Origin of the sequence: Lentzea rhizosphaerae (assembly GCF_042649515.1) — a bacterium.
GTDB classification, from domain to species: domain Bacteria; phylum Actinomycetota; class Actinomycetes; order Mycobacteriales; family Pseudonocardiaceae; genus Lentzea; species Lentzea aerocolonigenes.
Genome location: NZ_JBHRZI010000010.1, coordinates 173015 through 230685 on the forward strand (window position 1 = coordinate 173015; position 57671 = coordinate 230685).

46 protein-coding genes (2 of these 46 running past the window's edge) are annotated in these 57671 nt (G+C 69.7%); 17 read left to right on the top strand and 29 right to left on the bottom strand.

Annotation, left to right across the window (positions count from 1 at the left end):
• From ACFOWZ_RS07005 to ACFOWZ_RS07015, 3 genes are all read right to left on the bottom strand, one after another.
• A protein-coding gene (locus ACFOWZ_RS07005) for an MAB_1171c family putative transporter (RefSeq protein WP_382370339.1) crosses the window boundary here: on the bottom strand, positions 1 to 980 show its 5' portion. The gene continues 214 nt to the left of window position 1, outside the view; 980 of the gene's 1194 nt are visible here — the first part of the coding sequence; the start codon lies at positions 978 to 980; its stop codon lies beyond the left edge, outside the window.
• Between the two features lie 29 nt (positions 981 to 1009).
• A complete protein-coding gene (locus ACFOWZ_RS07010; RefSeq protein WP_382370341.1) occupies positions 1010 to 1477 on the bottom strand; it encodes a hypothetical protein in 468 nt (155 codons plus the stop codon).
• Between the two features lie 70 nt (positions 1478 to 1547).
• Entirely contained in the window at positions 1548 to 1994 is a 447-nt protein-coding gene (locus ACFOWZ_RS07015; protein WP_382370343.1) for a helix-turn-helix domain-containing protein, read from the bottom strand.
• Positions 1995 to 2225: 231 nt separating this feature from the next.
• On the opposite strand from ACFOWZ_RS07015, the gene ACFOWZ_RS07020 reads away from it, so the two are divergent.
• The gene (locus ACFOWZ_RS07020; RefSeq protein WP_382370345.1) at positions 2226 to 4121 is read left to right on the top strand and encodes an AfsR/SARP family transcriptional regulator; all 1896 of its coding nucleotides are present in this window, start codon (positions 2226 to 2228) and stop codon (positions 4119 to 4121) included.
• A gap of 160 nt (positions 4122 to 4281) precedes the next feature.
• On the opposite strand, the gene ACFOWZ_RS07025 is transcribed toward ACFOWZ_RS07020, so the two are convergent.
• Together ACFOWZ_RS07025 and ACFOWZ_RS07030 are read right to left on the bottom strand one after the other, a co-directional pair.
• Complete coding sequence (locus tag ACFOWZ_RS07025; RefSeq protein ID WP_382370347.1) at positions 4282 to 5817, bottom strand: tryptophan halogenase family protein; 1536 nt, start codon at positions 5815 to 5817, stop codon at positions 4282 to 4284.
• A gap of 478 nt (positions 5818 to 6295) precedes the next feature.
• Positions 6296 to 11527 carry an amino acid adenylation domain-containing protein gene (locus tag ACFOWZ_RS07030; protein WP_382370349.1) on the bottom strand — a complete coding sequence of 1744 codons (5232 nt, stop codon included), beginning with the start codon at positions 11525 to 11527 and terminating at the stop codon, positions 6296 to 6298.
• Positions 11528 to 11619: 92 nt separating this feature from the next.
• Between ACFOWZ_RS07030 and ACFOWZ_RS07035 the strand changes: the two genes are divergently transcribed.
• The 3 genes from ACFOWZ_RS07035 to ACFOWZ_RS07045 are packed head-to-tail and all read left to right on the top strand — an operon-like array spanning position 11620 to position 15979.
• On the top strand, positions 11620 to 13305 hold the full coding sequence (locus ACFOWZ_RS07035; RefSeq protein ID WP_382370351.1) for an ABC transporter ATP-binding protein: 1686 nt from the start codon (positions 11620 to 11622) through the stop codon (positions 13303 to 13305).
• Positions 13302 to 15035, top strand: coding sequence for an ABC transporter ATP-binding protein (locus tag ACFOWZ_RS07040; protein WP_382370353.1), 1734 nt, complete (start codon positions 13302 to 13304; stop codon positions 15033 to 15035). The genes ACFOWZ_RS07035 and ACFOWZ_RS07040 overlap by 4 nt, the downstream gene beginning before the upstream one ends.
• Positions 15032 to 15979 carry an NAD(P)/FAD-dependent oxidoreductase gene (locus tag ACFOWZ_RS07045; protein ID WP_382370355.1) on the top strand — a complete coding sequence of 316 codons (948 nt, stop codon included), beginning with the start codon at positions 15032 to 15034 and terminating at the stop codon, positions 15977 to 15979. The genes ACFOWZ_RS07040 and ACFOWZ_RS07045 overlap by 4 nt, the downstream gene beginning before the upstream one ends.
• A 124-nt stretch (positions 15980 to 16103) precedes the next feature.
• On the opposite strand, the gene ACFOWZ_RS07050 is transcribed toward ACFOWZ_RS07045, so the two are convergent.
• The 7 genes from ACFOWZ_RS07050 to ACFOWZ_RS07080 form a co-directional block, all read right to left on the bottom strand.
• Entirely contained in the window at positions 16104 to 17108 is a 1005-nt protein-coding gene (locus tag ACFOWZ_RS07050; protein WP_382370357.1) for a ketoacyl-ACP synthase III family protein, read from the bottom strand.
• The gene (locus tag ACFOWZ_RS07055; RefSeq protein ID WP_382370359.1) at positions 17105 to 19198 is read right to left on the bottom strand and encodes an ABC transporter ATP-binding protein/permease; all 2094 of its coding nucleotides are present in this window, start codon (positions 19196 to 19198) and stop codon (positions 17105 to 17107) included. The genes ACFOWZ_RS07050 and ACFOWZ_RS07055 overlap by 4 nt, the downstream gene beginning before the upstream one ends.
• On the bottom strand, positions 19195 to 20121 hold the full coding sequence (locus ACFOWZ_RS07060) for an ABC transporter permease (RefSeq protein WP_382370361.1): 927 nt from the start codon (positions 20119 to 20121) through the stop codon (positions 19195 to 19197). The genes ACFOWZ_RS07055 and ACFOWZ_RS07060 overlap by 4 nt, the downstream gene beginning before the upstream one ends.
• The gene (locus tag ACFOWZ_RS07065; protein ID WP_382370363.1) at positions 20106 to 21596 is read right to left on the bottom strand and encodes an ABC transporter substrate-binding protein; all 1491 of its coding nucleotides are present in this window, start codon (positions 21594 to 21596) and stop codon (positions 20106 to 20108) included. The genes ACFOWZ_RS07060 and ACFOWZ_RS07065 overlap by 16 nt, the downstream gene beginning before the upstream one ends.
• An 8-nt stretch (positions 21597 to 21604) precedes the next feature.
• On the bottom strand, positions 21605 to 22258 hold the full coding sequence (locus ACFOWZ_RS07070; RefSeq protein WP_382370365.1) for a hypothetical protein: 654 nt from the start codon (positions 22256 to 22258) through the stop codon (positions 21605 to 21607).
• Complete coding sequence (locus ACFOWZ_RS07075) at positions 22258 to 30474, bottom strand: SDR family NAD(P)-dependent oxidoreductase (RefSeq protein ID WP_382370367.1); 8217 nt, start codon at positions 30472 to 30474, stop codon at positions 22258 to 22260. Before ACFOWZ_RS07075 ends, ACFOWZ_RS07070 begins: the two co-directional genes overlap by 1 nt.
• Before the next feature lie 82 nt (positions 30475 to 30556).
• Positions 30557 to 31711: a class I SAM-dependent methyltransferase gene (locus tag ACFOWZ_RS07080; RefSeq protein WP_382370369.1), complete on the bottom strand. Its 1155-nt coding sequence runs from the start codon at positions 31709 to 31711 to the stop codon at positions 30557 to 30559.
• 44 nt (positions 31712 to 31755) lie between these two features.
• Between ACFOWZ_RS07080 and ACFOWZ_RS07085 the strand changes: the two genes are divergently transcribed.
• Positions 31756 to 31923: a hypothetical protein gene (locus ACFOWZ_RS07085; protein ID WP_382370371.1), complete on the top strand. Its 168-nt coding sequence runs from the start codon at positions 31756 to 31758 to the stop codon at positions 31921 to 31923.
• A gap of 189 nt (positions 31924 to 32112) precedes the next feature.
• Here the strand turns inward: ACFOWZ_RS07085 and ACFOWZ_RS07090 are convergent, their stop codons facing one another.
• Both ACFOWZ_RS07090 and ACFOWZ_RS07095 read right to left on the bottom strand, forming a co-directional pair.
• A complete protein-coding gene (locus ACFOWZ_RS07090) occupies positions 32113 to 32895 on the bottom strand; it encodes an ANTAR domain-containing protein (protein ID WP_382370373.1) in 783 nt (260 codons plus the stop codon).
• A gap of 240 nt (positions 32896 to 33135) precedes the next feature.
• Positions 33136 to 33516 carry a helix-turn-helix domain-containing protein gene (locus ACFOWZ_RS07095; RefSeq protein WP_382370375.1) on the bottom strand — a complete coding sequence of 127 codons (381 nt, stop codon included), beginning with the start codon at positions 33514 to 33516 and terminating at the stop codon, positions 33136 to 33138.
• Positions 33517 to 34232: 716 nt separating this feature from the next.
• Between ACFOWZ_RS07095 and ACFOWZ_RS07100 the strand changes: the two genes are divergently transcribed.
• Both ACFOWZ_RS07100 and ACFOWZ_RS07105 read left to right on the top strand, forming a co-directional pair.
• The gene (locus ACFOWZ_RS07100; RefSeq protein WP_382370377.1) at positions 34233 to 35087 is read left to right on the top strand and encodes a tetratricopeptide repeat protein; all 855 of its coding nucleotides are present in this window, start codon (positions 34233 to 34235) and stop codon (positions 35085 to 35087) included.
• A gap of 569 nt (positions 35088 to 35656) precedes the next feature.
• Positions 35657 to 36508, top strand: coding sequence for a GAF and ANTAR domain-containing protein (locus tag ACFOWZ_RS07105; RefSeq protein ID WP_382370379.1), 852 nt, complete (start codon positions 35657 to 35659; stop codon positions 36506 to 36508).
• Between the two features lie 15 nt (positions 36509 to 36523).
• Here ACFOWZ_RS07105 and ACFOWZ_RS07110 read toward each other — a convergent pair whose 3' ends face one another.
• From ACFOWZ_RS07110 to ACFOWZ_RS07120, 3 genes are all read right to left on the bottom strand, one after another.
• Positions 36524 to 36937, bottom strand: coding sequence for a pyridoxamine 5'-phosphate oxidase family protein (locus ACFOWZ_RS07110; RefSeq protein ID WP_382370381.1), 414 nt, complete (start codon positions 36935 to 36937; stop codon positions 36524 to 36526).
• Positions 36938 to 37553: 616 nt separating this feature from the next.
• Positions 37554 to 38489 (bottom strand): tetratricopeptide repeat protein, encoded by a 936-nt coding sequence (locus ACFOWZ_RS07115; RefSeq protein ID WP_382370383.1) that lies wholly within the window; start codon positions 38487 to 38489, stop codon positions 37554 to 37556.
• A gap of 510 nt (positions 38490 to 38999) precedes the next feature.
• Positions 39000 to 39476: a DUF5994 family protein gene (locus tag ACFOWZ_RS07120; protein ID WP_382370385.1), complete on the bottom strand. Its 477-nt coding sequence runs from the start codon at positions 39474 to 39476 to the stop codon at positions 39000 to 39002.
• Between the two features lie 285 nt (positions 39477 to 39761).
• Between ACFOWZ_RS07120 and ACFOWZ_RS07125 the strand changes: the two genes are divergently transcribed.
• Complete coding sequence (locus ACFOWZ_RS07125) at positions 39762 to 40061, top strand: hypothetical protein (protein ID WP_382370387.1); 300 nt, start codon at positions 39762 to 39764, stop codon at positions 40059 to 40061.
• 97 nt (positions 40062 to 40158) lie between these two features.
• Positions 40159 to 40674: an STAS domain-containing protein gene (locus tag ACFOWZ_RS07130; protein WP_382370470.1), complete on the top strand. Its 516-nt coding sequence runs from the start codon at positions 40159 to 40161 to the stop codon at positions 40672 to 40674.
• A gap of 131 nt (positions 40675 to 40805) precedes the next feature.
• Here ACFOWZ_RS07130 and ACFOWZ_RS07135 read toward each other — a convergent pair whose 3' ends face one another.
• The 3 genes from ACFOWZ_RS07135 to ACFOWZ_RS07145 form a co-directional block, all read right to left on the bottom strand.
• Entirely contained in the window at positions 40806 to 41546 is a 741-nt protein-coding gene (locus ACFOWZ_RS07135; RefSeq protein ID WP_382370389.1) for a GAF and ANTAR domain-containing protein, read from the bottom strand.
• Positions 41543 to 42271, bottom strand: a complete 729-nt coding sequence (locus ACFOWZ_RS07140) for a GAF and ANTAR domain-containing protein (RefSeq protein WP_382370391.1) — start codon at positions 42269 to 42271, stop codon at positions 41543 to 41545. Before ACFOWZ_RS07140 ends, ACFOWZ_RS07135 begins: the two co-directional genes overlap by 4 nt.
• A 97-nt stretch (positions 42272 to 42368) precedes the next feature.
• Complete coding sequence (locus ACFOWZ_RS07145; RefSeq protein ID WP_382370393.1) at positions 42369 to 43292, bottom strand: hypothetical protein; 924 nt, start codon at positions 43290 to 43292, stop codon at positions 42369 to 42371.
• A gap of 452 nt (positions 43293 to 43744) precedes the next feature.
• On the opposite strand from ACFOWZ_RS07145, the gene ACFOWZ_RS07150 reads away from it, so the two are divergent.
• Both ACFOWZ_RS07150 and ACFOWZ_RS07155 read left to right on the top strand, forming a co-directional pair.
• The gene (locus ACFOWZ_RS07150; RefSeq protein WP_382370395.1) at positions 43745 to 44713 is read left to right on the top strand and encodes a transcriptional regulator; all 969 of its coding nucleotides are present in this window, start codon (positions 43745 to 43747) and stop codon (positions 44711 to 44713) included.
• On the top strand, positions 44710 to 44925 hold the full coding sequence (locus ACFOWZ_RS07155) for a sigma factor-like helix-turn-helix DNA-binding protein (RefSeq protein WP_382370397.1): 216 nt from the start codon (positions 44710 to 44712) through the stop codon (positions 44923 to 44925). Before ACFOWZ_RS07150 ends, ACFOWZ_RS07155 begins: the two co-directional genes overlap by 4 nt.
• Before the next feature lie 334 nt (positions 44926 to 45259).
• Here ACFOWZ_RS07155 and ACFOWZ_RS07160 read toward each other — a convergent pair whose 3' ends face one another.
• From ACFOWZ_RS07160 to ACFOWZ_RS07175, 4 genes are all read right to left on the bottom strand, one after another.
• Entirely contained in the window at positions 45260 to 45460 is a 201-nt protein-coding gene (locus ACFOWZ_RS07160) for a cold-shock protein (RefSeq protein WP_382370399.1), read from the bottom strand.
• Between the two features lie 224 nt (positions 45461 to 45684).
• Positions 45685 to 45840 carry an RGCVC family protein gene (locus tag ACFOWZ_RS07165; RefSeq protein WP_382370401.1) on the bottom strand — a complete coding sequence of 52 codons (156 nt, stop codon included), beginning with the start codon at positions 45838 to 45840 and terminating at the stop codon, positions 45685 to 45687.
• Positions 45827 to 46963, bottom strand: a complete 1137-nt coding sequence (locus tag ACFOWZ_RS07170; protein ID WP_382370403.1) for a N(5)-(carboxyethyl)ornithine synthase — start codon at positions 46961 to 46963, stop codon at positions 45827 to 45829. Before ACFOWZ_RS07170 ends, ACFOWZ_RS07165 begins: the two co-directional genes overlap by 14 nt.
• 36 nt (positions 46964 to 46999) lie before the next feature.
• Entirely contained in the window at positions 47000 to 47593 is a 594-nt protein-coding gene (locus ACFOWZ_RS07175; RefSeq protein WP_382370405.1) for a GNAT family N-acetyltransferase, read from the bottom strand.
• Between the two features lie 429 nt (positions 47594 to 48022).
• Between ACFOWZ_RS07175 and ACFOWZ_RS07180 the strand changes: the two genes are divergently transcribed.
• Genes ACFOWZ_RS07180 through ACFOWZ_RS07200 form a run of 5 tightly spaced genes read left to right on the top strand, consistent with a single transcriptional unit; the run spans position 48023 to position 52434 of the window.
• A complete protein-coding gene (locus tag ACFOWZ_RS07180) occupies positions 48023 to 48589 on the top strand; it encodes a DUF5994 family protein (RefSeq protein ID WP_382370407.1) in 567 nt (188 codons plus the stop codon).
• The gene (locus ACFOWZ_RS07185; RefSeq protein ID WP_382370408.1) at positions 48586 to 48741 is read left to right on the top strand and encodes a DUF6307 family protein; all 156 of its coding nucleotides are present in this window, start codon (positions 48586 to 48588) and stop codon (positions 48739 to 48741) included. The genes ACFOWZ_RS07180 and ACFOWZ_RS07185 overlap by 4 nt, the downstream gene beginning before the upstream one ends.
• Positions 48742 to 48788: 47 nt before the next feature.
• Complete coding sequence (locus ACFOWZ_RS07190) at positions 48789 to 49922, top strand: glycosyltransferase (protein ID WP_382370410.1); 1134 nt, start codon at positions 48789 to 48791, stop codon at positions 49920 to 49922.
• A complete protein-coding gene (locus ACFOWZ_RS07195; RefSeq protein WP_382370412.1) occupies positions 49919 to 50929 on the top strand; it encodes a hypothetical protein in 1011 nt (336 codons plus the stop codon). Before ACFOWZ_RS07190 ends, ACFOWZ_RS07195 begins: the two co-directional genes overlap by 4 nt.
• On the top strand, positions 50926 to 52434 hold the full coding sequence (locus ACFOWZ_RS07200) for a glycoside hydrolase family 130 protein (protein WP_382370414.1): 1509 nt from the start codon (positions 50926 to 50928) through the stop codon (positions 52432 to 52434). Before ACFOWZ_RS07195 ends, ACFOWZ_RS07200 begins: the two co-directional genes overlap by 4 nt.
• Here ACFOWZ_RS07200 and ACFOWZ_RS07205 read toward each other — a convergent pair.
• From ACFOWZ_RS07205 to ACFOWZ_RS07225, 5 genes are all read right to left on the bottom strand, one after another.
• Entirely contained in the window at positions 52354 to 53433 is a 1080-nt protein-coding gene (locus ACFOWZ_RS07205) for a fatty acid desaturase family protein (protein ID WP_382370416.1), read from the bottom strand. The genes ACFOWZ_RS07200 and ACFOWZ_RS07205 overlap by 81 nt on opposite strands.
• A gap of 180 nt (positions 53434 to 53613) precedes the next feature.
• A complete protein-coding gene (locus ACFOWZ_RS07210) occupies positions 53614 to 54282 on the bottom strand; it encodes a hypothetical protein (RefSeq protein WP_382370418.1) in 669 nt (222 codons plus the stop codon).
• A 273-nt stretch (positions 54283 to 54555) separates the two neighbouring features.
• Positions 54556 to 54939: an HPF/RaiA family ribosome-associated protein gene (locus tag ACFOWZ_RS07215; protein ID WP_382370420.1), complete on the bottom strand. Its 384-nt coding sequence runs from the start codon at positions 54937 to 54939 to the stop codon at positions 54556 to 54558.
• Positions 54940 to 55633: 694 nt separating this feature from the next.
• On the bottom strand, positions 55634 to 55954 hold the full coding sequence (locus ACFOWZ_RS07220; protein ID WP_382370422.1) for a hypothetical protein: 321 nt from the start codon (positions 55952 to 55954) through the stop codon (positions 55634 to 55636).
• 713 nt (positions 55955 to 56667) lie between these two features.
• Positions 56668 to 57024: an HPF/RaiA family ribosome-associated protein gene (locus ACFOWZ_RS07225; protein ID WP_245744155.1), complete on the bottom strand. Its 357-nt coding sequence runs from the start codon at positions 57022 to 57024 to the stop codon at positions 56668 to 56670.
• A 483-nt stretch (positions 57025 to 57507) separates the two neighbouring features.
• On the opposite strand from ACFOWZ_RS07225, the gene ACFOWZ_RS07230 reads away from it, so the two are divergent.
• Positions 57508 to 57671: the beginning of a DUF5994 family protein gene (locus ACFOWZ_RS07230; protein WP_382370424.1), read on the top strand. 328 nt of this gene lie beyond the right edge of the window; 164 of the gene's 492 nt are visible here — the first part of the coding sequence; it begins with the start codon at positions 57508 to 57510; its stop codon lies off the right edge, out of view.

The following is a 57671-nucleotide window of genomic DNA, read 5'->3' on the forward strand; positions in this document are numbered from 1 at the left end:
CCGACCCGTGCGGCGTTCCTGCGCGCCGAGGCGGCGACCTCCGGATCGAGGTACGGCCGCAGCGCGATCCTGCCGTCCCTGATCTCGATCACCCGGCGGTACAGCCGCAGACCCAGGTCGCCGGGCAGGAGGTCGGCGAGCGCCGAGCGCGGGGGTTCGAGCGCGATGTGCGGACTCGCCTCGTAGAGCCCGAGCCAGAGCGGACGCAACCCCAGGTAGGTCCGGTACCGCCCGATCCACGCGACGAGCGCGCTCAAGCCGACCCTCGGTGCCCACCAGCGGACCGTGCTGCCGACGAACACCAGCACGTTCGCGGCGAGCGGGAGGTACTTGTCCAGTGCCGGCACCACCGGATACCCGAGGCCGAACCGGACCGAGGCGAAGTACAGTCCTTTGTGGACGTGATAGGTCAGGGCGCACACCGCACCGGCCGCGATGAGCCGCAGGCCGAGGCTCAGCACCAGGTCCGACGTGATCCGCGCGAACCGCCAGGACTCGCGGGCCACGACCGCGAACGCCGGGGTCAGGCAGCCGGCGTAGACGACCCAGTACTCCAGCACCCACGCCGTGCCCGCGTACCGGCCCGCGAACCGCACGTCGTCCACGTCGATCGGCGCCAGCGCGAAGAGGACCGCGAGCAGCACGAACCCGGCCGCGAACCACCAGGCGACGCGGACCGAGCGGCGGCTCGCCTCCTGCGGCCGCATGGTCAGGTGGGCGACGAACGCCAGTCCCGCCCACGCCACGACCAGCATGAAGCCGTGTCCCAGCAAGCGGGCGAGGTTGGGGATGCCCGCCCGGCCGATCAGCGAGTAGCCGACGGGGGTCAGCACGATCAGCGAGAGACCGAGGCCTGCCAGGCCCAGCCGGACCGCGCGTTGCGCATCGGTGCGCGGCCGATGGTTGCCGTTCACCAGCATCGTCACGAAGAAACAGCCGACCAGCAAAGGCGGCGCGTAGAACCGCAGCGCGTCCAGCACGGGCGAACTCCCTGCCGATCTGGTTCAGGTCAGCGCGGATCGGGCCAGTTCAGTGCGTCCTCTATGCGGTCGGCCAGTCCTTCGCCGTGATGACCCGCCCGCGCCGGCGCCGCCTTCTGCAGGATCAGGGACGCGAGCAGCTCGGCCTCCTGCTCCTCGACGGCCGAGTACTCGGTGCGTTCCAGCACGGAACGCACCATGTCCGGGTCGAGGTTCGGCATCAGCAGCCGGGCCAGGTCGGCGCCGGTCAGCGGGGCCGAGTAGTGGTCGCACAACAGGTGACAGAGCTCGTGCAGGATGATGTGGTCCCGATGCGGAGGTGTCGTCGACTCCTCGTAGAAGATCAGGTCCAGCTCATCGGTCGCGACCCACACGCCCAGCACACCGGGCTGCGCCGTCATCGGCGTCAGCTCGATGGGCCGCTTCCGTTGCCCGGCAACCAGATCGCAGAGCGCTCGCACGTCGAACGGCGCGGGCATCGGCAGTTCTCGCACCATGGCGTCACATCGGCGGCGCAGCCGCTTCATGTCCGTGCCCCGACCGATCACATCGCCCCCGTCCGACGTGTCACGAACCCGCTTCCTCGTCGGGGCTGTCAGGCAGGCCCTCGAGTTCGCGCGCTCGCTCCACCATAGCGGTGAGCGCGCCGAGGCTCTTGGGAGACAAACCCGACGCCCGCAACGCCATCCGGCGCACGGAGCTGTCCCGCAGCGCGGTCAGCAGCGCGAGCTCCGAGTCGATCTGCTCGGTCACCGCGTCGTCGAAGAAGTACGCGGGCGGGACGCCGAAGAAACCGGCCAGTGCCTCGAGGTGCCGCTTCGTCGGGTTGTCCCGCAGGCCGCGGCGCAGCTGCCAGACGTAGGTGGCGGAGATCGTAGGGCCGCCTCGGAGCCTGATCGCCTCAGCCACCTCTTCGAACGTGTACTCCCGCCCAGCGCGTGAGTGCACGGTGCGGAACAGGTGGTCGACCTTCGCCGCGAGGGACCCCTCCGGCAGTGATGCCACATCGGCCATCGCACCTCCTGTTCGACAGGCCCCCCAGGCCGCGGCGACCATACCACTCGTCAACCACGGTGAATGGAACAGTCAAGAACCGCAAACCACAGTTGACGGCCTCGTGGAACCTCGGTACGTTGACCATAGTTTGGATATTAACCAACGACATACCGTGCAAACTGGTTTCTTCGCCCGTGCGACATCGCCGGGCGAGCGTCCGGGCACACGCCGACTGGGGTGAACGACGGCGTGAATCCTGGTCCGGACGCCACCGCACAACATTCGCGCCTTCAGAGTGCACACCTACCTGAACGCCGCACAGAAAGGTGCAACCTCGAATGGGGGAAACAACCGTTGGAGTTCCGAATCCTGGGGCCAGTCGGCTTGTGGCTGAATGGTGCTGAACTTCCACTGAAAGGCTCCAAGCAGCGCACGATCCTGGCTGCACTGCTCCTGGCACGGGAAAAAGTGCTGTCCGACGCACAACTCGGCGAGGTGCTCTGGGGCAAGAACCCGCCGGCGACTTATCAGGCACAGATCTACACCTACGCATCACGACTGCGCCGGCATCTGCAGGGGAGCATGGCGCTGATCCGGCAGGGACCGGGCTACTTCATGCGGATCGGCACCGCCCGGTTCGACTACCACGAGTTCGAGACCCTTTCCCGCTCCGGGCGCGAGGCGTTGCGGGCGGGACGGTTCGACCAGGCTTCCGAACTGTTGCGCGGTGCGCTGGACCTGTGGCGCGGCCCGACGCTCACCGACGTCACCGACCTGCTCGCCGAGACCGAACGTCCCGGGATCGAGGAGGTCAGGATGAAGACCCTCGAGAGCAGGATCGACGCCGAACTGGCACTCGGCAGACATCACGAGCTCATCTCCGAGCTGGTGGGCCTGGTCAACGCGAACCCGTTGCGCGAGCGGACGAGAGCGCAGCTGATGATCGCGCTGTACCAGGGCGACCGGCAGGCCGAGGCGTTCGCGACGTTCCAGGAGGGCAGCAGACTTCTCTCCGACGAGCTCGGCGTCGACCCCGGACCCACGCTCAAGAGCGCGTACCAGGCGATCCTCACCAACGACGTGCGGCCGGCCTTTCCCGTGCAGCGGTCCTCCGTCGCCACGACGTCGAGACCCGCCGTGCTCGCCGCCGACACCCCCGACTTCACCGGCCGCGAGGCAGAGCTGGACGTCGCGACCGACCGGTTGCGGCACAGATCGTCACTGGTGACGGTGACCGGCATGCCGGGTGTCGGCAAGACCGTGTTCGCGCTGCACGTGACGGACCAGCTCCGCGCCGAGTTCCCCGACGGGCAGCTCTTCGCCGACCTGCGCGGCAGCGGCGGCACTCCCCTGTCGCCCGGCGAGGCTCTGGGCACGTTGCTCGGCGGGCTGGGCGTCAGCGGGTCGTCGCTGCCGGCGAGCCTCGAACAGCGGGCACACCTGTACCGGAGCCTGCTGACCGACCGGCGGATGATCGTGGTGCTGGACGACGCGGCGACCGACCGGCAGGTCCGTCCGCTGCTCACCGGCGCTCCCCACGTCCGCACGATCATCACGACCCGGCGCATGCTGACCACGTTGGGAGGCCAGTACACGCTCAACCTCTCCCCTCTCGGCAGCGCCGAGGCGTTGTCGTTGTTCACCGCGATCGTGGGCCCGGAACGCGTGGGCGCCGAGACGAGTGCGGCTTCGCGGATCGTCGGGCTCTGCCACGGTTTGCCGCTGGCGGTGCGGATTGCGGGAGCGCGGGCCGCGGCCAAGCTGCACTGGCCGCTGGCACGCCTCGCGGCCAGGCTCGCCGACCCCGACCGGCTGCTGGACGAGCTGCGTCTCGGCGACCTGGACGTCCAGGAACGACTCCGGGACGGGTGCCAGTCCCTCGATCCGTTGTCCCGCACCGCACTGCTGCGCCTGTCGTTGCTGGACGTCCCGTCGTTCCCGCACTCGACGACGAGTTCGTTGCTGGGACTGCCCGACGCCTCGGGCGAGCAGATCACCGAGCACCTGCTCGACATGCACCTGCTGGAGCTCGCGGGCATCGAGCCGGACGGCAGGCAGGCCTACCGCTTCCACCCGCTGGCCAGGCTCGTCGCGAAGGAGATCGCTCTGGCCGAAGGACTGTCGGCCGCGCTGTCGCTCACCTGAGCACAGTCACCGGAAGGGCTGTCTCCCCGGGCCCGGGGAGACAGCCCTTCCGGCTTCGGGGATCCCCTCGTCGCGGGGGCCGATCCTGGGCGGCACCCGCAAAAGAAACTTAGCAGGTGCCGCGCCAGGATTGCATGCCGCCGTGCGGGTGATCAGTTGATCACCGTCCGTGCAGCTCGCGCAGGTACTCGTAGGTGGACGGCAACGTCTTCAGCAGCTCGGCCTGCTTCTGCTTGATCTGCGCGAACACCGGTTCGGCGCCCTCCATCGCGTCCGGCCGGAAAGCCAGCGCGGGCAACGGGTGGTCGGGCAGCACGTCCAGACCGGCGAAGATGCAGTAGTAGCTGCTGTTGGTCCAGAAGTTGCGGAACTCCGCCTCGAAGTTCTCGTAGTAGGTGGCCTCGTCGGTGACCGGCATGTTGATCGCGAGCCCCGCCCGGTACTGCGCGATCTTGTGCTGGATGTCGTCGGGCAGCACAAGATCCTTGCAGGCACGCCAGAACGGCGTGTCCGTGCGTGGCGCCAGCGTGAAGTGCGCCTGCAGGAAGTCCCGCGAGTCGTCGAACATCGTCTCGATCTCGCGGTTGAACGACTCGATCAGCACCGGGTCGAACCGCTTGTCCGGGAAGTGCTTGCCCAGCTGGTACAGCGCGGCGGTGATGAAGTAGATGCCGGTCGACTCGAGCGGCTCCAGAAAGCACGACGACAGGCCGATGCTGACGCAGTTGCGCACCCACGTGCGCCGGTTCCGGCCGACGCGGAACTTGACGTGGTTGAGCGGCTGCTCCTCGGGGTCGAGGTTCCACAGCGCGCACAGGTCCTTGGCGGCCTCGTCGGCGTCGGCGAACCTGCTGGAGTAGACGTACCCGGTGCCGAACCGGTCGAGCATGGGGATCTTCCACGTCCAGCCGGACTTCATCGCGATCGCGGACGTGGCGGGCTCGACGCCGTGCGCCTCGTCGTCGTGCGGCACGGCGGTGGCGACGGCGCTGTCGTTGAGCAGGTGATCGCTCATGTCGAGGAACGGCTCGCGCATCACCTTGTTGATGAGCAACCCGCGGAAGCCGGAGCAGTCGACGAAGAGGTCACCCTCGATCGTGCGCCCCTCCTTGGTCTTGAGCGACGTGATGTGGCCGCGCTGGTCGATCGTCGCGTCGGTCATCTCGTCCTGGACGTGCACGACACCCTGCTTCTGGATGGCGAACCGCTTGAGGAAGTCCGCGACCAGATGGGCATCGAAGTGCCAGGCGTAGTTCGTCCACTTGGTGCCGTCGGCGAACCGCGGCGACAGCCGGGCGTCGATGATCGGCGACTCGCGGTAGCACGCGTAGTCGAACTGCTCGGTGGTCTGCCCGCCAAGGCTCTTGGCGGCCCAGTAGTGCGACAGCGGCAGGTTCTGGTGCGTCGGCAGCAGGCCGAACAGGTGGTAGTAGTGGTCGGGCCTGCCGCGCAGCTGCCTGCCCACCGCCTCACCTTCACCCGGCGTGCGCCAGTTGACGAATTTCACCGCCATCTTGAAACTCGCGTTGCACTCCCGCATCCACTCCTCCTCGGGAATGCCCAAGAAGTCGAAGAACGTCTTGTGCAGGTTCGGGACAGTGGCCTCACCGACACCGATCTTCGGAATGGACGGCGCTTCCAGCACGGTGATCGTCGCATACCTGCCGAGCGCCTTGCCCAGATAACTGGCAGTCATCCAGCCTGCGGTGCCACCACCAAGAACGACGACGTTGGAGATCCTGTGGTCTTCCATCCGGACAGATACCCTTCGTTACACCGACCGGCAGGGCCGATTCCGACAGAAAACAGTGAAGTCACTGTTCTCCGGTATCTGATACTTGGACTATATTCGAGCTATCGCACGATCTGGCAGGACTGCAAAACGAGCGGCGCAACTCCCGATCGTGGAACTGACCGCTGAGGGCGGACTCCCGGTCAGGCCGGCACCACCTGGTCACCATCGCGCTTCACCGGGATCGCGGGAGGCCGACGCGGCGGGCCCTCCTTCACCGCACCGTCCGCGGCCGCGAACCGACTGCCGTGCGCGGGTCAGGTCATGACACCACCGGACGGCGTCGTGCCACCCTGCGAATGGCCGCCATGATTCCCCACAGTGCCGCTCGCCTGTGGAGCGAACCATCGCCGTTCATCGCAGATCCTCGGTGCGCGGCGAGTCAGTTCGTCGCACCAACGTCCGCGCCGCGACGAGTCAGCCTGCCGGCCCGCCTGCGGCCCCGTTGCGTGGCGGCGAGCACGACCGGGTCCGTGCCGAGTGCAGCCGCGGTGTCCACGACGGACTTCGCTGAATCCCTGCCGCTGATGTGCGCCGCCACTGCGCGAATCGACGGGTGCGCGAACAGATCGAGCACGGTCAGCGCCGGCGCGCAGGTCGTGCGCAGCTCGCGGTGTGCGCGGACCAGGAGCAGCGACGTCGCACCCAGCTCGAAGAACGTCCGGGTCCGGTCCAGTCCTTCCGCGGGCACCCCGAGCAGTCCGCCGAGCACCTCCGCCACCGCTGCTTCGACTGCCGGGTCGCCGAGCTGCCCTGGTCGTGCGGGCGTCGGCTGACGTGGCGCCGGGGCCCGCACGGTCAGGCGTCGTCCTGCCAGGCCGGCCGGATCGGCGGCCCGCCAGGCCGCGGTGTCGGCGAGCGCGGTCACCAGGTCCGTGTAGGCGGCGAAGAGCCGGTCGAGGTAGCCGTCGGGGAAGGCGGCGTCCACGCAGTCCCAGTTGATCCGCAGCGTGCCGTCCTGCTCGAAGACCTGACAGTCCAGCAGCACGTGCGGGGTCTGACTGATCGCGTGGACGGTCCGGCCGAAGCCTTCCAGCAGTTCCGAGGCATCGGCTGACGTGCTGCCGAGACCGCTCGAGAACACCACCGGCAACAGAACCTGCTTGCCGCGGCGGGCGGCCAGCTCGCGCAGCACCTCGTTGCCGTGCACACCGGCGCTGTGGTCGAGATCCGTCCAGAGTCGCTGCTGCAGTGCCTGGGCGCGATCGGCGAACGCGCCCGCGCCGGCCCGGACATCCAGCAGGAGTGTCGAGGTGTAGTCCCCGATGACGCCCGTGTGCTCCGCCGGGCGGTCGAACGCCGTCATCACCAGGGTGAAGCGATCGCCACCGCCACCGGCACGCAGGACGTCGCCCAGCGCGGTGACGAGCAGCCCCGTCGGAGTGAGGCCGCGGGAGCGGGCGTGCTCGCGCAACGCGGTCCAGCTGCGCTCGTCCAGCACGGTGCGGCGGCGGGTGAACCGCACCGCGCCGGGGCCTGGCGGTTGTGCCGGCAGCGCGGGGCCGTCGGCCATCTCGGCAGCGGCGTCGCGCCAGTACCGCAGCGACTGCTCGCCGGCCGGACGTCGTGCGGTGACCCACTGCTCGAACGTCACGGCCGGGGCGGCGGGCAACAGCGCGGGGTCGCGGTAGGCCGTGACCAGCTCCCGCGCGAACACCACCGCGCTCTGCGCGTCGCAGAAGAGCAAGTCCAGTCCGAAGTGGACACGCCAGGTCCGGTCGGTCAACCTGCTCACCGCAACGTGCAGCATCGGGCACAGGGTCGCGTCGAGCACCTGGTGCGAACGCTCCTCGCGCAGTCGCGACAACGCCTGCTCGCGGCCGGCCTCGTCGTACGACCGCAGGTCGAGAACGTCGATCCGCGGCAGCGTCACCTCGGCGTGCACCTGCTGCAGCGTGTCGGGAGTCACTGTCGCACGCAACATGGGATGGCGGGCCACGACGATCCGCAATGCCCCGGCGAGCCGGTCTGCGTCGAGGTCGTCGACGTCGACCTCGGTGTAGTAGTGCGGTGCCACGGCGTCGCCGAGCCACGTGTCGGCGCGCCCGACGAGGTAGGCGAGCTGCATCTCGGTGAGGCGGAACGGTTCCGGCGGTGCGCTGTGGCGGACCTGCCGCGCCCAGCCGTGCAGTTCGCGCAGCCACCGTGCGGCCTCGGTGAGCGCGTCCGCGAGGTGCAGGGCGGCGTCCGGCACGGGGAACGGCGCCGCCGGAGCGAGAACGACGGGTTCGGGTTCGGGTTCGGCCGAGCCCGACAGGGAGCCGACCAGTGCGTCGATCGACGCGTGCCCGACCAGGTCGCGGAAGGACGGACGGACGCCGGTCATGTCCTCGACGGCGTTCGCGATGCGCACCACGTCCAGTGACGTCGCGCCCGCGGCCACCAGTCCCGCGGAGAAGTCGGCAGCGGGGCCGAGCACGTCGCGCAGCACCGCCTCGATCGGATGGCTCGGTGTCGCGGGCGGCGGTGCGAGCCGAGGCGAGGACCGGAAGGGGTTGGGCAACGCCTTGTGGTCCACCTTCCCGTTCTCGGTGACCGGCAGGGCGTCGTGCCACACGAACCGGGTCGGCACCATGTAGTCGGGCAAACGCTTGCCCAACTCCCCGGCCAGGACGCGATCAGCGTCCGGCAACGGCTCTGCCAGCGCCACGTGCGCGATCAGGCGCGGCCGGTCGTCCGGTCCCGGCACCGCGGCGGCGACAGCCTGGCGAACCTGTGGCAGCCGGTCGAGCGCCGACTCGATGTCGCCCAGCTCGATGCGGTGGCCACGCACCTTCACCTGGCGGTCGGTGCGGCCGAGGAACTGGATCGTGCCGTCGTAGCGCCACTTGCCGAGGTCGCCGGTCCGGTAGAGGCGCTCGCCGAGCACCGGGTGGACGGCGAACCGCGCGGCGGTCTGCGCCTCGTCGCCGAGGTAGCCGCGCGCCACCCCCGCGCCGCCGATGAACAGCTCGCCCGGCTCGCCGACCGGACACGGCCGTCCCTCGTCGTCCAGCACGTGGAAGCTCTGGTCCCGCAACGCCCTGCCGTAGGGGATGCTCGGCCATTCCGGGTCGACCTCACCGATCGGGAACGTGATGGACCAGATCGACGCCTCCGTCGCCCCGCCGAGGCTCATCACCTCGACACCGGGTACGAGCGCACGCAACCGGTCGGGCAGGCTCACCGGAATCCAGTCTCCGGACAGCATCGCGAGACGCAGGGAGGAGAGCTGCGCGGCCGCGGCCGGATCCGCCTCCGCGTACTCGACGAGGATCTCCAGCAACGCCGGCGCGGTGTTCCACACGGTCACCCGGTGGGCGCCGATCAGCTCGCACCAGTGCTGGGGGTCGCGCTGCCGTGCGGAGTCCGGCAGGACCACGGCGCCACCGGCACCGAGCACGCCGAAGACGTCGTAGACGGAGAGGTCGAAGCTCAGTGCGGACAACGCGAGCACCCGGTCCGCGCCGGTGATCGTGAACCGGTCGGTGATGTCGTCGACGGTCGTGCGGGCCTGGCGGTGCTCGATCGCCACCCCCTTCGGCACACCGGTGGAACCCGACGTGAAGATGACGTACGCCAGGTCCGCAGGGCCGGCCGTGCCGGGCCGCGCCTCCCCCGTCGCGAGCGCGACCGGGGCACCGCGATCGTCCACTTCGGACATCTGGATGCCGTCGGGGAGCTCGGGGCACCGACCAGCGGCCACGACGGCGTGCCTGATCCCGGCGCGCTCGCAGACCGCCTGGATGCGGGCTGCGGGCCAGCTCGGGTCCACCGGAACGTACCCGGCCCCGCAGCGGTGCACACCGAGCACGGCGACGAGCTGCGCGGGACTCTTGGGCAACGCGACCAGCACCAGATCACCGGCCAGGACACCGGACGCGGTGAGGTGCCCGCCGAGCACGCAGGCGCGGTCGGCGAGCTCGGCATGGCTCGTCACTCCCGCGGTGGACAGCAACGCGGGTGCTCCCGGCACGTGCAGCGCCGCCTGCCGCAGCGGGTCGTCGAGCAGCGGGCCGCAGTCACCGAACGGCGTCGCGTCCAGTGGTTCGGGACGCAGGAACGACGGGTCCCAGCCGAGATCGACCCGTGTCCACAACGACGAGTCGGCGGCCAGCGAACGCAACAGCGCGCACTGCGCTTCGGCCAGCCCGTCGAGGAAACCGGCAGGGAACGCGGCCTCGACCGCGTCCCACACCAGCCGCAGCGTGCCGCCCTCCTCCCAGACGAGGTGGTCGAGCAGCACCTGAGGCGTCTGCGAGACACCGAAGACCTCGGTACCGAGCCAGGCGGCGGGTGGTGCGCCGGTACCGATGCCCACACCGGAGGTGAACACCACCGGATGAGTGCCGGCCGCCAGCACGTCGTCCCGCCGGGCGGCGAGTTCGCGCAGCACCTCCACCCCCGCGAACGCGCGGTGGTCGATCGCCGTCCACAGTTCGGCGTTGACCTGCTTGGCGAACGCCGTGAATCCGGTCCGGCACACCGGATCCAGCCCGACCAACGCCGTGGTGGTGAAGTCACCGACGAGGTGCTCCACGCCGGGCACGTCCTCCGGCCGGTCGAAGAGCGTCGCGTTGAGACTGAACCTCTCACCGGCGCCCCAGCAGGACAGCACGAGGCCGAACGCGGCCAGCAGCACCGCGGTCGGACTCACACCGTGCTCTGCCGCTCGCGCGCGCAGGCCGGTCCACTCCTGCTCGGTGAGCCGGTGTGACCGCCTGCGGAAGCGCGGCGCGCCGGTGAACTCGACGACCGGCAGCCGCGGTCCGTCCGCGAGCTCGTCCAGCTTCGCCAGCCAGTGAGCGCGGTCGCGCGATCGCCGCTCGTGGTGGGCGGGATCGGCCTCGCGGTGCGCCACGATGTCGAGGAACTCGGCGGACGCGACGGGCAGCTGTGTGTTCGCGTCGGCGAGCAGCTCACCCCACTGGCGCATCAGCAGGCGCCAGCTCGCGAAGTCCAGCACCAGCACGTCGAAACCCACGAGCAGGCGGGTACGGCCGTCCGGGAACTGCGCCGCGTGCAGGTCGAACAACGGCCACTCGTGTGCGGGCCGCACCTGGTGCGAACGCTCCTCCCGCAGCCGGTCCGCCTCGGCTGCGTCGCGCAACCGGGTCCGGCCGATGCGGTAGTGCGGTACCGCGGCCAGCTCACGTTGCCTGCCGTCCCTGCCGATGGTCGTGCGCAGCATCGGGTGGTGCGCGACGAGCCTGTTCCAGGCGGCTTCCAGCCCGTCGAGATCGACATCGGGCGCGAGGTCGTACTCGTGGTACCAGAACGTCGCCACGCCACCGAGCGCGAAGTCGTGACCGCGGCCCGCCCAGTAGGCCGCCTGCACGGGGGTGAGCGGCACCGGCTCGCCCGCCTGTACCGACGGCAGTTCCGCGACGGTGCGTGCGGCGGTGACCGGAGCGTTCGCGAGCTCCGCGACCACGTCGCACGCCGGACGGTCGCCCAGGAAGCACGTCAGCGGCAGCTCGACTCCGGTGCGCACCGCGACGAGCCTGCGCAACCGCAGCGCTCCCAACGACTCCACGCCCAGTTCGGCGAACCGGCGGGTGAGATCGACCTCGTGCGGCGGCAGGCCGACCAGTTCGGCGACGGCTTCGCGGACCAGTGCCTCGGTGGCGACCATTCCAACTCCAGACAGTGAACGACCTGCTCACCCGATCGGGCGTCACTTCACCCTTGTCGACATTGATAACTATTGTCAACTAGGGTGGCCCCATGTTCCTCCTGCGGCCGGTGCGCGGCCGGTTGTTTCTCGGAATCTGTTGCCAGGCCTTGGCCGCAGTGGCCGGTGTCGCACCGTTCATCGCTGTTGCCGAAGTCGGCCGAGTGCTGCTGAGCGGCGGTCCGTGGTGGCAGCACGTGATGCTCGGGGCACTCGCCCTGCCCGTACGGGTGGCGTTGCTCACTGCCGCGACGACGCTCACCCACCTCGCGGACAACGACCTGCAGCTGCACCTGCGCCGCCGGCTCGCCGCCCACCTCGGCCGGCTGCCGCTGGGCTGGTTCTCCGGCCGCGGTTCGGGCGCGGTGAAGCGTGCGGTGCACGACGACGTCGGCGCGTTGCACCACCTGGTGGCGCATTCGTTGCTCGACCTCGTCACCGCGGTCGTCGTGCCGGTGGTCGCGACGCTCTACCTGTTCACGATCGACCCGCTGATGACGTTGATCACGCTGCTTCCGCTGGGAGCCGGGTTGCTGCTGCACGCCCGTGCCATGCGCGACGTGACCGCGCGCATGGCCGAGTACCACCAGGCGACCCAACGGCTGGACAACGCCGTGGTCGAGTTCGTGCACGGGATCACGGTGGTGAAGGCGTTCGGGCAGACCGGAAAGGCGCACAAGCGGTTCAGTGACGCCGCACGCGAGTACGGCGCATTCGTGACCGGGTGGGCCGAACAGGTGACGCCCTCGCTCACCCGCAGCCAGCTCGCCCAGGCACCGCTGGTCGCACTGCTCGTCGTACTGACAGCGGGCACGACGCTCATCGGCACCGGGCTGCTCACGACGGTCGACCTGATTCCGTTCGTGGTGCTGGGCATCGGTTTGAGCGCGCCCGCACTGGCGATCAGCTACAGCGTCCAGGACGTGCGGGCCGGCCGGGCGGCGCTGGGCCGCATCGAGGAACTGCTCGCGACGCCACCGCTGCCGGAACCCGCGCACGCGCCGGAGCTGCCGTTCGGTCCCGCCCGCGTCGAGCTGGACTCGGTCCGGTTCGGCTACGACGACGAAACCGAAGTGCTGCACGGCATCGACGTGGTGCTCGAACCCGGGACCGTCACCGCGCTCGTCGGGCCGTCGGGATCAGGCAAGTCGACGCTGGCGGCGCTCGTGGCGCGGTTCCACGACGTGACGGCGGGGGCGGTGCGGATCAACGGCGTCGACCTGCGCAACCTGCCGGGCGCCGAGCTGTACCGCTGGGTCGGCTTCGTGCTGCAGGACGTGCGGCTGCTGCGCACCACCGTGCTGGACAACATCCGCCTGGCCCGGCCGGACGCCGATCTCGACGAGGTCGTGCGGGTGGCACGCGCCGCGCGCATCCACGACCGGATCACCGAACTGTCCGACGGCTATCTCACGGTTCTCGGCGACGACGTGCGGCTCTCCGGCGGTGAGGCGCAGCGGGTGTCGATCGCGCGGGCGTTGCTCGCGGACACCCCGGTGCTGGTGCTCGACGAGGCGACCGCGTTCGCGGACGCGGAGTCGGAGGCGGCGATCCAGGACGCGATCAGCGAGCTGGCGCGGGGCCGGACCGTGCTGGTGATCGCGCACCGGTTGTCCACTGTGGTCGATGCCGACCAGATCGTGGTGCTGGACGAGGGAGTTGTGGTGGAAAAGGGCAGGCACGACGAGCTGGTCGCGGCGGGCGGCAGGTACGCGGCGCTGTGGGCGGTGCACGCGTGATCCGCCGGTTGCTGTCGCTGACCGGTGGCGAGCAGGGGACGCAGCTGCGCCGTGCCGTGTGGTGCCTGGGTGCGGCCGCCGCCGTGCAGGGAGCGGCGTTCGGCGTACTGCTCCCGGTGCTGCGCGCGCTCGTCTCGGGCGAGCCGCGGCGGGTGTGGCCCTGGCTCGCGGTGCTCGCGGTCGCCGTTGCCGCGTACGCCCTGCTGCACAACCGAGGCGTCGTGGCGGGTAGGCGGGCGGGCTACGCGCTCGGCGGCGTGCTGCACGAGCGGCTCGGCGACCATGTCGTCACGCTGCCGCTCGGCTGGTTCACCACCACGCGGGTCGGTTCGCTGGGCCGGGTCGCCACGCAGAACGTCATGAGCGTCATGGGTGTTCCAGGGCACCTGCTCGATCCGCTCGCGCACGCGGTGGTCACGCCCGCGGCCGTCGTCGCCGTGCTGCTGTTCACCGACTGGCGCATGGCGGTCGGCGCTCTCGTCGCCGCGCCCGTCGTGATCGCGGCCCATCGCTGGACCGGCAAGCTGGTGCAGCGCACCGACCAGGCCGCCGACGCGGCCGCCGCCGAGGCAGGCGGCCAGGTCGTCGAGTTCGCCCGCAACCAGCCGGTGCTGCGCGCGTTCGGCCGTTCCGCACACGGGTTCGCTCTCCTCGACGACGCGCTGGTCTCCTCGCGGGACGCCGCGCGGCGGATGCTGCGCACCGCGCTGCCGGGACTCGCAGGCTTCGTCCTGGCGGTGCAGACCGCGTTCACCGCGCTGCTGGTGCTCGGCGCGACGCTCGCGGCCGGCGCGACCGTCGACGTACCCGCGATCGTGGTGGCGCTGGTGCTCGCGGTCCGGTTCACCGAACCACTGCTGAGCGCCGCGGAACTGGGTGCGGCACTGCGCATGGCCTCTGGCTCGCTCGACCGGGTGGAGGCGGTGTTCGCTGATCGGGCGCTGCCGGAGCCCGAACGGTCCGCGCCGACCGGGCCGCCCGCGATCGAGTTCGACCGGGTCCGCTTCGGCTACGACGACCGCCCGGTGCTCGACGACGTGACCTTCACCGTCGCACCCGGCACCACCACGGCGCTCGTCGGCGTTTCCGGCGCGGGCAAGAGCACGGTGGTCCGCCTGGTGGCGCGGTTCTTCGACGTCGGCGCCGGAGCGGTGCGGGTGGCGGGGGCGGACGTCCGCTCGTTGCGCACGGCCGACCTGCTCGGCCTCATCGCGCCGGTCTTCCAGGACACCTACCTGTTCGACACGACGCTCGAGGACAACATCCGCGTCGGCAGGCCGGACGCCACCGAGGACCAGGTGCACGAGGCGGCACGGCTGGCCGGGGTCACCGAGATCGTCCGCCGCCTGCCGGACGGCTGGCAGACCCGTGTCGGTGAAGGCGGCACCAGGCTGTCCGGTGGTGAGCGGCAGCGCGTGGCGATCGCCAGGGCACTGCTCAAGGACGCCCCGATCGTGCTGCTGGACGAGGCGACGGCCGCGTTGGACGCGGAGAACGAGGCGGCCGTGACGACCGCGCTGGCGACGCTCGCGCGAGGACGGACCTTGCTCGTGATCGCCCATCGTCTGTCCACTGTGGTCAACGCGGACCAGATCGTGGTGCTCGACGGCGGCCGGGTCGTGGACACCGGCACGCACGAGGAGTTGCTGGCGCGCGGTGGCCGGTACGCCGGCTTCGTCGCCCAGCGGGAGAACGCACAGGGCTGGCGCATCGCCACGGGACAGAAGTGAACGAGAGGACGAACGTGTTCGACGTGATCATCGTCGGCGGTGGGCCCGCGGGTCTGGGCGCCGCACTCACCCTCGGCCGGCAGCGCAGGAAAGTACTGCTCGTCGACAGCGGCACCTACCGCAACGAGCCGGCGCAGGAAATGCACATGTTCCTCTCCCGCGACGGCTTCCCGCCCGCCGAGCTGCGGCGGCTGGGCCGCGAGGAGCTGACGCACTACCCGACCGTCGAGATCCGCGAGGACCTCGTCGTGACGGCGACCGGAGCAGCCGGCGACTTCACCGTCGACCTGGCGAGCGGGCCGTCCGAACACGCCCGGCGGCTGCTGCTGGCGAGCGGCCAGGCCGACGTGTTGCCGGAGGTCGACGGCGTGGCGGAGCGGTTCGGCAAGGGTGTCTACCACTGCCCGTTCTGCCACGGCTTCGAAACCGCGGGCAAGCCGCTCGCAGTGCTCGGCGGCGACTTCTCGCACGCGATGCTGGCGCTGTACGTGGCGGACCGGTTCAGCGACGACGTCGTGCTCTGCGCCGGTGGGCCGCTGGAGGTGTCCGACGAGCTGCGTGCCGCGTTGAAGGAGAAGGGCATCGACGTCCGCGAGGAGCCGGTGACCCGCATCGGCGGCGAGCAGGAGTCGCTGACCGTCCACTTCGGATCGGGTGCGCCACTGGAGCGCGGGGCGATCTACCACCGGCCGGTGTCGCGGCAGCGGTCCGACCTGGCCGCCGGGCTGGGCTGCGAGCTGCTGCCGGACGGTTGCGTGCGGGTCAACGCCATGCAGCAGACCACGGTCGCGGGCGTCTACGCCGCGGGTGACACCGCGCGGCTGCCCGACCTGGTCGGCCCGACACCGTTCGTGATCACCGCGGCGGCCGACGGCGCGAAGGCCGCGATCTGGCTGGAGCAGGACCTGTTCCGCTCGTCCGTTAACGTGCCGATCCCCGGCTGACACCCCTGTCTCGCCGATCTCGCGTTTGGCGCGAAAAGCACGTCCGGGCCATCTATCGGCCCGAACGTGCTTTTCGCGCCAAACAAGCGCCGGCGACACGCCGAGGGAGCGCCCACGCCGTTCGTCACGTGGCCTGCAGGACCGCGCAGGAGAAGGTGAACCCGCCGCCGACGCCTATGAGCACGACCTTGTCCCCCGGTGCGAGCAGATCCGCACGCCGCAGGTGGTCCAGCGCGTAGAGGTGGTCGGCGCCGCCCATGTGTCCGGTGCTCAGTCCCAGATCGAGCAGTGTGCACGCCGGATCGAGCCCCAGCGGATCGGCGTAGCCGAAGCGGAACGAGGTGCGGCCCACGAACGGCGGCACCGCCCAGCGCGCCTCGGCGATCGTCGTGTCCGCCTCCGCGAGTGCCTGTGCCACCACGGTTCGCACGCCGGTGACGTGGGCGGCGACCACCGAGGCGGGCGACCGTCCGCTCACCGCGTAGAACTCGCGAGCCGACCGGCGCAGCACCAATGGTTTCAGCGCGGCCGGCGAGGCGGCGTGGAACGGTTCCTCGCCCCGTTGCAGACCCTCCAGGGACGGATCGGCCCAGGAGACGCACGACAGCAGCTTCAGCGCTCCACCACCACGTCCGAGCACCGCGGCGGCCCCGCCGTCACCCAGCAGCACGCCCGAGTCGAGGTTCCACCGGTCGACCGCGGACTCGGGGAACCAGTCGGCCACCGTGACCAGTGCCTCGTGGAGGTCCTGTCGGGCGGTGAGCACCGTCGCGGCGACCTCCAGCGCCGCGAGTCCGCTGTTGCACAGGGCGTTGACCTGCATGGACAGTCCTGGCAACGGTCCGTGCAGCAGCTGGTGCGCGATCCAGCACGACGCCGACCACAGGTCGATGCCCTGGAAGCCTGCCGCGCCGTGCAGGTGCAGTCCCGGCGTGGCGGTGCCGAGGGCGAGCCGCCCGGCGCGCACCGCCATCTCCGGCGGGGACACCGCCGACACCGACACCGAGGTCATGCCGGCCTCCGCCGCATCTGCTGCGGCGTACCTGCCGTCGGCCACGGCCTGCCGCACGGGCAGCAGCTCCCCGAGCACGCCACCGGTTCCGGTGACCCACACGTCGTCGAACCTCACGTCGACACCCTTTCCACACACCGGCCGCCCACCAACACGAAAACCCGATTCGCTCTCGCCGCCACGTCGTCGTCGTGGGTCACGAAGAGCACCGCGAGACCGGCTGCCCGGCGGCGGTCCAGCACCTCCAGGACCGCGTCCGCGGTCGCCGCGTCCAGCGCCGAGGTGGCCTCGTCCGCGAGCAGCACGTCCGGATCGCCCGCCAGCGCTCTCGCGAGCGCGGCACGTTGCCGCTGCCCACCCGAACACTCACCCGGACGGCGAACGGCGAACTCCGGCCCCAGCCCCACTTCCGCCAGCAGCTCGACCACCCGGTCCCGCGCCGCACGACGTCGCACACCGGCGAGACGCAGCGGCCGCGCGACCGAGGATCCCAGCGAGTGCGCGGGATTCAGCTCTGCCACGGGGTCCTGGCCCAGCAGCGCCACGGAGCCGCGCACGTCGACGCGCCCGGTCACCGGGTGCAGCCCCGCCACGCCGTGCAGCAATGTGCTCTTGCCGGCCCCGGAAGGACCGACCAGCGCGAGGAACTCACCTCGCGCCAGCTCCAGACCGACGCCGTGCACGAGCTCCCGGCCGCGCCGCTCCACGGCGACGTCGTCCAGCCTCAGCACGGGCTCGCCCAACTCGACGACAGCGGGCCGCGGCCTCGTGGGCGTCTGCCCAGCGGGGACCAGCACGCCGTGCCGCAGCTCGACCACGCGATCGCACACCGACACCGCCCAGCGCAGGTCGTGGGTGACGATCACGGTGCTGGGGCGCCTGCTCGTGAGCTCCTCGGTCACCAGGTGCCGGGTCTGGGCGTCCAGCCCGCTGGTCGGTTCGTCGAGCAGCAGGAGCTCGGGATCGGCGGCCAGCGCCCTGGCGAGCACCACCCGTTGCGCCTGCCCTCCCGACAGGGCGTGTGGACGGCGGCGGGCGACGTCGGCCGGCAGCCCCAGCCTGGCGAGCACGTCGGCCGGAGCCACCGAACCGATGCGGCGCAACGGATCCAGTGTCGTCGCCGGATCCTGCGGCACCAGACCGACGTGGCGGCGCCGCCACCGGCGCGCCGCCCGGCTGCCGAGCGCCACGGGTTCTCCGTGCCACAGCAGCTGTCCCGCGGTCATCCGCACACCCGGCCGGACGTCGCCGAGCAGCAAGCGCAGCAGGGTCGTCTTTCCCGTACCGGTCGGGCCGACGATGCCGACGATCTCCCCCTGCGCGACGGTCAGGTCGAGCCCCGCGAACAGCGACTCCACTGTCACTTCGCGCAGTTCGACCACGCCGGCGGACCGGCGCGTCGGACCGGCCGGTGGCGGCGCGTACCCGCGTGGCACAGGCATCGGGACGATGCGGTGGCCGAGCAGGTCGAGCCCGAGCAGGAGCACGGTGGTCAGCGCGGCGATCGCCGCGGCGGGAGCGAGCACCGACCACGGGTTCAACGCGACGCCGGGCAGGTTCTCCCGGATCATGACGGCCCAGTCCGGCGCCGGAGGCTGTGGCCCGAGGCCGAGCGCGTGCACGGCGACCGTCAGCTGCATCGCGGCCACCACACGCAGACCGGCGTCAGACAACACCGTCGCACCCACTACAGGCAACAGCTCGCGCGCCAGTACCGCGCGCGGACGTTCTCCTCGCACGACAGCGGCCAGCACGAAACCCGCACGGCGCAACGGTGTCGCGGCCGCGTGCACCACTCGCGCGGAAAGCGGTGTGCCGAGCAACACCATGCCCGCCAGCACCGCGGCCCAGGAAGGCAATGCCACCGCGCAGGTGAGCACCACGAGCAGACCCGGCACGGCCAACATGCCGGCACTCGTCCGCAGCACCAGGCGTTCGACCCACGGAGTCCACGCCGCGGTCAGTCCCGCGACGGTGCCGAGCAGGCTCGCGGCGAGCCCGGCGGGCAGAGCGGTCGCCAGCAGCCCCGCACCTCCGGCGAGCAGGCGGGACAGCACGTCGCGGCCGAGTACGTCGGTGCCCGGCGGCACCTCGTCCGACCACGGCACGCCGACGACCTCGGTGACGTCGTGCGGGGCGAACCACCCACCACAAAGGACGGTCACCGTCACCGCGAGCAAGCCGAACGCGGGCAACCACGCCCTCACCGCGCACCCACCCTCCGTGCCAGCACCGCACTCACCGCATCGGCCGCCAGCACCGCCACCAGCACCACGGCCGCCACGAGTGCCGCGAGCCCCTGCAACACCGGTGCGTCGCGCGTGCCGACGGCAGTGGCCAGCAGCTGTCCCATGCCGGGATAGGCGAACACCGCCTCCACCACGGTCGTCGCGGTGAGGACCCCACCGGCCAGCACGGCCGCCGCCTGCGCCAGCGGCGGCGCGAGGTGTGGCACCACGTGCCGCGCGGCCACCACCGGCACCGGTACGCCCCGCAGGAGCGCATCGGTGACGAACCGCCTGCCCACCACGTCGGTGACCGGTCCACGCAGCAGGCGCGCGGTCCACGCGATCGCGGGCAGCGCGAGTGCGAGCACGGGCAGGACGAGCACCTCCGGCCGGTCCGCCGCGGTGCCACCCGCGGGCACCAGCGACACCGCGGGCAGCCAGCCGAGCCAGGTCGCGAAGACCACGACCAGCCCACCGGCCAGCACCACCTCCGGCAGTCCGGCGATCGCGGCGAGCAGCGCCGAACCCGCCCGGTCGGCACGCCAGCCGAGCAGCAACGCGAGCGGGGTGCCGAGGGCCAGAGCCAGCACCCAGACCGGCACCGCGATGAACAGCGTCGCGGTGAAGCGCGACCACAGCAGCGGAGCGACCGGACGTCCATCCACAAGAGACAGACCGAGGTCACCGCGCACGGCACCGGACAGCCACCCGGCGAACCGGGTCCAGACCGGCTGGTCGAGCCCGAGTGCCACGCGCAGCTCCGCGATCCGCTCGGGTGTCGCGTGCTGCCCGGCGGCGATCACGGCCGCGTCACCGGGCAGCGCCGTGGTGATGAGGAAGACCAGCAGGCACACCAGCAACAAGGTCAGCGCGGCACGCGCGACCGTCAGCGCCGCAGCCACACACCGTCCAGGAAGATCCGGGCGAAGCCGGTGCTCACGGGAAGGCCCTGCACCGCGGGCGAGGACACGTCGAGCCCGTCGCCGAAGCCCCACACGAGCCAGCCACCGTCGGCGGCCATCCGCTCGCGCAGCTTCTTCAGCGCGGCCTCGCGCTGTCCCTGGTCCACCACGGCCATCGCCGCGGCGAACTCGGTGTCGAAGTCCGGCTTCTTCCAGCCGGTCTCGTTGAACGCCGACGTGCTCAGCGCGGTCTGGCGCACCCACACCGGGAACGGGACGTCGGTGTAGTAGCCCATCGCCAGCGGCTCGACCGTGTAGACCTGCGACCAGTACGTCTCCGGCGGGTGCTGGCGCACCTCGACCTTCAGCCCCGCCTCACCGAGCTGCGTGGCGAGCAGCGTCGCCGCGCTCACCATCCCCGGATACGCGGTCGTGGTGTTCAGCACGACGCCGCCCACCGAGGAGAGCACGCGGCGTGCCTCCGCCAGATCACGCGCGGGCGCCGGCACGTCGGTGCCGCCGGGCACGTCACCACCGACGGTGCCGTAACCGAGCAGGACGCCACCCACGAGCGCGTTCCGGTCGACCGCGAGCTTCACGGCGCGGCGCACCTCCGGCCGGTCGAACGGCGCCTTGTCCAGGCGCATCAGCATCGGATAGGTGGTCGCACCAGGACGCCGCGACACCACGAGGCCACCGGTGCGCTCGGCGGTCCTGGCCGCGGCCGGGCTCACGTTCGCGGCCACGTCCACCTCACCGGAGGTCACCGCGGCGGCCAGCGCCTGCGGGTCGGCGAAGCCGCGGATCTCCAGCTTGTCCAGGTGTGGCCGGTGGCCCCACCACTTGTCGTTGCGCACCAGCACGGCGGTCTGTCCATCCATTGTGGACAAGGTGAACGGACCGGAGCCGACCGGCTGGTCGAACTTCTCGGCGCCGTCGGGCACCACGAACGTCACACCCGCCAGCGTCCTGGGCAGGTCCGCGTCGGGCTGCGTCGTCCGCAGCACCACCGCGAGGTCACCGTCCGCAGTGGACTGACCGATGTCGACGGTGCCGAGCCTGCCACCGTTCTGCGCGGCCTTGGCCCCGATGCGGCGCAACGAGTACAGCACGTCCGCGGCACGCACCGGCTTGCCGTCGCTGAACACCGCGTCCGGGCGCAGCTCGAACCGCCATCGCGTCGCGTTGTCCGACGACGACCACGAACGAGCGAGCCGCGGCTGCACCGTTCCGTTGTCGCCTGGCACCGTCAGCACGTCGTACAGGGCGCCCAGGCGCACCCAGTCCGACTCGTTGAACAGACTGCCGTGCGGATCCGTCACGGCGGCGCCACCGCCCGCGGCGACAGCGCCGTAGCGGAGAGTTCCACCGTCCACCGGTGCCCCGGCATCACCACCGGGAGGCGCCGCTCCCCCGGCGGCGCAGCCACCGAGCGCCAGGAGGAGAACAGCACCGACGGCTGTCCTGCGGGACATTCCGAACATCACACGCACCCTTCGAAAGAAGACCAGTTCCCCACAAGCGACTGAGCGACCTTGGTGGACCACTCGGGATCACCGATCACGTCGTCCGACGACACCCGGCGGACGTGTTCGGCGAGATCGGCGGAAATGCCCTCACGGGGCAGCAGTTCCGTGGCGCGGACCAACGTCTGCGCGGCCCCGCGGACCACGGTGTGGAAACCTGCCGACACGGTCGCGTCGGGCTCTCGGCCGGTCGCCGCGAACACGTCGAGCATGCTCAGCACCCGCAGCAACGCGGCCTGGGCGGTGAGCACCGCGGTGGCCGCCTCACCTACTTCCCGGCTCTGGCACGCTGCCGCACGGCGGACGAGATCGGTGGCCACACCGACCGCGACGGAAACGAGGAGAGCGGCCCGCACCAGGTACGGCCGGGGCGCGTCACCGCGGTAGCGCTGCGCGAGCTGCTCGGCGAACTCCGCGCCGATGCCGGGTGACGCCGTGCCGAGCGCGGCCAGTCCACGCCCGGCCTGTTCCCAGCCTCGGCGGCCGAGGTCGGCGAGCGGGCTCGCGGTCAGCCCGGCGAGCACCTCGGCGCGGTCGGCGGCCGGGTCGGCCGCCTGCGCGGCCAGCTCGACCGGCAGCACGTTCTGGGTGTAGAGCCAGTTGGGCAGCATCAGCACTCCTGCGCGATTCGGGACAGCGCCGAGGAGATCTCGCCGGCGACGTGTTGCACGGCCGGGTCACCGAGGATCGAGTAGTGGTGGGCGTCGACCTCGACCACGCGGAACTCGCCTGTCACGTGGTCGCTCCAGCCGAGGTCGTGCTCGTCGAACGAGTCGTCCACGCCCATGCCGATGCGGGCGTTGCGCGGTGACGTGCGTCCGGCCCGCAGCAACAACACCGGCGTCCCGGCGGCCAACCGGCTCGCGTGGTGGGCGGCCAGGCCGCGCAGGTGCCGCCCGAACACCTCGTAGCGCGCGGGTGGCACGCTGATCCCGCGTTCGCCCAGCGCCTGCTCCAGCCCGCCTGCGTCGGCGGCGCAGTCGAGGCCGAGGTACGCCTCCAGCGACCGCAGGTACCGCAACCGGACCTCGTCGTCGGTGCGCTGCCGGTCCAGCCCTTCGATCGCGACGATCCGCTCGGGGCTGTTGGAGTCGATCATCACCAGCAGAGCCACCTGCTCGCCGCGGCCGCGCAGCGCACACGCCAGCTCGTGCGCGACGGTGCCACCCATCGACCAACCGCCCAACAGGTACGGCCCGTGCGGCTGATGAGCGCGCACCACCGCGAGATACTGCTCGACCATGTCGGCGATCGACTCGGGTCCGCCGCGCCCTGACAACCCCGGATCGGCCAGCGCGATCACCGGGTTCGCGGCGCTGAGACGCCGGACGAGGTCGGCGTAGCACAGCACGTCGCCACCCGACGGGTGCAGCAGGAACAACGGCGGCCCCTCACCGTCGCGCAACGGCACCGCGATGTCGTCCACCGGAACCGGCTCGTCCGCACGCATCGCGGCGGCGAGCCCGGCGGGCGTGGGTGCGGCGAGGAAAGCACGGGGTGGCGCGCTGCCGCCGTGCTCGCGGGCGAGCCTGCCGAGCATCCGCACGGCGAGCAGCGAATCGCCTCCCAGCGCGAAGAAGTCGTCAGCTCTGTCCACTTCGGACACACCGAGCATCTCGGCCCACAGCGCCGCGATCCGCCGCTCCAGCTCGTCACGGGGCGCGCCGGGCTCGACCATGCCGTGCTCGGTGGCCCGCTCCTGCACCACTTCGGCGCCGTCGGGCAGGTCGACGACCTCGTCCCAGCCCAGTCCGGCGGCGAGTTCCCGGACCGTGCCCACCACTTCGCCGAACAGCCGGTCGACCAGGTCGGCGCCGAAGAGCTCCTCGACCACGGCGAAGTTCAGCACCAGCTCACCGCGCAGCTCGAACACCCGCAGCTCCAGGAACACCTGCGGCGTGCGGATGTGCTGCACGTAGCCGGAGATGTCGATGCTGCCGAGCGGCCCGGCGGTCAGCGGCCGATCGCCGCCCAGTGCCGCGTCCATGCCGATGGTGCTCTGGAACACCACCGGTGCGACCGGCCGCCGCGTGCCGCGCAGCCGCGCCAGTTCACGTGACACCTCGACGCCGCCGACCAGGTTGTGCGCCAGCGACTCGGTGATCTCGTCGCGCACGGCGGCGGCCAGGTCGGCGAACCGTCCGCCGGCCGGGAGATCGATCGACAGCAGCGCGGTCGAGGAGAACGCACCGATCATCCGGTCCACGTCCGGGTGCAGCGGCAACCGGTTGGCCTGCAGGCTGTTCAGCAGGAACCGCCTGCCTCCTGCGAGCCGGGAGAGCGCGATGGCGTAGGCCGTCAGCACGGCCGCGGTCGGGGTGACCTCGTTCGCGGCACAGCGTTCTCGCAACGCCACCCAGTCCGCGGCCGCCAGCCGCGTCTCCCTGGTGGCCATCGCGGTCACGTCCAGCCCGTCTGGGTCGGCGATCATCGGCAGCGCGGGTGCCTGGGGAAGCTGCGGCAGGCGTCCCGACCACCACTCGTGATCGGCCTGCCACTGCTGGGTCCCGCGCACCTCGTGCAGCGCGGTGACGTAGTCGCCGAAGTCGATCAGCAGCGGGGGCAGCACGGCGTTCGGGTCCGCCACGTAGGTCAGCAGCTCCCGATCGAACAGGCCGCCCGACCACCCGTCGACGGCGAGGAGGCTGAACGCCGTGTGCAGCCGCGCCCGCCCGCCCGGCAGCAGGGTGAGCCGCATGTCCAGCGGAGGCCCCGTGGCGGGATCGGGTCCGCGCTCGCTCATCTCGGCCCGGACGCGCCCGAGCCCGGCGGCGACGCCGTCCTCGTCCTCGTCGCGCAGGTCGTACACCACGGGCACGACCTCGGTCCGAGGATCGCCGGCGGCGAGGATGCGCTGAGTGCCGTCCGGCGTGATCCGCATCCGCAGCATCGGCTGGTGCGCGATCACCCGGTTCAGCGCGTCGGCCAGCGCCGCCGGAGCGTTCTGGGCGTCCACATCGGACAGCGGGACGTCGGTGCACACGTGCGCGGAGGAGTAGGACAGCTCCCATTCCCCCTGCTGGCCGACGAAGTAGGCCTGCTGCAACGGAAGCAGGCCGAAGGGCTCGCCCTGTTCGAACCGCCTGCGCACCGACACGTCGAGCGTCCTGCGGGTAGTGCCGCCCTCGCCTCGCGCACGCACCACCTCCGCCACATCGGACAACGTCAGCTCGGCCCGGATCTCGGTCAGCGCGAGCACCACGTCGAGCCGTTGCCGGATGACCGAGGCCATCCGGACGACGAGCAGTGAGTCACCACCGAGCCCGAGGAACGAGACGTCCGCGGGAATCGCGTCACGTTCGAGGTCGAGCAGTTCCGCCCAGATGCCGGTGAGCACCTGGAGCACGTCGTCTCCCTCGGGCTTCTGGCCGGGCGCGGCCGGAACGTCGGCCATGCCGTCGTCGTCGAACGAGAACGACGCGACCTGCCCTTCCAGCACCGGCCCTTCGCCATCGGCGGTCCAGGCGTCACCGGACTCGGCCAGCGCGGTCAGCCACCTGACGTAGCCCGTGAAGGCGGCGTCGGCGTCAGCGGCGGACAGGGACGTCTCGGCCACGTCCCACTGCAGCACGAGTGCGCCCCGGTGCTCGTAGACCTGGTGGTCGAGCCACACCTGCGGGGTCTGGCTCACACCGAACTCGACCGGCCCGAGCCACTCGTGGTCGTGCGGCTCACCACCGAGCCGGTCCAGGCCCAGCATTCCGGTGAACACGACCGGCACGTTCTGCTGCCTGCCGGTGCGGCGAGCCTGCTCGGCGAGCACCTCGAGACCGGAGAACGACCGGTGGTCCAGGTCGTCGAACAGCCGGTGCTGCGCGGCTTTCGCCCGCTGGGCGAACGTCGCGAGCCCGCGGTGATCCGCCTCGAACAACAGCAGTGACGAGAACTCTCCGACCACCTTGTCCACGTCGGGATGCACGTCCGGCCGGTCGAACACGGTGAGCGTGAGACAGAAGTGGTCCGTGCTCGACCACGCGGCCAGCACGTCGGCGTAGGCGGTGAGCAGCACGGCGGTCGGCGTCACACCGGCCTGCGCGGCCTGCTCGCGCACCCGGTCCCACAGTGGCGCGGCCAGAGTGGCGCTGCGCCGGGCGAACCGGGGTGCGCCTTCGCTGTCGCGCACCGGTAGCGGCGGCGCCACCGGGAGCGTGTCGACGCGACTGCGCCAGTACTCGGCCGCCCGCCGGTGCTCGGCGTCACCCCGACGGCGGTCGATCGCCCGCGCGCACTCGGCGAAGGTCGTGCCGATCGGCGGCAGTTCGGCCTGCGGGTTCTCGTACAGCACGCGCAGTTCGCGGTCGAGGATGAGGTAGCTCGCGGAGTCGCACACGAGCACGTCCACCGACACGAGCACCCGGTGCCGGCCGCCGGGCATCCGCACGACGTGGGCCTCGATCAGCGGCCAGCGGCCGGGATCGGCAACGCGGTGCGACAACCGGGCCCGCAACACCTCCAGCTCGTCCACATCGGACAGTTCGTGCACCGGCACGCGGTAGCGGGGCACCTCGGTCAGCACGACGTTGTGGCCGTCCGCGCCGACCACGCATCGCAACATCTCGTGGCGTTCGATCAGCCGGTTCCACGCGTTCTGGTAACGCTCGTGGTCCAGTTCCGAGCAGTCGTGTTCCAGGTAGAAGTGGCATCCGACCTCGCCGAGCGCGAACGCGGCGGACCGGCCGACCCAGTAGGCGTGCTGCACCCGTGTGAGCGGGAACGGTTCCGCTGGACCGGCCGCGACGACCTCGACGGCCTTCGGGGTGACCGGCTCGCTCGTCGTGATGAGCTCCGCGAGTCCCGCGACGGTCGGCCGAGCCAGCAGGTCGCGCAACCGCAGCTCGACGCCGTGGTCGTCACGCAGCCGGGCGAGCACGCGGGTGGCGAGCAGGGAGTGGCCGCCCAGCGCGAAGAAGTCGTCGTCGCGGCTCGTCACCGGACGGCCCAGCGCCTCGCCGAGCACCCCGGCGACCAGTCGCTCCTCGGCGGTGGCCGGTGCCGCACCACCGGACTCGACACGGGTCTGCCGCTGCGCGATGGCCAGCGAGCGGGTGTTGAGCTCCGCCGGTGAGACGGCCACCTGGTGCGGCACGGTCCCCGCCAGGGCGAGGCCCGCCACCCGGAGCAGGGCACGCACCGCGTCCTGCGCGTCGAGCGCGTGCCGCATGGTGATCTCGGCAGCGGCTTCACGTTCCTGGGCGGTGCCGAACCGCCAGCGGTCCCAGTCGACGGAGACCCACCCGGTCGTGCCGGCGGCGAGCCCGTCGAGGAACCGGCTCGCCGCCACGTAGGCACCGAGTCCGAAGCCGCCGATCGTGCCCGCCACCGAGGACATCAGCACGACCGCGCGGGGTCGCGCGTGCGGTGGCAGAGCCTCCACCGCCGCACGCAGGTTGAGCGCACCGGTCACCTTGGGCGCCAGGGCACGCGCCACGACCTCTTCATCCATTTCGGACAGTGCGGCCAGCTCGATCACGACCGGGGCGTGTACGACGAGGTCGATCCTGCCGTGCTGCTCGGCCACGTTCGCGAGCAGTGCGCGCACCTGGCCGGCATCGGTGACGTCGACCGACGGACTGGTGCTGCGGGAGGCGAGCACGACCTCCGCCGGTCCGCGGGCACGCAACGCATCGGCCAGCGCGCGAGCCACGTTGCCGGAGCCACCGGTGACGACGACGACCGGGTCCACGGGCAGTCCGGCGGTGTCAGCCGGCTGCCACGGCTCCCATTGCCGGATCCACCGTTGTCCCGCGCGCAGCGCGAGTTCCCACGATCCTGGGCCGGGACTGGCGAGCAGATCCGCGGTCTCGGCCAGCACGGCGGCGACGGTCGCGGCGTCGGGCTCGTCGTGCGGCAGGTCGACGGTGCGCCAGCGCAGACCGGGCACCTCCTGGGCGAGCACCCTGGGCAGCCCCCGCACACCGGCGGCGACCGGGTCCACGACCTCGTCACCGATCACTCGTTCGCCACGGACCGTGAGCTGCACCAACGGTGTGCCGTCGAGCCGGCCGCACGCCAGCACGGCGTCGTGCAGCGACCCGCCGGAGTGGACCGCGATCACCGCGTCCGGGTCGCCCTCGACAGCAGGCAGGACGGCACGCAACGCTTCCGCCCACGGCCCGTCCCCCACGACGGCCCACCGCCGGTCCGCGGTGACGGGCGCCAGCGGTGCGAGCCTGCGCCACGACGGGACCTGCAGCGGTTCCGCCGCATCAGGCTCGGCCACGACCGGGCCGACCACCGAACCGGTGCGGGCGCGCTGGGGCTCGACCCAGAACCGTTCGCGCTGGAAGGCGTAGCCCGGCAACGGAACCCGCGCCCTGCGGCCGCGGTGCGTGGCGGCCAGGTCCACCGCGACACCGTGTGCCCACAGGGTTCCGGCCGCGTCGAGCAGCGCCGCACGACCATCGGCGTCCTCACCGGCACGCGGGAACGTGGTCACCGCCGCGCGGACGGACTCGCTGCGCGCGGCGAGCGAGGCGATCATGCCGCCGGGACCGACCTGCACCAGGACCGCGTCGCTCTCACCCAGAGCGGTGTCCAGCGCGTCAGCGAAACGAACCGTGCCACGCAGGTGCCGCACCCAGTGCTCGGGATCCACGTTCTCGACCACGGCGCCGGTCAGCGTGGTGATCAGCGGGGTCACCGCGGGCGCGGAGGTCAGTCGTGCGGCGACCGCTCGCAACGCGGGCATCGCGGGCTCGACCAGCCGGGAATGGGCGGCGACGTCGACACCGACGACATGTGACTCGACCCCGCGCGCGGTGAGCGCGTCGCGCAGGACGTCGATGGCATCACTGGGACCGGACACGGCACACGAGTCGGAGGCGTTGATCGCGGCGAGGTCGAGTGCGGGATGCGCGGTCAGCAGGTCCCGCACGTCCGCCTCGCCCAGCGGCACCGACAGCATGGCGCCCTGCGGCAACTCCCCCATCAGCCGCGACCGCTCGGCCACCAGCCGCGCCGCGTCCTGCCACGACAGCACACCCGCGACCACGGCGGCCGCGTACTCACCGACGCTGTGCCCCAGCACCGCGTCCGGCCGCACACCCCAGGACTCCAGCAGACGCGCGGTGGCGAGCGACGCGGTGAACAACGCGGGCAGACCGAGACGCGGGTTCCGTGCGGCGGCTGCCGGATCGAGCAGCACCTCACGCACGTCCGCGCCGGACAACGGCAGCAGGAACGCCGCCATCTCGTCCACTGTGGACGTGAAGACCGGTTCGTCGCGGTAGAGACCGGCGGCCATCCCGGCGTACTGGGCACCGCCACCGGGGAAGGCGAACACCACGCGCGGCGGGGTGCCCGCCGCCTCCACGACCACGGCCCGGCGCAGTGCCACGGCGGCGTCCTGGCCGGGCGCGACCGCCACCGCGGACCTGACGGCCAGCTGCCGCCGGCCGGCCAGCGTGTGCGCGACGTCGGCGGCGGGCGCCGATGTCACGGCGTCCGCGAGTGATCGAGCGGTGGCACGGCAGGCCTGTGCGGTCGCCGCGGAGACCACGAGCACCTGAGCGCGTTCGTCGCGGTCCGGCTCCGGCGCCACCGGAGCCTCCTCGAGCACGACGTGACAGTTGGCGCCACCGATGCCGAACGAGCTGACTCCCGCGCGCCGCACCGGGACGCCTTCCCACGGTTCGGTGCTGCCGACGAGCCGGAACGCCGAGCCCTCCAGTTCCAGCGCGGGGTTCACCGGATGCCCGTGCAGCGACGCCGGCAGCGTGCGGTGCCGCAACGCCTGGACCACCTTGAGGAACCCGGCGATGCCCGCCGCCGAGTCCGCGTGCCCGATGTTGCCCTTGACCGAACCGAGACCGCACCACGGGCGCTCGGCGTCGCCGAAGACCCGGCGCAACGCCCGCACCTCGATGGGATCCCCCAAAATCGTCCCCGTCCCATGTCCCTCCACATAGGACACGGAGCGAGGGTCGACGTCACCGACCGCCAGCGCCTCGGCGATCGTGCGCGCCTGCCCCACCGGTGACGGGGCGGTGAAGCCCGCCCGGTCCGCGCCGTCGTTGCCCACGGCGGATCCGAGAACCACGGCGTGCACGTGGTCGCCGTCGGCCAGCGCGTCGGAAAGCCTGCGCAGCACTACGACACCGGCGCCCTGGGTGAAGACCGTGCCCCTGGCCTGCGCCGAGTAGGGCCGGGTGTGGCCGTCGGCGGAGAACGGCCCGTCCGGCACGTGCAGGTGGCCCAGCCCCTGCGGCACCCGCAACGACACCCCGCCCGCCAGCGCGGTGTCGCACTCCCCCGCGAGCAGCGCCTGCGCCGCCACGTGCACGGCGACGAGCGAGGTGGCGCACGTGGCGCCGACCGCGACCGCGGGCCCTTCGAGACCGAGCCGGTGCGCCGTCCGCAGCGGCAGGTAGTCGGCCACGTTGCCGGTGTGCAGCCCGAGGTTGCCCGCGGGGTCCGCACCGCCGAGCGGGTCGAAGCGGTGCCCGAGGTTGGTCATCAGGTAGGCCGAGAGCGCGGCACCCGCGAACACACCCGTCACGCCGGCACCCGACCCCAGCCCGGCGTGCTCGAGCGCGTGCCAAGCGCACTCCAGGAACACCCGTTGCTGCGGATCCAGCAACTCCGCCTCGGCGCGCCCGATGCCGAACGGCGCCGGGTCGAACCGGTCCTGGTCGGACAGCAGGCCACCCACCGGCACGTAGGCCGGGTTGCGCCGCAGCCCGGCGGACACTCCGCGCTGGGCCAGTTCCTCGTCGGTGAAGCGGGTCAGCGATTCCCTGCCGTCGACGAGCAGCTGCCAGAACTCCTCGGCGTCACCAGCTCCGGGAAAACGACAGGAGAACCCGACGACAGCGATGGACTCGCTCACGAACTCACTCCCAGGCGACGACAGCCGTCACCCGGACAGGTGACGGCTGCCTCAGCCTTACGGAAACGACAATCGTTGTCAATTAGCGTTCTGCGGAAAACACGTGCTGCCCGATGCGGCTCAACGGGTGATCGGGGCCCGGCACGCACAGAAGATCCCGGAATCCGGCTGCGGCGAGCTCGTCGAGCCACTCCTGCCGCGTCGGGAAGATCCGGTCCGTGCCCGCCCGGAAGTCCGCGAAGTCCGCCTCCGCGTCACCAGCCGGCGGCGACATCAGGAACTGCATCGACGTCATGAGCTGATAGTGATCCCGGCACGTCTCGATGAACACCAGCCGCCCGTCCGGCGAGAGCAGTTCGCGGATCCCCCGCAACACCCGCCCTGCGTGCCGCGCGTTGTGCAGCACGTTGGCCGCCAGCACGAGATCCACCGATCCCGGCGCGCATCCCTGCTCGACGGCGCCGCGATTGAGGTCGAACAGGCCGTAGCGCACCCACGGCCACGACGCGAACCGCTCCTTGGCCGCCACCAGGAAGAACCTCGTCACGTCCGTGAACAAGTAGTCGACGTCCAGCCCCACCAACTCCGGCAGCACCTCCGCGGTCGTCCCGCCCACACCGGCCCCGATCTCCAGCACGCGCACCGTTGCGTCGCGCCGCTCGGCGAACTCCCGCATCACCGCCGCGGCGGCGCTGTTGGTGTACCTGCTCGCCAGGTTGCGCCGGTACACGTCGTCGGCCACATCGAGGTCACCGTCGGCGAACAGCAACGCCTGCAACGAGATCTCGTCCCGCAGCAACTCCGGCAGGTAGGACACCGCCTGCTGGAAGAACCGCGTCAGCCCCGGCCCGTGCGCGAACCCCCGCGCCACCAAGTCGAGGCGGCCACGCGCACCCTCGACCTCCGCAGCCTCCACCCGGCGCAGATTCCGGTACCACCCCTCGCCGTCCCGCTCGATCATGCCCTCGCGCTCGAGCGCGTCGAGCCACCGGCGCACGATCCGCACGTGCCGGGGCGCGACCTTCATCGCGTCGCGGATCTCGCGGAGATCGTGCACCGCGCCGGGCGCCTCGAACAGCCCGTGCCGCCGCAGGGTGTACGCGATCGCGAGCAAGGCCGCCTGATCGAGCAGGTCGGCGAGATCGCCGAGCGAGGCGAGGTCCGCCCCCGCCACCGCTGCCTCACCGGCCGCCGCGGCACGCCGGGCCAGTTCTTCCACCACGCCTCCCGAAGTCATCAGGAGGCGATACTAGATCGACAATGATTATCGTTACAACAAAGGTGACGATGAAGGCGAGAAATCTCGCCGCCGACCTCGGAACGCGGATGGAGTCCCTGCGCTTCCTGCTACGCGACCGCGATGCCAAATACGGCAAGACGTTCGAAGCCGTGTTCCAGGCCGAGGACCTGCGCGTGATCAAGAGCGCGCGCCGCAAACGCCTCAGATGAACGCCCACTGCGAACGCATCATCGGCAGCATCCAGCGCGAGGTCCTCGACCACTGCTGGACGCGGCCAGGACCGCGCGAATGATCTGGCAGGCTGAGCGTTGTCGTTGAGCAGCCAGCGGCCGCGCGGGTCCGGTAGCGCGGTGCGGGACCGCCCCCTGGCGGCTCGCACCGCGCCCACCACAGCCAGTTCAGCTTTTCCTCACCGAGGCGAGCATGCTCCGCACGATCTCGCGCAGCTTGATGTTCTGGGTCTGTGAGCGCTCGACCAGCATTGCGAATGCCTCGTCGGCGCTGCACCCGTGCACGGCCATCAACATGCCCTTGGCCTGGTCGATCTCGGCGCGGGAGTGCAGCGCGGTTTCCAGCTGCGTCAACCTGTTGCGGGTGTTCTGCCACAACTGGGAACTGGTGATCGCGGTAGACACAGCGGTGGTGAACAACCGCATCAAGCTCTCGTCGAACGGGTCGAAGGCAGTGTCGGTGACGCTGTAGAGGTTCAACGACCCGACCAGCTTGTCACCGTCAGCGCTGGTCACCAGCAGCGGCACGGACAGGTAGGCCGAGATGTCCAGTCGGCGGGCCGTGTCCTCGAACTCCGGCCAGGCGTCGTGGTGCTGGCCCACCACCGCGCGGACGGCCTGCCGCTCGGTCGCGGCCTGCAGGCAGGGACCGCGATCGGCGCCGTACTGCACCTGGTCGGCCTCGATGAGGCGGTCCTCGGTCGCCGCCGCGGTGTAGACACCGTCTTCGGTCACCACGGTGATGGTGACCCCGTCTGCGTCGGCGATGGCGCGCATGGCGCTGTCGGCCAGCCGGTTGAGCACCTCGTCGAGCGGCTCCGCGAGAGTGAAGACCTCACGCAGGGCCTCCAGTGCGTCGGCGGCCTCGTCGAGCCGCTCCACCGGGTCCGGACGCCCGTTGTCGGGTCTGTCCTGCTCGTCGTCAGCACTCCGCGCCTCGGATCGCTCCATGCCCGCTGCCTTCTGTCGGCCTCACTGATGAGGCGGCGATGTGACAGGCGAATCGTAGAGCTCCCGGTGCGACCAGCTGATCCACGAAGCCGCACAGCACCAGGACCGCCAATGACACGACGGCGCGCCGGAAGGGCGAGCCAGAGCGATCGACAGCGCTCGCAGCGCCGCACCAGCTCTGCCCCTCATCTTCGTGGCCAGCGTCCGGCCGCTCCAGTTGTAGCGGCCTTGCCTGCCCGGTCACACACCTCGCAGAGGTGGGTACGGCTCGTCGGGATTGTGCGAGGGCTGCGATGCCTGGGTGTTGAGATTCCTGGCTTCGTCGAGCTGGTCTTCCAGGGTGACGATGCGGCAGGCGGCGTCCAGGCCGATGCCCTCGTCGACCAGTGCGCGGACTCGGGCGGCCAGGCGCAGCTGGACGCGGGAGTAGCGGCGATGCCCGCCGGCGGAGCGCTGGGGCTCGATCAGCTTCTGCTCGTCGAGGCTGCGCAGAAAGGCCGCGGTGGTGCCGAGCATCTCCGCGGCGCGGCCCATCGTGTAGGCCGGGTAGTGGTCGTCGTCGAGGTTCTCGGCCGCGGTGTGCGGCTGGGTGGGTTCTGACTGGGGTGTTTCAGGGGTCATCGCGCCTCCGCATCACGAGGGGCCCCGATGCGTAGTAGCACCGGGGCCCCAAGGGTTGTGGGTTTCACTTCCATCAACCGGCTGTGAAGCCGGTCTTCTTCATCCGCGTGACCCGCTCTGGAGACGAGACCTGCGGGGATCGTTGCTTGTGCTTAACCGAAGACCACCTGCCAATCTCGATGGAACTGCGGTACCCGCCCGGCGAACTTCAGCCGGAGGCGGGCGATCCGATGGCGTGCAACCCTTCCCTTCTCCTCTGTACTGACTGTTTCCTGCTTCCAGCTCGACCGCCGACACCGGCTCTCTTGCACCGCCGGTAACGCCTGGCCGTCTTGCACTTGCTGGGTACTGCGACTTGCACTTGCCATCTCACGCGACTGCCGGCTCCGGATGGCGCGTACTGCGTTCGTGCTTCCGGTACTGCGTTGCCGGCCGTCCTTGGCCACCCACCGGAACCCCCAACTGCTGACCGGTTCCGGCGCGGTCGGCCGTCTTGCACCAGCTCACGGGTAGTTCGTCATCTCCCGTGCCGATGTGACGTTCTCTATCTCTCGACAGAGAGAACACTACACACCGACAGGGACGAATGTCTACTTCAGCCAGTACAGATTTTCTCGATCAAGAGACACAGGCGTGCTGACCTGGCCGTTCAGCGTCCCTGCGGGGCGCGGACCATCGCACGTGGGCTAGCCTTCGCACAGATTGAGGGTGACCAGATGAGTGAGCCTGACTTAGGCCCGTTGAGCCGTCATGGCTCTGAGTTGCTCGACAACAGCACCGACCAGGCGCCGCACGAGCGGGCGATCGAAGTGCTCGAACAGGCTGTCGCGGCAGGGGAACCCGCTGCCGCCCGGTTGCTGGCCCGCGGGTATCTCGACCAGGGCCGGCTGATCGAGGCGCAGGAGCTGCTCGCTCCTCTGGTCGCGGCTGGACGTGACGATCTCGCTGATGTGCTGGCCGACGTGCTGGCCGACCTCGGCCTGACCGAGGACGCGGAGAGCGCGTACCTGGTGGCCGTCGCCGCGGGTGACAGCAAGGCGATGAACAACTTCGCGTTGTTCCTGGCCGAGCAGAGCCGCTTCGACGAGGCGGTGGAGATGTTCGAACGTGCCGTGGAGCTGGGCGACACGCTGGCCCCGGCCAATCTGGCCCGTACGCATCTGCACGACCGGCGCGACGTCGTCAGCGCGCTCGCCGTCGCCGAGCAGCACCTCGACACGGCCAGGCCGACGACCTACTGCGCACTCGCCGAGGTCTACGCCGAACTCGGGCGCCTGGATGAAGCCGAGCAGTTGCTGCGCACGGCCATCGACCTGGACGCCCAGCAGGCGCACATCGACTACGCCGAGTTCCTGCACCGCCACCGCAACGACCTCGTGGCCGCCGAACGCGAGTACCGGCTCGCCGCAGAACTGGGCGAGCCTGCGGCCGGCTACCACCTCGGCGCGTTCCTGCTCGATCACGGCGACGAGGACGAAGCCGCCGACGTACTGGAAAAAGCCGCCTCGTGGGGCGATCTCGACGCACGACGGCTGCTGGACACCGAGTTCGAACTCGTCGCCGAACCGTAAAGGTCGAACAAAGACGAAGCGGATCCAGCTGGGCAGCGTAGCCGCGCCCATCGGCTCGACGCCTGCTCCAAACCAGGCGTGAAGCCCCCTGTCGGACACCACATCAAGGGGGGACCTCATCGCGACCGACGACCTGGGTTCGCGGTGTCGGCCTTGTAGTTCTTCACTCTTAGGCGGTCCTGCACCGCAGCGGAGCTGGCCGATGCGACAGTCGACGTGGTCAGCGGTGCGGCCGATGTGGCCGCGATCGCCGCTGTCTCCGCGGCGGGCGCCACCCGACGGAATGACCGGGCCTTCCCGGCATCGCCCGACCGGCAGGTTGTCCGCGCAGCCCGCAAGGAGCAGCATCGTAGTCGTCCATCACCCACGTTGCGCGGTGCCCGGACGCTGCCCTGGACCCTGGCGGCCTCACCCGCGCCTCGGAAGCCGAGGCCAAGGGATCCACCACCATGCCCCAGCAAGTGCCTGTCCCGGTATCTCGACCGGCCGGGCCCGTCCCGCTGAACCAACCTGAACCCCACCCGCACGGCGCACCCTCCGAGCGCCGGATCGATGAGGTCCTCAGCCACGTGGTGCACGAGCTGTACGCCGCAGGCCTTGACCTGCACACCGTGCTCGGCCTGCTCCACCGCCACCGACGGCTCGCCGAAGATCGGGTACAGGCCGTCATCACCAGGCTCGACGACACCATCAGCACGATCCACCAGACCGGCGCACGACTCGCATTGGCGCGAGCAGCGCCCACGATCGACGCGCTGATCGCGCTGCCGGGTGGTATCGATCTCGCCCACTACCTGCACACGCTGACGCGGCATTGTGCGGGACTGCTGGACGTCGACGCGGCGGCGATCGTTCTCACCGGCCAGGACGTGGCTGCGGCAGGCCAGGATGCGGCCACAGCGCGGGAGCTGTGCCAGCTGCACGAAGGGCCGAGTCACGACACCTGCAACACCGGGCAACCCGTGACCGTTGCCGACCTGGCGGCAACGAGCCGCTGGCCGCTGTTCACCACACGGGCACGGACTGCGGGTTTCCAGGCCGTCCACACCCTGCCACTTTCTTTCGCCGGCACGCCGCTGGGTGCCTTGGCCTTGTTCAGCGTCTCCGCACACGAGCCTTCTGCCGGCGAAGTTCAACTCGCCGAGGGGGTGGCCGACTTCGCAGCCTTCGCCATCACCTGTGACGGGGTGCTGCGTCAGCGCGATTCGCTCGCGGAACAAATTCGCACCACGCTGGTCGACCACGCCGTTGTCGACCAGGCCAAAGGGGTTCTCGCCGAACGCCACGGCCTACCCGTCGACGCAGCGCAGAGCGTCATGAACACGCACTCCGACCTGCACGACGTGCACCTGATCGACACCGCCCAGGCGATCGTCGACGGCACCGCCGACCTGTCCGACACCGTGCGCCGTCTTCGATGACTCCGGCCGCAACGTTCAGTTGCTGGCATGCTCGGCGAGCTCGAACCCGGCGATCAAGTGCGGACGGATCCTGATCACCTGGTCCTGGTCACCGATACCCCATGGCCGCAGCACGCGCTCGTAGCGCACGACGTCGCGAGCATCGGTGACCCACTCCGCGAGACCCGTGATGATCACGCTCCACCCCAGATGCGTGTGTGGGTCGATCGCGTCCGCCTCGTAGGTGACCACCGTGCCCGTTGGCGCCAGCACCGTTGCTGCCAGCTGCGTACGGATGATCACAGCGCCGTCGTCGACGATGTGGTTGACGAGCCGGATCGCCGGCAGCGCGTGCTGTGAGAACACCAGACGACCGAACGACGTGCTGGCGAGCAGGTTCATCGACTTCAGCTCAGGCAGCTCCCGCAGGTGGCGCGACTCCGCCGCCATGAAGGTTCTCCATCCGTGCCGGAGTGATCGATCGGCGATGACTGTTGTGGCGCTGGTGGAGCACAACCGAGACGGCAGCTCGGTCTTGCCGCGTTCAGTGCCACGCCCGCCTCCACCGCTATCACGTGGTCCGTCGACCGCACTGACATCTGCACCCTGCAGCGCAAGGCGTCGAGCATGGAGGAGGTGCCGGCCGGCACCTCCTCGCAAACCTGCCCGGCGGTCTCGGGCGACTTGGTCGTGCCGTCCGGCCGCGAGGAGCGTAGCGACGTGCAGGCAATGAGCGGTCACCGATGCGTCTGCGCACTGACGTCATACGGCGTTGTCGGGGTTGTTCGAGAGCAGCTGTGCAACATCCGCTATCAACCTTCTGCCTGCGTCGCGGGGGCGGATCACGCTGGGAAACCCTGCCCTGGACGGTGAGGGCATCGTGCAGCACCTCGAACGCTTCTGGCCGAATCGCTCCGTACCTCTGCAGGGGTGGAGCCCAACACCAGCGCCGCCTGTTCTGCGGACAGACGATGGACGATGCTGGGCCTCAAGGTGTCACGTCGGCCGTCCGGGAGCGCCGCCCGCAGCAGGGCCGGGCGGCGAGGGTCAGGCTGAAGCGGCTCGCTCACGAGGCTTCCGACGAAGCCGTCGTGTTACCGCCGTCGATCTGCTTGGCGAGATCCCGTGCACCGGCGTGGGTACGGTGCTTGCGCGCGTGCGAGGCGAGCGGGCGCAAGCGATCGCGCACGCGTGCCGAGCCGACGGCTCCGGCTGACATCAGCGCCCGCATTCCGGTGTTCACACCAGCGTCAGTGTCCCCTGAGATCAGGTGACTGGTCGACAGCAGAATGAGGCTGAAGGTGCGGCTGCGGGCCATGTCGTCGCTGTAGTCATCGATCGCAGTGGTGAGCAGTGGAACAGCGGTCCGCGCGTGACGTGGTCCCGCGGTGTCGGCCAGGTCCGTGTAGACCGCCCCGGCCAGCGCCGACAGGTCGCCGGCGGTGAAGAACGCCGCCCAGCCGGCCGTGCTGGTGTGGTCCGCGGCGGCGAACTGTTCCTGACCGCGGTCGAGCAGCGTGCGGGCCTCGTGCTCGGCGCCCTTCTTGGCGTACGCCCACGCCGAGTTCACCGACAGGATGCTGGCGTCGAGCTGGTCGCCGGACCGGCACGCCGCCAGCTGGCCGAGGTCGAAGTACCGCAACGCCTCGTCGGGGTGCCCGTGGTGCAGGTGAACGCGGCCGAGCCGGTAACAGACGTTGGCGGTCAGCCTGTCATCGCGGGCCAGCCCGGCCAACACCAGAGCGTGAGAGAAGTGGTTGTGGGCGCTGCTGACCAGACCGGCGTCGAAGCAGACCCAGCCCGCCAGATTCCGCAGGTCGGCCACAGCGACGTGAAGCCGTCGCCGCACCTGCTCCGGCACCGGCACGGCGAGCAGCGGAACGCTTTCACGGATCCGGTGCCGAACGCCGTCGAGACAAGACTCACCGCCGGATCGGTAGTCGGACTCGCGGAGGGCGCGGGTGTCCTCTTCCAGGCGCGTGACGTCGGAAAGACCGATCATGGCAGGCAGCACTCCTGACCGGAGCTGGTGGTGGAAGTGGGCACCGCCGGGACCGGAGCGGCCGAACCGTCACCTGGCCGAGCCAGGCACACCACACAGCCTAGTGCGGTCAGCGTGCACGCTCCGCCGCTGTTCGGCCGCAGCCGGAGCCCGTACGGGTCCAGTAGAGCGGCACACCGGCATCACCTCGCCCTCGGCCCGATCAACCTGGTCGCCCCGGCTCGGCGTGACCACCAACGCTGACGAATCGGTCCAACGTGGCGCTGAAGTCGTCCTCCACCAGGCGGGTGATCTCGACGAGCTCTTGCGCGATGGTGATCATGCCCTGGTCCATCTCCACAGTCTCACTGCTCCTACCCACCTGGTGCAGGCATCTGCGTCGGAGAGCTGAGCGCGCAGTCCGTTGCCGACGTGCACGACGTCAGCCGCACGCTCCGGTGCGGAGGCCGATGCCGCGGGCAGCCCGGTCGGCGAGCAGGCGGTGCGGGCCCGAGCGGACGCTTCGGATCATCAGATGTGGCCGCCTTCGGTCTCCCAGCGTTCTTCAGCCGGCTCGGCCGGGCGGGCGCTGGGAATGAACACAGGGCTGAAGTGGCCGGTTTCCAACGGCACGCCGTTGGCGGCCAGGATGTCCGCGACGCTCGCGGTCGACTCGCGGTCAGCGGCCGATCGCAGTGCCGCGCGCGCCGCACCTGCCGGGACGCCGGGCGGCACGACGAGCAGGCTGACCCGCCGGCGGTCGGATCCGATCACCACGACGGTGTGCGGGTCGATCGATCGGAAGCCTTCGAACCGGACCACGCGGCCGTCGACGGGTGATTTCCGGGCGGCCGCGCCCCAGGTGTCGAGGTGGTAGGAGATGCGGTTGACCGGACCGACCCACGCGGCGAGCGCGGCGACCAGCTCGGGGAACTCGGCTGCTGGGTCGTCCGACCAGGGCCACCAGCCTCCGGCGATGGTCCCGTGTACCGCTCCGGCCGGTTTCATCTGCAGACGCACCCCACGGCCGCGCCGGTCTGTCGGTGCTGTGCGTGCAGGACTGAGCTGATCCGAGATCATCTCGGCGCTCCTGCCTCCGGCCCACCCGATGAGTGGTGCCGGGGATTGATCGTGCGCCCGAGGCGGCGCCAACGACACTGCGGCACTCGTTCGCCTCTGGTGTCCTCAGCCTACGCCGAGAACCCCAGGGCGGCGCTGGTCACGACTCCAACACCACCTGTCATGGGACACGGCCTCGCCGTTTGATCGTGCGAGCGGCCGACCTGAGGCGCGATGATCGAACGTTGTTCGGACAAGCGAGTACTGTTTCAGGAAAGTGCCCTGGACCCCGGCATGACGGTATCCGACCGAGGGGGCACTTCCATGGCGCATCTCGATCAGTTTCCCGTTCCCGCGCCGGTCGCGGGGATTGCGGAACCCCATCAGAGCACGGCAGCAGCCATCCTGCGTGCTGCCGGGCTGGGCCTGTTCAGCGCGGCCGAAGCCGACCTGATGATCGACCGGATCCGCGCGCTCGCCATCAGGTATCCAGCGGAAGTCCTTCCAGCAAGTCCTGATGGGACAGTCACGTGACTGCTACGTCTGCGAACTTGTCGGTCTGTGTCGATGGGCAAGTCGCTCGACCAACCGGCCGGGCGCAACGCTGTCCTGATCAAGGAGATGCCCCGTGATGCCCCTCCTCCAACGCGCGCCGACGGACCATCCCGCACACACGGCCGCTGTCCAGCCAGAATCCCGGCCAGGTCTGGAGGTTCCAACCGTTGCGGTGTCCCCGGCCCAGCCCGATGCGGTCGTGATCGCGGTGCGTGGCGAGGTGGACTCGTGCACAAGCCCGCTGCTGCGTGATCGTCTCCTCGAGCACGTGCGGCCCGCCTGCCCGCAACTGGTGGTGGACCTCACCGAGGTGAGCTTCTTCGGAGCTGCCGGTCTCACCGTCCTGGTGATGGTCAGAGAAGCGGCAGAGGCAGCCGCCGTCAGGCTGTGTCTGGTGGCAGGCACACGCGTGGTGCTGCGGCCACTTGTGATCACCGGGCTGGACGAGGTGTTCGACATCATCCCCGACATCGCCCATGCCCAGCTGCGCCCGGATGACGTTGCCGTGCAGAACATCGATGTATCGCTTGACGATGACGGCGTTCAGAGAAGCTACGCGGGCCCCGGTTCGTCACCAACACTGATCACATGATCGTGGTCAGCCAGGCGCAGAACGAGCATCATGAGGCACAGTCCTCTGTGGATGTGCACGCTGATGACTGTCCACTGCGGAATCCTGTGGGTGTGCCGACTCCACATCGTGCCAGTGCCTCTCCACTGGAGTTACCGGGGTTCGTTGATCCTCGTCAGTTCGGCGACCTCAGGTGACCGCGCGATCACTTGTTCTGCGACGTCCGACAGCAGTCGGTCGCTGTTGCGAGCGTAGTTCCGCATCAGGGAGAACGCGTCCGCGACATCGATCTGGAGGCGTTCGGCCAGGATGCCCTTCGCCTGCTCGATGGTGACGCGGCTGTTGAGCGCGTTCTGCAGTTGTTCGGTGACCATCTCGCTGTGCCGGAGCGCACGGAACTGGAGGATGCTGATGGTCGCGACGTTGGCGAAGGACTGGGCCAGCTCGACCGCGTCCGCCGGGATGCCCCCTGGCGAGGTCCGGAACAGGTTCAGCGCGCCGATGACCTGCTCGCGCAGTCGCATCGGCACCGCGTGGATGGCGGAGAACCCCTGTTCGCGCGCCGCGACGGCGAACCGGGGCCAGCGCTGCGGCTCTTCGCTCAGGTCGGGGCACGCCACCGGCTGCCCGGTGTGGAAGCAGTCCAGGCACGGTCCCTCCTCGTCCTGCAGCTGGAACAGCTCCAGCAGCCGGGCCTGCTCCGTGGACGCGGCCACCAGGTTCAGCGCACCCCGCTGGTCGGCCAAGAGGATCCCGACCGCGTCGACCTCCAGCAGTTCGACGCAGCGTTCGGTCAGGGTGTGCAGGAAGTCGATGGCGTCGAACCCCAGCACCAGCGTGTCCGCCAGCTCGACGAAGGTTCGAGCGATCCGCCGGTCCAACACGTGACTCACCTCTGTTTCTCATGGTTGGTATCCGGGGTGAATCTCAGTCTGCGCGCAACCACATCGGCTGCCACCTCCGACAGACGACTTCCGCTGAGGTAGGCGTGCGCCCGCAACCGGAGGAACGCCTCACCGAGATCGGTGTCCAGCTGCACCGACACCATGCCCGTGGCCTGGTGCACCACCGCCCATCGTCGATCTGGCTCGGAATGCGGCAGGTCGGCGGCTTCCAGCGCGGGCAATGTCGCGGACCTGCCGAGCAGCAGCGTTGTCGCCGTGTCCGCGAACAGCAGCGCGTCCGCGAGCTCGTCCGCGGACAACGGGTCGGCGACGTCCCGGCAGATCTCCAGGGCGCCCAGCGCGATCGCCCCCAGCGTCAGGGGGATCACGAAGACCGCCGCCACCCCGGCCGCGACCGCGGCCGGTGCGAACATGGGCCACCGTTGCGTACTCCACCCGCCGGCCAGGTCGGATACGAACACAGGACGGTTCTGCCGCACGGCCTCCGCCACGGGCCCCTCGCCCATCGTCACCTGCAGCTCGGCCATGTCGTCACCCGCAGTTCCGACGACCTCGAGTGGTTGAGCGGCACCGACCAGGTAAACCGCGACGCCGACCGCGTCGAGACCGATCCGGCAAGCAAGGCAGACGTGGCGGACACCGACGGGCTCCTGGTCTGCCGCGGCGATCTCATTGATCACCAGAAGTATGTCGAGGTGCCGATTCGTGCCCATGTCGGTCACTCCTCGCCATCGTGATCTCGTGCGGACGACCTTAGCCCCTCACACACTGGTGATAGTTCAGCGCGGGCAGCTCCGACGGCGGCAAGTGTCAGGATTGCCGCAGCGGTGTGCCGGCATAAGCGGCGATGCGCGCGGCGAGTTCCCGCGCGCCTGCGTGCCTGCGGTGGTGCTCCGCGTGCTTGCCGAGCGGGCGAATGCGGTCACGGACGCGCGCCGAGGCCAGCTGTTCGGCGGATGCCAGCGCCTGGAATCCGACGGCAACGCCATGATCGAGGTCCCTGTCGATCAGGTGGTTGATCGACAGCAGGATGAGGCTGAACGCGCGGCTGCGGGCCCAGTCGTCGCCGTAGCCGTCGACAGCTTCGGTGAGCGGCGGAACCGCGTCCTGGGTGTGGTGAGCGTTCACGGTGAGGGCCAGATCGGTGTGGACGGCGCCGATCACGGCTGACAGATCGGTCTCGGTGAAGAATCTGGCCCACGCAGGCACATCGGTGTGGTCGGCGGCCGCGAAATGGCCCCGGCCGCGGTTGAGCCCGGCGAGTGCCTGAGCGCTGTCTCCTCTGCGCGCGTGGGCCCACGCCGAGTTCACCGACAGGATGCCGGCCGCGATCCCGTCGCCCGGCCCGGCTGCGGCGAGCAGACCCAGCTCGAAGTAGTCCAACGCCTCGTCGAGACTCTCGTGGTGCAAGCACACGCGTCCGAGCCGGTAACAGATGTTGGCGACCAGGCTGTTGTTCCGGCCCCATCCCGCAAGCGCCAGCGCCTCGGCGAAGTGCACGCGGGCGCTGCCGACCAGACCGACGTCGAAAGACACCCAGCCGGTGAGGTTGTACAGGTCACCCAGCGCCACGTGCAGCCGCCGTTGCACGTATTCGGCGCCGGACGCCTCGAGCATCAGCCGCCCGTCTCCGATCAGGGTGCGGGCCGCATCGAGGCAGGCATCCCCGCCTCGGCGGTGGTCCACCAGGCGCAGGGCAGCCGTGTCCGCCTCCAACCGCTCCACGTCGGGCAATCCGATCGTGCTCGGTGCACTTTTCGCGCCAGGAAAGAAATCCGGGGTCGCCATGGCGGCACTCCTGACAGCCGGTACCGAAGAAGTGGGCGCCGCCGGGGTCCAGGGCGGAAGCAAAACTCGTCGACATGACTCGACCACCGTCAACATAGCTGAGCTCATCGGCGATCGCTGCCACCGAACGGGGCGGCAGCGGACGGGTGAACGAACATGGGCGCATCGGCCGGGAATCAGCGGAGGAGATTGCCCGGCAGACGGTGCGGATGCCGATGTTGTTGTACGGCAAGTGCGAACCCGGCGGCAGCGCCCACCAGGCCAAGGAGGGGTCTACCATCTGTGGTGATCGGAATTCCCGGCTCGGCGGCCCCCTGAGTCGTCAGCCGGGTGGTCGCTCGACCGCTCTGGACCCCGGCGGTGCCCAGTTCTCCCGTCCGCATGCCAGGAGAGTCGCCGTGGCCGCTCCGGATCTTCTTCCCGCGCCTCGATCGATCGGCGCCTCCGACATCACACGGTTGGAGGCGGACACGCGCGCTCTGCGTGCACTGGACCACCGTCACGGCGGCGAGGCCTGCCTCGACGCCGTCCTCCTCCGAGTGCGCGAGTGCAAGGGAATGACCGAAGCCTCCGCGACCCCGGTGATGCGCCAACGGTGGCACATCGCTCTGGCCGATCTGCACAACCTCGCCGGATGGGTGTGCTTCGACGCAGGTCTGACCGAGAGGGCTCGCCGCCATTTCGACCACGCCCTGGTGCTGGCGGGCCGCGGCCGGCACAACAGGCTGATCACCAACATCTGCTATCGGCTCGGCCGCATGTGCCTGCATCAGGGGAGCGTCGACGACGCGCTGGAGTACTTCGAGCTGGGGCAACGTGACGCGACGGGCCCCGGCGACGAGATCGGTGCCAGCATCCTGTCCATGAACGCGGCGTGGGCACACGCCAAGCAGGGTGACGAGGACATGGCGCACGTCCTGCTCAACCGCGGCAACGACCACTTCGCCGCTGTCGGCGACAGCCCCGTGCCCGAGTGGGCGAAGTTCTTCACCGAAAACGACCTGTCAGCACTGACCGGTGCCGTCCACACCGATCTGGCCCGCACCGCGAACCCGCGCCACACCCGCATCGCCGTTCCGCTGCTGACCAGAGCGATCGACGGCTACGGCGACGCGATGGCCCGCAGCCGCGCGTTCAGTCTCGTCCTCCTGGCGACCAACCACCTCATCGAGGGAGACTTCGACCGTGCGGTGGGCATCGGATTCCGCGCGCTGGTGTCCGCCGAGGACATCGGATCAGCTCGCCTCCGTGATCATCTCCACCCGCTCGGCCTGCTCGCGGGACGGCACGGCTTCCACGCCGGGGCGCGGGAACTGTCGGCGCGCATCGCTGCCGGCATTGCCGTTCCGGTCAGGCTGCTCTCGTGAACAGCCCGCCGCCGCGGCCGGTGCTGTCGGTGCTGTCGGACGCGGAGCGCGAGGTTCTGCGGCTGCGCGTCGTCGCAGGGCTCTCCGCCGAGCAGGTGGCGACGCTGCTGGGTTGCAGCCCGGAAGCCGTGCACATCAGGCAGCATCGCGCCCTCGAAGTGTTGCGCAACGAACTCATCGCCCGCGGCGACAGTTCCGAGGACGACTGCTAGGGGGACGGGGCCGGGAGACACCAGCGGTAAAAGGCCGATGCGTCAGACCGGGTCGGGGGCGATCGGCGACACGCAACGCCCATCGGTCCATGCCCAGCAGGAAGTCGAACAATCCCTGCGGACAGCGCCCAGGCAGGGGCGATCGGTGTGGGATTTGGCGGGTGCGCGTCACGCGTCAGCGACCCGCGTCAGGTCGCCAGACTGCGGATACCCGTGGCGTGGCGGTGGCAAACCGGTGTTGTGAGGCCGGTGCCCCTCGATCGGGGGATGGTCGAGGGGCACCGGGTCGGTGTCTCCGTCAGCGTGTGTCAGCTGGTAGGAGCACGGTGTGAGGTCAGACGGCGCGGACGGAGGTGGCCTGCGGGCCCTTGGGGCCCTGGGTCACCTCGAACTCGACGCGCTGGTTGTCCTCGAGGCTGCGGTAGCCGTGGCCGTCGATCTCCGAGTAGTGCACGAAGACGTCAGGCCCGTTCTCGCGGGAGAGGAAGCCGAAGCCCTTCTCCGCGTTGAACCACTTCACGGTTCCCTGTGTCATTGTCTTTCTCCTTGCTGGAGGCTGGGTGTGGGCACCGCGGGATGCGGTTCCCAGGCCGGGCTTCAGACGGCGACTTCTCCAGCTTGTCCTGCAAGAAAAAGAAAGAAGCGCCCGCAACATCGTTTCCGCGAGCGTGATGAACCACGAACACAAAACTCTACGACCACTCCGTACAACACCGCCGCGGCCGAATTAGTTCCCGTAACGACATCAGGTGTCGCACGTCACCGGCAGATGCAGCCTCGGGACAGCGCGGCAGCCGCGGTCGCGGTGCAGAAGCGCACGCCGGTCGGGTCGTGTTCGGGCCACGGGTGCGGGCACACGACACAGGCGCCGGCGTGGTCGGCCAGTACGGCGGTTTGCTGCTCAGACGCGGGCATGCGGGTACTCCGATGATCGATGCTGGAACGAGAGGATGCGGGGGTTGAGGATGGTTCCCGCGCGGATCTCGATGGCACGCCGGATGATCTCGCTGGAGTCCCAGGCGCCGGTGAGCACCGAACGCAGGTGCGGGAGCAACGCTTCGCTGATCTCCCAGGTCGCCGAGTTCCACAGGTAGGACGGGCTGTGGTCCACGCCGTAGTAGCGCACGTGGTCTCCCACCAGGAAGTCCGGCTGTGCGAACGAGGTGGGGCGCGCCCATTCGAAGCCCATGCCCTCGTCGCAGGAGACGTCGACGACCAGTGTTCCCGAGGCCAAAGTGGACAGATCGTCGTTGATGAGGAAGGTCAGCGGCGCGTCGGTGTCCTGAAGCACGCAGTTGACGATGATGTCGTGTTCCGCGAGGAATCCGGCCAGCGGCACTCGGCCGCCGTCGGTGAAGGCGTGGCTGCGCCGCGGATTGGCGTCGTCGTGGTCGAAGTGGATGATCCGCGCGGAGTGGATCGGCGAGCTGACGGCCGCGACGCCCCGGTTGGTGAGAATGTCGACCTCGTGCACCCCGTGCGCGTTGAGCGCCGTCACCGCGCCTCGCGCGGTCGCGCCGAAGCCGATCACGGCGGCGCGCAGCCGCCGCCCGTAGTCGCCGGTTGAGCCGGTCAGCTGCAGGGCGTGCAGGACCGAGCAGTAGCCGGCGAGCTCGTTGTTCTTGTGGAAGACGTGCAGGTTGAACGAACCGTCGGAGGCCCAGTGGTTCATCGCCTCGAAGGCGATGAGCGTCAGCCGCCGTTCAACGGCGAGCTGGGTGAGCTTCTCATCCTGGACACAGTGCGGCCAGCCCCACAACACCTGTCCTTCCCTCAGCTCCGCGACGTCCTCAGCGAGTGGTTTCGGCAGGAGGATGACATCGCATTCCGCGATGAGCTCCTCGCGCGAGCGCAATCCCGCCACGGAGGCCGCGAGTTGCTCGTCGGAGACGCCGAAGCGTTGGCCGTAGCCGTGTTCGAGGTAGATCCGGTCACGAAGGTCCGCGTCGATCCGGTTCAGGTGCAGCGGGTGGATGGGAAGCCGGAGCTCGTTCTCCTTGCGGGACCGTGCGATGACTCCGAGGCTGAGCTGATCCACGTGTGTCCTGTCCGTGATGGCGACCGCGCGGCGAGGTCAGTCGCCACTCAGGTTGGGTGGCTGCAGCGCCGCGGGTGCGGCCCGATCGAGGTCAGCCGCACGGAGGCGGTACACCTGCAGCTCGATGCCGAAGTACTTGGTGGTCTCGCCGACCCAGTGCATGCCGTTGTTCCGGACGGTGGCCGCGGCGCGGACGTTGCCGGGCCGGACGACGGCGAAGATCTCCTGGACGTCCTGGCTGAACGCCCAGGCGGCCAGCGCGTGGGTGGTCTCGGTGGCGTAGCCGTTGCCCCAGGCGTCGGGACGCAGCTGCCAGCCGATCTCCAGATCCTCGTTGCCCGGTGGCAGCGGGAGCAGGATGGCGCCGCCGATCACGCGATCGTCGGTGTTGCGTTGGATGGCCCATCGGCCGGCCGGGGCCGGTAGCCGAGCACTCTCGGCTTTCCACTGCTGCAACAGCGACCGCATGGCCGCCAGGTCGGGCACCCGGTCCATGTCGGGGCTGAGCCAGCGTGTCACCTCGGCATGGCCGTAGACGTCCAGGGCGGCCCGTGCGTCGTCGACCAGCCAGGGCCGCAGAGTCAGCCGTTCCGTGGTCAACGCGTGGGTGGTCCAGGTCGACGTGCTCATATCGGTACTCCGTCCCCCGGCTGCGTGAGCTGACCGGGTGATGTTCGAGCAAATGGTCCGATATGGATCGTCAGGCCATTTCGGGAAGGATCGAGGGGGCCGTTGAAAGAGCGGCGCTTTTGTCTCCATGCTACACGCACAACTGGCGCAGGTGGTCGAGCCCTGGGTGATCAGAAAAATCTGGCGCACGTCTTCCTGAGAGTCAGCTGTGAGTATTGACCTGGGCTTTTGGGGTAGCGGAAGGCATTTTCCGCACTCCGATCAGGCGAGCGGGTGTGTGATCCAGAATTTTGGCGACATTGGGTCGATCATGACTGAATCGGTGTAGAATCAAGTTGCCGAGAACAGCGCGTATATGGGCATTCGAGTTCATGCCGTGCTCGGCGAACCTAGACCGGCTGTTTTCCGGCCGGGGACGGGAGTCCTGACATGAGGTCAGCACCCCACCTTCCCGAAGCCCCACCTGCCACTGCGATCCCCGAGCAGTCTCAGCTCTCGCAACGACTGCGGCTGCGGCCGAAGGCGCCCACGACGGGACACGTCGACGGGGCCTGGTGGCCACGTTCCCGGGACCTCGCCGCCGAGCTGCCCTCGTTGCTCGCAGCGCTGGGAGCTCGCCTGGGCGACATCCTGCGGGTGAGCTACAACATCACCGAGTGGAACTCCGCGCCGCGCCGCATCATCGGCGACGGCCGCCAGATCCGGCTCGACGGGTTCATCTCCAGGCCCTCACACACCGTGGACGTGGTCACGGCGGACAGGCACCGGCTCACGCTGCTCGTCGTGCCGTCGAACACCGACCCGGCCGCCGCGCACCAGACCATGATGATCACCGCGGAGCGCGGCAACACCCAGACCGTCGACGACCTGCTCGCCGCGGGCGTCAGCGTGACCGCGTCGACGCAACGCACGACCGACCTGACCCGGATCGCTCTTGCGGGCTGGGAAGCAGACGGCGGTCGAATCCCGGAGCAGAAGAGGAAGCACACACCATGACGACATCGACCTACCTGTCCTTGTACGAGCGCAGAGTCAAGCTGGTCCAAGAAGTGCTGGCCGCGCACACCGAACTCAGCGCGAAAGAGGCACAGGGTCTGGCCGTGCACGTGCTGGGCGCGTTGGACCACATCCCGGAGCACGTCCGCTGATCGCCGACCGGCGCGTCCCACGTTCCAGCCGACCCGGAAGGGCCTTTGTGCTTCGCACGTACGGTTTCCTGAGCACGTATCCACCCACGCAATGCGGACTCGCCACGTTCACCGCCGCCTTGCTGCATCATCTGACCGCGGTGACGCCGGGCAGCAAGGGCAAGGTGGTCCGTGTTCTCACAGAGCCGGATCACGAACCCGCCGCCGCAGCGGGAACACCAGTGGTGCACCAGATGACCCCCGGCGCGGTCGAGGCCGCGGCCGAGGCGCTCAACCGCTGCGACATGGTCGTGGTGCAGCACGAGTACGGCATCTACGCCGGCCGCGACGGCGAGGACGTGCTCGGCGTGCTCGCCCGGCTGCGGGTCCCGGTCATCATCGTCCTGCACACGGTGCTCACCACGCCCACCCCCGGCCAGCGGCAGGTGCTCGAAGAGGTCGTCGGGTACGCCGACGCCGTGGTGACCATGTCCGAAGCCGCGCGGCGGCGGCTCGTGGACGGCTACGCCGTCGAGCGTCCCGATGAGGTCGTCGTGATTCCACATGGTGCGCTTCCCGTCGAGCCACCCGCTCACGATCTGTCCGCCGATCGACCGATGATCCTCACCTGGGGTCTGCTGGGACGCGGCAAGGGCATCGAGTGGGGCATCTCGGCACTGGGCCCGCTGCGTGACCTGAAGCCGCGCTACCTGGTGGCCGGTCAGACCCACCCCAAGGTGCTGGCGCACGAGGGCGAGGCCTACCGCAGGAACCTGCGCAACCGCGCGGCCGCGTTCGGCGTCGCGGACCTGGTCGAGTTCGACCCGACCTACCGCGAGGTCGACGCGCTGGCGGAACTGGTCGGCCAGGCCGATGTCGTCCTGCTGCCCTACGACTCGTCCGAGCAGGTCACGTCCGGCGTGCTCATCGAGGCCCTGGCCGCGGGCAAACCGGTGGTCGCGACCGAGTTCCCGCACGCCGTCGAGCTGCTGGCGGACGGGGCCGGGCTGCTGGTGCCCCACCGCGATCCTGCCGCCATCACCGCGGCGTTGCGGCGGGTGCTGACCGAACCAGGACTCGCGGCAGGGATGAGCGACCGTTCGGCGAGTCTCGCCCCGGCACTGAGCTGGTCGGCGGTCGCGAACCGGTATCGCCGTCTGGCAGAGCGTCTGCTCGCCGCGCGAGTCGTCGTGACCACGTGACCGGCCCGAGTTTCGCCCACCTGCTCCGGCTCAGTGACGACACGGGCCTGTACGAGCACGCCGACGGTCCGCTGCCCCGCCGGGAACACGGCTACTGCCTGGACGACGTCGCCCGCGGCCTGGTCGTCCTGTGCCGCGAGCCGGAGCTGTCCGCCGAGCTGGTCGTCCTGGTTGAGCGCTATCTCGCCTTCACCGCTCACGCGCAAGCCAACAACGGACAGTTCCACAACCGACTTGGTGCCGACCGCGGCTGGCGGGACGAGCCGGGGTTGGGTGACTGGTGGGGACGCGCGTTGTGGGGGCTGGGCACCGCGGCCGCCCGCTGCCCGGTGCCCTGGATCCGCCAGGCAGCGCTGGCCGCCTTCGAAAGAAGTGCCCATCGCCGGCCGTCATCGGTGCGGTCGATGTCCTTCGCGGCGCTTGGCGCCGCCGAGGTGCTGGGTGCGGTTCCCGACCACGCTCTCGCCGCCAAGCTCCTCGGTGACGTCGCCGCACACGTCGGCGAACCGCGCGCGGTCCCTGAATGGCCGTGGCCCGAGCACCGGTTGTACTACGCCAATGCCGTGCTGCCCGAGGCGCTGATCGCCGCGGGCCAGCTCCTCGACGATCCCCAGGTCCGCGATGACGGCCTGCGACTGCTCGACTGGCTGTTGACCGTCGAGTCCCACGAGGTCCACCTCTCACCCACCCCGGCAGGTGGCTGGTGCATCGGCGAACCTCGCCCGGCGTTCGACCAGCAACCCCTCGAGGTCGCAGCGCTCGCCGACGCCTGTGCCCGCGCCCACCAGGTCACCGGCGACCTGAGGTGGCAGGCCGGTGTCCGCCACGCGGTCGCGTGGTTCGACGGCGACAACGACCTCGGCATGCGGATGCGCGACGAGGAGACCGGCGGCGGCTACGACGGACTCACTCACGACGGCCCCAACCGCAACCAGGGCGCCGAGTCGACGCTGGCGCTGATCTCCACCCTGCAACACGGCCGCACTCTGCTGGGGAGCACCGGATGAACGCCGGCATCACTCGCACCGCGCTGCGGCTGCAACCGGATCCGCGCCGCGTCATCGCCAAGCTGTTCGTGCCGGGAGAGGAGCGACCCGAACACGAGTCGCGATCCGCGGCCGTGATCCGGCGGGTGATGGCACTGGACGAGACGACGGTGTGCGCCGCGCTGGATCGCACGGTCCTCATGTTCGCGGGCAGGCACCGGGACGTCCGGGCGATCTTCGCCGACCACTTCGCGAGCGTCAGCCACCGCCTGGCCGCGGGGGTCGAGCTGTCCGAGTCCCGCCGGCTGCTCATCGGCGCCTACTTCACCCACGAGTACGCCATCGAGGGCGCCGCACTGTGCAACCCCTCCATGGTCGCGCACCCCGACCAGAGCGGGATGGCATCGGGACAGCTGAGGTTCGTGCTCAGTGTGCGCGGCATCGGCGAGGGCCACCTGTCCTCGATCGGCTTCCGCACCGGAGTCCTCGCTCCGGGCGGTGCGCTCACCGTCGACCCGCCACCGAACGTCGTCACCACCGGTCTGCACCAGCAGGCGGTGTACGAAAAGAGCCTCTTCCAGGGCAAGCTCGCCGAGTTCGGCCACGACGACGAGGTCTCCGCCGTGCTGAACCGGTGGCTGCCCGCACGGTTCACCGGCGCCGAACTGGACATGGTGCTGGCGGACCTGCACCCGACCCTGGTCGCCCGCCAGGAAGCCCACCGAACAGTCGAGCTGATCCGGTGGATCGCCGCGTGCAACTACACCTCGCAGTTCCCGGACGACACCGTCATCAGCGGGCGGGTCCTCTGGCCGACCGGCCCGTCTGAACGCCACGGCATGGAGGACGCCAGATTCGTGCGCTTCACCGACGACGACGGCGAACAGACCTACTACGCCACCTACACCGCCTACGACGGTGTCGATGTCGCGCCACAGCTGTTGCAGACCAAGGACTTCCGCACGTTCCACATCACGCAGACGACTGGCTCGGCCGCTCGCAACAAGGGCATGGCCCTGTTCCCCAGAAAGATCGGAGGCCGGTTCGCGGCGTTGACGCGCGGCGACGGCGAGAGCTCGGCCGTGGTGACCTCCGACGACATCAGGACCTGGAACGCGACCTTGCCCGTGCAGGTACCCGGCCGAGCATGGGACCTCGTCCAGGTCGGCAACTGCGGCTCGCCCATCGAGACTCCCGAGGGCTGGCTCGTGCTGACCCACGGCGTCGGCCCCATGCGGGTCTACTCGATGGGCGCGATCCTGCTCGACCTCGACCACCCCGAACGGGTGCTGGCGACCCTGCCTGAACCGCTGCTGCTGCCCACCGCCGCAGAACGCGACGGCTACGTGCCCAACGTCGTCTACTCCTGCGGCGCCCTGCTGTACGACGACACGTTGGTGATTCCCTACGGCGCGAGCGACGCCTCCATCGGCCTGGCGACCACGTCACTGCGCGGCTTGACGGCTGCCCTGACCGGGGAAAGCCAGCCTCAGCACGCGCTTCCACACGCTGGTGGCCTGTTGTAGCAACGGCCCGGTCGTGTACGGCAGACCGAAGCGTTCGCAGAGCGCGCGCACCCGCGGCGCGATCTCGGCGTACCGGTTGCTCGGCAGGTCCGGGAACAGGTGATGCTCGATCTGGTGACTGAGGTTGCCCGTCATGAGGTGGAACAGCGCGCCGCCGTCGATGTTCGCCGAGCCCGCGAGTTGGCGCAGGTACCACTCGCCGCGGCTCTCGCCGTCGAGCTGGTCCTCGGTGAAAACCACTGTGCCGTCAGGGAAGTGGCCGCAGAAGATGATCGTGTGCGTCCACACGTTGCGGATCGTGTTCGCGGTCAGGTTCGCGAGCAGCGTCGGCAGGAACGACGGCCCTGACAACAACGGGAACGCGACGTAGTCCTTGATCACCTGCCGGCTGGCCTTGCCGAGAACACCGCGCAACTGGGTCAGCGCCTCGCGCCAGCTCTTCTCGCCACGCCAAGCACGTTCGAGCTCGACGTCGTAGATGGTGATGCCCCACTCGAAGAACATCGCGAGCGCGACGTTGTAGAACGGCTGCGCGAGATACACGGGGTGCCACGGCTGCTCCGGGTGGATGCGCAATGCGCTGTAGCCGATGTCGCGATCCTTGCCGAGCACGTTGGTGTACGTATGGTGCACGAAGTTGTGCGAGTGCTGCCACGCCTTCGCCGGTGTCGCGAAGTCCCATTCCCAGGTGGTGGAGTGGATCTTGGGATCACACATCCAGTCCCACTGACCGTGCAACACGTTGTGGCCGATCTCCATGTTCTCCAGGATCTTGGCGGTGGCCAGTGCCGCAGTGCCCGCGAGCCAGGCCGGCGGCAGGATCGACACGAGCAGCAACGCCCGCCCGCCGGCCTCCAAGCCCCTCTGGACGGCGATCACCCGCCGGATGTACCGCGCGTCGTTCTCACCGCGGGCGGCTATCACCTCGTCGCGGATCCGGTCCAGCTCACGGCCGAACTCGTCGATGTCGCACTCGGTCAGCCGTTCGGTCGTCGTCATGCGCTGCTCCTACAGGTCGATCTCGACCGCGCCGGCCGCTGCCGGCACGCAGGCCTGGACGCACCCCAACCTACGCCTACGTAACCGTAGGTACCGGTTGCGCGAGTTTCCTGGAGGTGAACTGTTCCTCTGTGCCTCAAAGGAGCTGTCTCGCGAGGCAGTTGTGCGTTCTCCGCACGTTCAGGGCAAGTCAGCAGCTGCCAGCCCGGCGGCCAACAAGGCCGCGCTCACCACCACGCTGAAGAGTTCGACTGACACCAGTCGCCGGCGAGCCCATCGGGCGAACACCAGGTTCACCGCGGCGTGTGCGGAGGCGGTGACCAACACCCACCACGGTCCCGCGGCCAGCAGCAGCGTGGCGCCGAGGTGGAACGAGGTCGCCGTGATGCCGCGGACACCACCATGTGCGGGATGAGTGCTGATGAACCCGCCCTGCGACCTCAGCTGTTCCGCCGCTTGGCGTCCGATGGGCCAGCTGAACTGCGCCAGCTGCGTGGCGACGACGAAAACGAGCTCTGCCAGCGCCCAACCGAAGCCCGCCCAAAGCGCGGAAGCGGATCCACTGACGACGACCAGCACGAACGCGAGCCGGACGCCTTCGTCCGTGACCGCTGAGGTTGCCGCGAGGATCGTGCGGCTGCGTTCGGGATCTCGGAGCCTGCCAACCGAGGCGAGCGCCGGCAGTCGCGCCGCCAGTGCGACCAGCCACGCGAGAACACCCAGCAGCGCCACGCCAGCCTCTGAGACACCGAGCAGTATCGCCAGGACGGCCGCGAGCAGCACGAGAACGGCCGACACCACGGCGGCGCCCGCTCGGATCCTCCCACCGACCCGAGCAGAACCCGTCACGGGGTGTTCTTCTGCGCCTGCAGGTCCATCGATGATTCCAACGCTACTCCGCACACAGCCGCACCACGCGCCAGCACGCCTCTAGCCGAGTTCGAGCGGTGCAGGGACCGACCACAGCGCATCTGGTCGTCGCGGTACGACCGCAGGCAAGGACTGCGCCCCGGCCTGGCGGTGACGACGCTTGAATGCGCAGCCAGCCGCAGGGTGCCTGCGCCGCCCCGCTCAGCACGTCCGGACGTCAACCGTCTGAGCATCCGTGCCGGCCGCGTGGCCCTAGTCGCTGTCGGGCAATCCGGGCACCAACCTCAGTGTGCGGTTGCTGCGTGGATCAGTGCGCTTCTCGGCCTCGTCGACCTGCCGGATCAGCTCGTTGCGAACCTCGCCCAGCGCCGCGGACAGATCGCGCGACGAGGACGTGGCGATGAAGTGCAGGCGGAGCCGGCAGTTGATCCAGCATTCCAGGGTGACTCGCTGCTCTGCGCCCTGACGGTCCTTCAGGCTGATTTCCAGATCGACCTCGTCGTTGCGGAATGACCGCAACCTCAGGCCGAGCGCAGCCAGGCGTTCCGAGACCCAGCCGCGTTCGGATGAGAGAAATCCGGTGGCGAGGTGTAGGCGCTGGGCGACGATTGCCACGCCTTCACGAGTGTCGGGCATGCGCCTTCCGATCCTTTGTGGAGTGTGCGCCTCTGTTGCCGGGCAATGACTTACCGGCGTTTCAGGTTGTACTCCGCGGTGCCTGCACAGGTTCGAGGAACAGGTTCACGCAGGACAGCTGCTCGTCGGGGGAACCGGATTTTGCGAGTGAGTGGTGTTCTTCGGGGTGACTGAACAGCTCGTCCACCGGTTCGGGACGCGACATGTTCTGGTTTCTCATGGTTCCGGCTTTCTTCGCGTCCCGTGCTGAAGCCGAAGTGACTACACGGCGCGAGGGATTGGGAAGTGCGAAAGCGCATCTGCCCCACAGGCGCAACCCTACACCTCATCCTGGTCGCACGAATCCTCTGTGGCACCTCCCTTGCGGGACAAGCGAAGTCGTTCGGGAGGTTCCCGAAGCCCCAGACCAGTCATGCGGAGATGTCGATCCGGCCGCAGTGGCGAGCGCACGTGGGATCGGTGTAGTGGGAGCAGAAGTCGCCGCACACCGCCGTTCACACTCGAAGCCTGAACGGCGGCCGCAGGACGCCCCGAGACTGAAGTCAGTGCGTCGCTTCGCTACTGAGGTCGTCCGCCCTTCGTTGCAAACGCTGGGCACGGCTCCGCGCTTGCACTGACTCCCACGCCATCGCCCGCATGTCGCGCACCGTCTCCATGTGTACGTTCAGGCTCGACCGCATCGAGCTCGCCCCGATCATCGAACTGACGACTGCACACCCGGGAATACCCAGAACTCCGCGACCTGTACATCCGACGAACCCAATCCCGCCGACACCACACGCCGCATCTCGCAGATCTCGAGCTGTTCGACCGCACAGCGCGTCGCCGTCCTGGCCTGATTCGCCACCTGCCCGCAGCGCAGTAGCTGCTCAGGTATGACGGTGCTGGCGATCGGCCTGCGGGCCCCGGCCACGGAGGCGAAGGTGGCGCGTGTGACCGGGCGACGGTGATACTGACGGTGGACGAGTAGTTGCCCATGGATGCGGACCGACAGCGCGCCCAGGACGTCCGCCACCGGGCTGCCCCCTACAAGCCGGGAGCCGGTCTTGAGCACGACTCCGGTGTCACCAGGGTCGCTTGGCCGGAGCGACGAGCGCAGGGACATCGATGGCCGGGTCGGTCGACAACGGTCGCCAGCCGCCGGAAAAGTGCCTGTCGGACATCGCGTCTGGTTTCAATGGCAGCCTCAGACCGTGTTGCACGGTCAACGCCGCAGTAGTGCAGAGCAGATCCGAGGTCATCTCGGCGCTCCCGCCTCCAGCTGAACCAGCCGGGCTTCCTGATGCGCCCAAGGCGGCACCAGCTTGACCGCCGGTGCTACGACATGCCTTCGGTAACCCCATCCTACGCTGCTCCAGCTGCGGGGTCGAATGTCAACGCCGTGGCGAAGGGCAACAATGGCAGCAGGGATCAGCGTGTGCGTGTCATCTCCTGCGCGCCCTGACGCCCCTTGGAGCGATCATCGGCGGGCAGCTCCTCCGGTTCGTGAGGACGGCCTCGCGACCTCATGGCATGCCGCCTCTTCCGCATCGTCCATTATGGATCGGCAGTGGAGAACCCCAGCGGACGAAGCCGCGAAGCCGAGTACGAGCACGACCGGGATCGCGAGCAGGGATCAAATCGAGTTCGTCCACCGACGCTGTCATGTTGCGGAAGGTGCCTACTCGGCTCACGGACACTTGAATGGCACATGTCGGGGCGTTGCCGGACCGACCGATGCCTGTGCCGCTAGCCGAGTTCGGGTGGTGTCGGGACGGAGCGCAGCGCGCGGTTGCTGCGCGGCTCGGTGCGGGTCTTGGTCTCGCCGACCTGACGGATCAGTTCGTCGCGGACCTCGTTGAGCGCTGCGGGAAGCTCTCGCTGGGACGAGGTGGCGACGAGGTGCAACCGATGGCCGTGGTTGATCCAGCACTGCAGCATGACGCGCTGCTCGACGCCCTTGCGGTCCTTGAGGCTGATCTCCAGTTCGATCTCGTCGTCGCGGTACGACCGCAGACGGGAACCGAGCGCGGCCAGGCGATCCACGACCCAGTCGCGTTCGGACGAGTGGAAGCCGGCGGCGAGGTGCAGTCGCTGTGCGATCACTGAAGCATCTTCGGGAGTTGCGTTCATGCGCTGTCACTGACGGTGCTCACTGAAATCTCTCCTCATGACCAAGACGAACCGACTGCCCGACGAGCGAGCGGGAAGCTGCCCTCAGCCTCAAACCTGAAAACGTCGAAATAATCTCTCTCATACTCTATAGCATCTGCGCGCACTATCACCTGAAATTCACATGAGAATCCGGCGATGGCAACCCCTCGGCCGCCGAGCAGCAACAGCGCCGTCCCGCATCCACCCCACAACAGGGCATCTAGCAGGAAAAACGGATCGATCGGCGGTTTCGCGACTGAGGCTTCGCGGATGCCCACCGACGACACGAACAACGCGAGACTTTTCAGTCGATCACAACTGAAACGGTGTATGGTTGATTTTGTCGAGAACATCTCGCACCTGAGCGGTCAAGCTCAAGTCGTACTCGACGAAACCTGAACCGGCAGTTTTCTCTGGCCGAGACTGGAGTCCGGCATGACGCCGGTCCCTCACCGATCCACCGCCCCAAGGGCCGCCGACGCTGACGAACAGCAGCCCCGGTCTCCGCTGCGACTGCGGTTGCGGCCGCAGGCGCCTGCCACGGGATACGTCGACGGCGCCTGGTGGCCACGTTCCCACGACCTCACCACCGAACTGCC

Coding starts and splice junctions, on each gene's coding strand:
- ACFOWZ_RS07065 (WP_382370363.1), bottom strand. CDS start 21,596: ATGTCCCGCAGGACAGCCGTCGGTGCTGTTCTCCTCCTGGCGCTCGGT.
- ACFOWZ_RS07110 (WP_382370381.1), bottom strand. CDS start 36,937: ATGGCGGCGGAGTCGCGCCACCTGCGGGAGCTGCCTGAGCTGAAGTCG.
- ACFOWZ_RS07090 (WP_382370373.1), bottom strand. CDS start 32,895: ATGGAGCGATCCGAGGCGCGGAGTGCTGACGACGAGCAGGACAGACCC.
- ACFOWZ_RS07185 (WP_382370408.1), top strand. CDS start 48,586: ATGACGACATCGACCTACCTGTCCTTGTACGAGCGCAGAGTCAAGCTG.
- ACFOWZ_RS07070 (WP_382370365.1), bottom strand. CDS start 22,258: ATGCTGCCCAACTGGCTCTACACCCAGAACGTGCTGCCGGTCGAGCTG.
- ACFOWZ_RS07080 (WP_382370369.1), bottom strand. CDS start 31,711: ATGACTTCGGGAGGCGTGGTGGAAGAACTGGCCCGGCGTGCCGCGGCG.
- ACFOWZ_RS07130 (WP_382370470.1), top strand. CDS start 40,159: ATGCCCCTCCTCCAACGCGCGCCGACGGACCATCCCGCACACACGGCC.
- ACFOWZ_RS07115 (WP_382370383.1), bottom strand. CDS start 38,489: ATGATCGGTCTTTCCGACGTCACGCGCCTGGAAGAGGACACCCGCGCC.
- ACFOWZ_RS07025 (WP_382370347.1), bottom strand. CDS start 5,817: ATGACTGCCAGTTATCTGGGCAAGGCGCTCGGCAGGTATGCGACGATC.
- ACFOWZ_RS07175 (WP_382370405.1), bottom strand. CDS start 47,593: ATGAGCACGTCGACCTGGACCACCCACGCGTTGACCACGGAACGGCTG.
- ACFOWZ_RS07200 (WP_382370414.1), top strand. CDS start 50,926: ATGAACGCCGGCATCACTCGCACCGCGCTGCGGCTGCAACCGGATCCG.
- ACFOWZ_RS07125 (WP_382370387.1), top strand. CDS start 39,762: ATGATCGAACGTTGTTCGGACAAGCGAGTACTGTTTCAGGAAAGTGCC.
- ACFOWZ_RS07035 (WP_382370351.1), top strand. CDS start 11,620: ATGTTCCTCCTGCGGCCGGTGCGCGGCCGGTTGTTTCTCGGAATCTGT.
- ACFOWZ_RS07030 (WP_382370349.1), bottom strand. CDS start 11,527: ATGGTCGCCACCGAGGCACTGGTCCGCGAAGCCGTCGCCGAACTGGTC.
- ACFOWZ_RS07015 (WP_382370343.1), bottom strand. CDS start 1,994: ATGGCCGATGTGGCATCACTGCCGGAGGGGTCCCTCGCGGCGAAGGTC.
- ACFOWZ_RS07205 (WP_382370416.1), bottom strand. CDS start 53,433: ATGACGACGACCGAACGGCTGACCGAGTGCGACATCGACGAGTTCGGC.
- ACFOWZ_RS07095 (WP_382370375.1), bottom strand. CDS start 33,516: ATGACCCCTGAAACACCCCAGTCAGAACCCACCCAGCCGCACACCGCG.
- ACFOWZ_RS07165 (WP_382370401.1), bottom strand. CDS start 45,840: ATGCCCGCGTCTGAGCAGCAAACCGCCGTACTGGCCGACCACGCCGGC.
- ACFOWZ_RS07160 (WP_382370399.1), bottom strand. CDS start 45,460: ATGACACAGGGAACCGTGAAGTGGTTCAACGCGGAGAAGGGCTTCGGC.
- ACFOWZ_RS07215 (WP_382370420.1), bottom strand. CDS start 54,939: ATGCCCGACACTCGTGAAGGCGTGGCAATCGTCGCCCAGCGCCTACAC.
- ACFOWZ_RS07100 (WP_382370377.1), top strand. CDS start 34,233: ATGAGTGAGCCTGACTTAGGCCCGTTGAGCCGTCATGGCTCTGAGTTG.
- ACFOWZ_RS07140 (WP_382370391.1), bottom strand. CDS start 42,271: ATGGGCACGAATCGGCACCTCGACATACTTCTGGTGATCAATGAGATC.
- ACFOWZ_RS07120 (WP_382370385.1), bottom strand. CDS start 39,476: ATGAAACCGGCCGGAGCGGTACACGGGACCATCGCCGGAGGCTGGTGG.
- ACFOWZ_RS07010 (WP_382370341.1), bottom strand. CDS start 1,477: ATGGTGCGAGAACTGCCGATGCCCGCGCCGTTCGACGTGCGAGCGCTC.
- ACFOWZ_RS07180 (WP_382370407.1), top strand. CDS start 48,023: ATGAGGTCAGCACCCCACCTTCCCGAAGCCCCACCTGCCACTGCGATC.